We start from the raw sequence: 56,647 nt of genomic DNA on the forward strand, positions 1-56,647 counted from the left end.
GCGCGCGCCGAGCCGGCGCAGCACCAGGAACAGCAGCGGGAAGGCGGCGTAGAAGAACGCCTCGCAGCCGAGGGACCAGCTGACCGGGTTCAGCGTCTGCCACCAAGGGCGCCACCAGGGATGCAGCAACAGCATGTTGGACAGGGCCTGTTTCGGCGTCGGCCTCGGCTGACCGGCCAGCGTGTACGCCATGACCAGGGCGAGGGCCAGGGTGACCAGGTGGACCGGATAGATACGCGCGATGCGCCGTCTCCAGAAGGCCAGCGCGCGGTCACGAGGCCGCGCCGACCAGGTCAGGACGAAGCCGGACAACACGAAGAAGAACGACACACCGGTGGCACCGGCGCCGAAACCCCAGTACACGAGGCGGCCGCCGGTGCCACCGAAGTAGCCGAAGTTGTTCACATGGAGTCCGAACACCAGCAGCGCCGCCATCCACCGCAGTCCCGTGAGGGACGGCAGTGAGGGCATGGCGGCGGCTGGGGAGTCCCGGGCGGTCGTGTCGCCGGAACGGGTGGGCGGCGTCGTCCGGAACGTCCGGGTCGTCGCCGTTGTCATCGAATCACCTGCCGGAGAGGATTGGCGTGGGGCATGAAGGGGTACCTTGCCCGTTCACCCCGAGTCCATCACGTCACATGGCAAACGTCACACTCGCTGCCGAACGAGGGAGTCCTCCGTATGCCACGGACAGCCGGACCGGGTGCACCCGTACGAGTGACGCCCCACGCACCACCTTGATCAGCCCGCGGCCGGTTCCTTCGTGATCCGCTCCAGCATGAACGCCGAGGACTCCCGGGCCCGCTACTCCCAGGCGAGCACACAGGCCGTGGCCACACCGTCGGACTTCAGCTCGCGCAGCGTGCCGAAGAACACATCCCAGGCCGGAGGACCCCTTGTGGTCGAAGGAGTCCGCGATGTCCGCCCTCGGGTCCGAACCCGACACATGGAAGGAGTGCGTGGCGCAGTACAGGTAGTTGACCCACGGCTTGTTGATCGCGCGGACCAGGTCGACCGGGCGAGTTCTCCTCGCAGAAGTCGTCCGGGTGCGCCTCCAGCGGCAGCACCGAGGAGAGCCGAAGCCCCGTGCGTACGCAGGGACTTCTTCAGCTCGGCCACCCGCTCGTCGTCTGCGCGCGGATGCAGGAAGAAGGCGCGGGGACAACTCGATGTACTGGTAACCGAGTTCGGCGGGCGACGACGCGCCCCGACTGCAGGGCCGCCAGGTTCGCGATCCACTCGCGGAACTCGGTGTCGAAGGCGTCCGCGAAGCGGCCCACCCAGTCGGTCAGCACCCCGGTGGCCACCGCCGGTCTGAATCCGTTGTGGGTGACGGTCAGGCCGCCTGCCCGGCAAGGGCCTTGACGAGCTGATCCCGCGTCATCTTCGACCGGCCCGGTACGCCCGCGGCGCTCGCCCGCTCGTACAGCTCCGCCTTGGACAGGGCACCCAGGTCCTCGGACTCCTTCCCTCCGGCGGCCCGCTCCTTGCCGGCAGCCTGCCTCTTTCCGGTGGCCGGTTTCCCGCCGCCCTTGCGACCCCGGGACCGGCCCTGCTCGACGCTCCGGCTGAGCACGTCCATGAGGTCGATGACATTCGTCGCCTCCGGGGGCTCCGGTTCGCCGACGACCTCCTCGCCCTTCCGCTTCGCGACGACGAGCTTCTTGACGCGCTCCTCGTAGGTGTCGTGATAGTCGGCGGGGTCCCAGTCGATGGTGAGGGCATCGATCAGCTGCTCGGCCGTCCGCAGCTCCTTGCTGTCGGCCTTCGTGCGCCGCTGCGGCAGCTCGGGCACCACGTCGCCGGGGTCGCGCACCTCGTCGGCCCAGTGCAGGGTGTGCAGGACGAGGACGCCCGGCTGCGCGCGCAACGCGGTCAGGTACTCCTTGCCGCGCATGGTGAGCGTGGCGATCCCCGCCTTGTCCGCGCGGTCCAGCGCCGCCCGCATCAGCTCGTAGACCTTCACGTACTCCTTGCCGCGCGGGCCGACGTAGTACGTGCGGGCGAAGTACACGGGCTCGACCTGCTGCAGGTCGACGAACCCGGCCAGGTCGATCACCTTCGACCGCCCGGGCGCGATCTCCTCCAGCTCCTCCGGCTCCACGACGACGTACTCGCCCTCGTCGATCTCCTAGCCCTTGACGATCCGGTCGGTGTCCACCTCCTTGCCGGTGCGCTCGTTGACCCGCTTGTTGCGGATCCGGTCCGAGGTACCGCGCTGCAACTGGTGGAAGTGCACGGTGTGGTCCTCGGTGGCGGTGTACAGCCCCACGGGCAGCGTGACCAGCCCGCAGGTCAGGACGCCGGTCCAGATGGGTCTCGCCATGGCTCCTCGCCTCCGTCGCGGGTCGGCCGTCTGCCGTGGGGTCGGCCGTCTGCCGTGGGGTCGGCCGTCTGTCGTCTGTTGTGGGTCAACCGCCGTGGTGGTCATCCGTCCGAGGCGGTCACCGGTCCGTCGTTGTGATCGGTCCGCCGTCGCCATCGGTCCGTCGCGTCATCCGTACGCCGGGTACCGTCCGGTCACCGCCCGCGCGCCCGGCCCGGGGAGGCGCGCCCGGTGCGGGCTCCGGCCAGCCGGTCGGCCTCGGCCGCGGTCGCCTCGGCGTGCCGTCGTGCCTCCCGTACGGCGCGGTCGGCCTGCCTGGCCCGGTCCCGTGCCTCCTGTTCGTCGGTGCGCGACCTCCGCTGCTCGTCCTCGGCGTCCCGCAGGCGCGTGCGGAGCTCGCGCACGCGCTCCTCCGCCTCGGCCACGCGGTCGCGGGCCTCCTCCACCTCCCGTCCGGCCGCCTCGGCCTCCGCCTCGCGGGCACGCAGGTCCCGTTCCGCGTCCCGGGCGGCCCCGCGGGCCTCGTTGAGCCGGCGCCGGTGTGCCAGCTCGTCCTCGCGCTCCGCCTCGCCCCGCCTCCGCTCCGCTCCGTGCCCGCCGGGTTCCCCGCCCTCGGCGTGCTTCTTCGCCCTGGTCGCCGCGGGGGCCGCAGGACGGCGGTCGAGGACGCTCTCGTCCGCCTCGGGAAACCCGAACGTGGCGCTGAGCGGCTTCACGAGCCGCCCCGCCGCCCACTCCCGGGCGGCCTCCGGTTCGGCGAGCACGGCGTGCAGGGTCTCCTCGACCTCTCGCTGGACCCCCTCACCCACCGGACGCCCGGCCTCCGCCGCCAGCCGCCGCGCCTGCCGGCCGAGCGCGCCGACCACCTCGCGCTGTCGGCGGACAAGTTTTCGCAGCTGCGGACCGTCCAGTTCGCGATGCGCCCGGCGCAGCTCCTCGCCCAGGTCCAACAGCGGCTGGACCTCCTCCGGCCGCCGGCGCACGAGCAGATTGCCGACCCACGCGGCGAGGCTCGGGCGCCGCAACGCACCGATCTCCCTGGCGAGGGCCTGATCACCGGCCTTGCGGGCCTCCAGGGCGCGGCGATCACGGGCGGCGACGAACTCCTCCGGCCGCAGCCCGTACAACTCGTCGGCGACGGGGTCCAGGTCCACCAGCGTCCCTCTCGACGGCCACCTCGGTGACGGAATCCGAGTTTCTCGCTCTGTGGGGCTTATGTGCCTTGTGCGGGATTCCGTGCCTTGTGCAGCGTTCATGCTCCTCGGCGCCCCAGGCCGCCCGGACGACCCCGGCTCCGGCCTGCGCCGGGAACCCGCGCTCACCCGTTCGGAGGACCGTCCGGCTTGCCGCGCCGTCGTCGCCGATCCCGGGGCCACATGATGCGGGCATGCCCCCGACCCGCCCGCCGATCCGCGCCCGGCCCGCCCGCCGGCCCACCCCGCGGCGGCCCGTCGGAGCCCGCCGCGCCCTGCCGACCCGTGCGTACGGTCATCCGGGCGGGGCCGCGCGAAGGCAAACGTGAACGCAAACGATCGGGCGGGCGTCGAAGCGGGCGCGCAGGTGGACGGCGGTCACCGGAACACGACCAAAATTGCATCGCTCGTTTTCTTGAATCGCTCGTGTTTATGAGGGTAGGTTCGGCCCCATGACCGCCTCCCCGACCCCGACCACCGCCGAGGAGCTCCGCGGTGCCGGCCTGCGCGTGACGGCAGCCCGCGTCGCGCTGCTGGAGACCGTCCGGGCGGGCGACCACCTCGGCGTCGAGGCGCTCGCCTCCGGGGTACGCAACCGCGTGGGCCACATCTCTCTGCAAGCCGTCTACGAGGCCCTTCACGCCCTCACCGCGGCGGGCCTGGTCCGCCGTATCGAGCCGGCCGGTCACCCGGCCCGGTACGAGGGACGCGTGGGGGACAACCACCACCACATCGTGTGCCGGTCGTGCGGCGCCGTGGCCGATGTCGACTGCGCGGTCGGCGACGCGCCCTGCCTGACCGCCTCCGACGACCGCGGCTTCGCCATCGACGAGGCGGAGGTCGTCTATTGGGGTATGTGCCCCGACTGTTCCACCGGCCGCAGTTCCTGAGCACCGAGTTCCGCACAGTTCGGAAGGATTGCCATGACTGAGAACCACGACGCGATCGTCACAGACGCGAAGGCGGAGGGGGCGAGCGGCGGCTGCCCCGTCGCCCATGACCGGGCCCTGCACCCGACCCAGGGCGGTGGCAACCGCCAGTGGTGGCCGGAGCGACTCAACCTGAAGATCCTTGCCAAGAACCCGCCCGTGACGAACCCGCTCGGTGAGGAGTTCGACTACGCCGAGGCCTTCCAGAGCCTCGACCTTCCGGCCGTGAAGCGGGACATCGCCGAGGTGCTCACCACCTCGCAGGACTGGTGGCCCGCCGACTTCGGCCACTACGGCCCGCTGATCATCCGTATGGCCTGGCACAGTGCGGGCACCTACCGCATCAGCGACGGCCGCGGCGGCGCCGGCGCCGGCCAGCAGCGCTTCGCCCCGCTGAACAGCTGGCCCGACAACGCCAACCTGGACAAGGCGCGCCGCCTGCTGTGGCCGGTGAAGAAGAAGTACGGCCAGAAGATCTCCTGGGCGGACCTGATGATTCTCGCCGGCAACGTGGCCCTGGAGTCCATGGGCTTCGACACCTTCGGCTTCGGCGGCGGCCGCGCCGATGTCTGGGAGGCGGAGGAGGACGTCTACTGGGGTCCCGAGACCACCTGGCTGGACGACAAGCGCTACACGGGCGACCGCGAGCTGGAGAACCCGCTCGGCGCCGTCCAGATGGGTCTGATCTACGTCAACCCCGAGGGCCCCAACGGCAACCCGGACCCGCTGGCCGCGGCCCGCGACATCCGTGAGACCTTCCGCCGCATGGCGATGAACGACGAGGAGACCGTCGCGCTGATCGCTGGCGGTCACACCTTCGGCAAGACCCACGGCGCCGGCCCCGCCGACGCGGTCGGTGCCGACCCCGAGGCAGCCGGCCTCGAGGAGCAGGGTCTCGGCTGGAAGAGCAGCTACGGCACCGGCAAGGGCGCGGACGCCATCACCTCCGGCCTCGAGGTGACCTGGACCGCCACGCCGACCCAGTGGGACAACGGCTTCTTCGACATCCTCTTCGGCTACGAGTGGGAGCTCACCGAGTCCCCGGCCGGCGCCAAGCAGTGGGTCGCCAAGGACGCCGAGGCGATCGTCCCCGACCCGCAGGACCCGTCGAAGAAGCGTCTCCCGACGATGCTCACCACCGACCTGTCGCTGCGCTTCGACCCGATCTACGAGCCGATCTCCCGCCGGTTCCACGAGAACCCGCAGGAGTTCGCGGACGCCTTCGCCCGCGCCTGGTACAAGCTCACCCACCGTGACCTGGGCCCGAAGTCGCTGTACCTCGGCCCCGAGGTCCCGGCGGAGACCCTGATCTGGCAGGACCCGCTGCCGGCGCGCGAGGGCGAGCTGATCGACGACGCCGACGTCGCGGCCCTGAAGACCAAGCTGCTCGACTCCGGGCTGTCGGTGTCCCAGCTGGTCTCCACCGCCTGGGCGTCCGCCTCCACCTTCCGCGGCAGCGACAAGCGCGGCGGTGCCAACGGCGCCCGCATCCGCCTGCAGCCGCAGCGCGGCTGGGAGGTCAACGAGCCCGACGAGCTGGCCCAGGTGCTGCGCACCCTCGAGGGCATCCAGCAGGAGTTCAACGCCTCCTCCGGCGCCAAGAAGGTCTCCCTGGCGGACCTCATCGTCCTCGGCGGTATCGCCGCGGTCGAGAAGGCCGCCAAGGAGGGCGGCTTCGCGGTGCAGGTGCCCTTCACCGCTGGCCGCGTGGACGCGACCGAGGAGCACACCGACGCCGAGTCCTTCGAGGCGCTGGAGCCGACCGCGGACGGCTTCCGCAACTACCTCGGCAAGGGCAACCGCCTGCCGGCCGAGTACCTGCTGGTCGACAGGGCGAACCTGCTGAACCTGAGCGCTCCCGAGATGACGGTGCTCGTCGGTGGTCTGCGCGTCCTCGGCGCCAACCACCAGCAGTCCCAGCTCGGCGTCCTCACCAAGACGCCCAGCGTCCTCACCAACGACTTCTTCGTCAACCTGCTCGACATGGGCACGACGTGGAAGTCGACCTCCGAGGACCAGACCACGTTCGAGGGCCGTGACGCCGTCACGGGCGAGCTGAAGTGGGCCGGCAGCCGCGCCGACCTCGTCTTCGGCTCCAACTCCGAGCTGCGCGCCCTCGCCGAGGTCTACGCGAGCGACGACGCGAAGGAGAAGTTCGTGAAGGACTTCGTCGCCGCCTGGGTCAAGGTCATGAACCTGGACCGGTTCGACCTGGTCTGAGTACGGCCCTGAAGGCGTCCGGCCCGACCCGCACGGGTCGGACCGGACGCCCTCGTGGTACGGGGTCCAGGTCTGCCCCGCACAGAACTGTCACAGATGATCCACAACGGTCACAGCCGATCCACAGCGGAAACCCGGCGTCCCCCGGCCCTGTCTCCCTCGGCGAGCACCGGCAAGGAGCCGGTCGAACCACCGGAATCGGGGGACCTCATGCACCACCACAACACCATCCGCCTCGCCGCGTCCGCGACGGCAGTGATCGCCGCCGCGCTGTCGCTCACGGCATGCGGATCGGGAGGCGGTGACGCGACGGCCAAGGCGTCCTCCCCGACCCCGGCTGCCGGCACTCCCTCCGCCACCGCCGCCGTCACCGCGAGCCCCACCGCCACGCCGCCGTCGACCTCGGGATCCTCCGGCGGTAGGTCCACGGCCCCGAGCGCCGCGGTCTCCCCGGCGTCCGACACCTCGGCCGGCTCGGCCTCGAGATGTCCGGTGTCGGCCGTGCGGGCGACGGCCCTGCAGGGGCCCGACAACCGGGTGGGCACCGGCACCGGCACGGCGCTCATCGAGTTCACCAACGTCTCCGGACACGCCTGCGTCCTGCAGGGCCACCCCTCGGTGGCCGGCGCGGGCAACGGTTCCCCCGAGCACAACAGACCGCTGAAGGTGACCCCCACGGGCCTCGCCTCGCCGGTGCGCCTCGCGCCGGGCGGCACGGCCTGGGTGAAGCTGACCTTCGTCCAGGTCGAGGGCGAGGGCGACGGCTACTGCGTCTCCGGCGCCAAGCCCGCGGTCTACCCGACGCTCGTGGTCGGCCTGTCCGGCTCGGGTGCGCACCAAGTTGCCCTGTCGGACGGTGAGTTCGCCGAGTGCGACAACACCGTCACCGCGACCGCGGTCTCGGCGGCGAAGCCGGCCTGACCGGCACGCGACCGGCGGCCGGCCGACTCCGGGCACGCGGCGTGGCGAGGGGCCTCGGTGACGCAGTGCCCGAGCGCCGGTGCGCCGGCCTGCGCGCACTTCTCGTCAAGGTCGCCGGAGGGGGCGCCCCCGCGACACCGATGCCCGCGACCGGGGCTCCCTCGGCGGTCACCGGGTGCCGCCCGCGAGGAACAGGGCGCCCGGGATGTCCCCGGGGTTCGGCGTCTGCGCGGCGACACCCTGGTCTCCCGGCGGCTTCCACCGCGACTCGCGCGGCCCTCTCCGCGGCGTTCCGCGTGAGATGCGCGCTCGGGGTGAGGGGCGCGCACCTCGGCGGGACGCCCCCTGCGGTGGCGTCCCGCGTGCCGCTAGACCTTCGGACGCGGCTCGCCCGGGTCCAACGCCGAGAGCTTGTCCGGGTTCGTGACCAGGTACACCTCTCGGACCTGCGCGCCGTCCGGGTCGAGGTCCATGACCATCACCGCGTGCGGGGCGCCGTCCTCGAACACCACCACCGCCGCGTCGCCGTTGACGTCCCGGTGCTGGAACTCCAGCCCCGCCGCCGTACGCGTGGCGTAGCCGGTCAGCGCCCGGGCCACCTTGTCCCGGCCGCGGATCGGCCGTGGTGCCGCCTGCGCCTTGCCGCCGCCGTCCGTCCACAGCGTGGCCTGAGGCGCAAGGATCTCCAGCAGCGCCCCGAGATCCCCGCCGAGCGCGGCGGCCACGAACCGTTCCGTCGCCTGCCGCCGGACCCGGGGATGGGCCTGATAGCGGGGGCGCCGGGCGCGCACATGGGACCGGGCGCGGTGCGCGAGCTGCCGTACGGCCGCGGGGCTGCGGCCGAGGATGTCCGCGATCTCGGTGTGCGCGTAGCCGAACACCTCGTGCAGGACGAACACCGCCCGCTCCAGCGGCGTCAGGGTCTCCAGCACGACCAGCATCGCCAGGGACACCGATTCGGCGCGCACCGCGCCCTCGGCCGCGTCCTCGCCGGCCGCCGGACCGGCAGGGCCGTCCGTGAGGAGGGGTTCCGGCAACCATGGCCCGACGTAGGTCTCGCGCCGCCGGGCGATGCGCGCCCGCCGCGCGAGCGCGTGCCGCACGGCGATCCGCACCAGATAGGCCCGCGGATGCTCGATCTCCGCAGCCTGTCCCGCGTCCCCGGCACCCGAACGTCCCGCCCAGGAGAGCCAGGTCTCCTGCAGCACGTCCTCGGCGTCGGTGACGGAGCCCAGCATGTTGTACGCCACCGCGAACAGCAGCTCGCGGTGGTCGAGGAACGCCTGGGTGGCGGCGTCCGTCCCCGCGGGCGTCCGGTTGTCGGCCATGGCATCTCCTCACGACGTCTGCCCACTCAGAGGGCCGGGGCCCCCGGAGTGTGACATCGGGGGGCGGGTGTGTGCCGTGGCTCTCATCCTGCGACCGCGCTGTCACACTCGGCGCCTTCGCGGCCCTCTCGGTCCACGGCAGCAGCACCACGCAGCGAAGGAGCAGCCCATGCGACTCGTCGTCTTCGGCGCGAACGGGCCGACCGGACGGCAGGTCACCGAGCAGGCGACCGCCGCCGGACACACCGTCACCGCCGTGACCCGCCACCCCGACGCCTTCCCGCTCGACCACCCCCGCCTCACGGTCGCGGAGGCCGACGTCCTGGACGGGGCGGCGGTCGACCGTGTCGTCCCCGGCCACGACGCGGTGATCTCCACGCTCGGCGTCCCCTACGGCCGGGCTCCGGTCGCCGTCTACTCGACGGGCCTCACCCACATCAGCCGGGCCATGACCCGGCACGGTGTCCGGCGTCTGGTGTGCGTCAGCTCCACCGTCCTGTTCGACGTGCCGGCACCCGGCGAGGGCGTCTTCTTCCGGAAGGTGCTCGAACCCTTCTTCGTGCGGGTCGTCGGGCGCACGGTCTACGACGACATGCGCCGCATGGAGGAGATCGTGCGCGCGAGCGGTCACGACTGGACGGTGCTCCGGCCGGCCGGCCTCTTCGACACGAGCGAGGTCAGCGCCTACCGGGTGGCGCCCGGCCGGCTGCCCGGGCGGTTCACCTCCCGGGCCGACCTCGCGCACGCGCTCGTGCGCGAGGCCGTCACCGAGGGGAATCCGCGCGCCTTTCTCGACGTGCGCACCACCGAGGGCACGCCGCGCTTCCTCGACCTCGTCAAGAAGGAGGGATTCGGCAGGTGAAGCGCGCCGGTCAGGAAGGCCGGCCGCCGTAGGGGACGGTGATCAGCTCCATGGCGTGGCCGACCGGGTCCATGAAGTACACGCCGCGGCCGCCGTCGTTGTGGTTGATCGTGCCGGGCTGCTTCTGGTGCGGGTCGGCGTAGTGCTCGATGCCGCGCTCGACGATCCGCGCGTACGCGGCGTCGAACTCCTCCTCGGACACCAGGAAAGCGTAGTGCTGGGGCGTGATGTGCTGCTCGGGGATGGTGGCGAAGTCCAGGGTGACTCCGTTCGCCAGGGCGACGGCGATGAACGGGCCCCATTCCGCGGTGATGTCCAGACCGAGCAGTCCGGTGAGGAACTCGGCGGACTCCCGGTTGTCCCGGGCATGAACGATGGTGTGGTTGAGCTCGACCGACAAGGAATGCCTCCAGGGCATGTCCTGGCACCTCCATGCCTCACCCAGCCGGTGACCGGCACGCGATGCCGTGACCATCCTAGCCCCAGGTCCGCGGCGTCGAGCAGTCGAGCGGAGAGGGCAGGATTCGAACCTGCGTGGGCCCCTGAGGGGCCCGACCGTGAGCCGGGCTCGCTGGTCCCCGATCAACCACTCCGGGCACCTCTCCCTGTGACCGGATCCGGTGTCCCGTGCCGGTCACAGGAAGAACAGTGGCAGGAGCCGCTGACCGCGCGTTGACCCGCCGCTGACGGGCCCCGTCATGCGCCCCGGTGCACCACGTGCCCGCCGGTGACCGTCAACGCCACCGGGGACTCGGCGAGTTCGTCGCCGGGCGCGTGCACGGGGTCGACGGCCAGCGCGGTGAGGTCGGCGCGGCAGCCGGGCGCGATCCGGCCTCCCACCTCGGACTCGCCGGCGGCGGCCGCGGCGTGGCTGGTGCAGCCCTCCAGGGCCTGCAGCGGCGTGAGGCCCGGCCGGCGGGCCGCGGCGCCCTTGGGCCGGCGGGCCGTCGCCAGCACGGCACGGACGTCGTAGTGCGCGATGGGCCAGTCCGAGCCGAGGGCGAGCGTGGCGCCCGCTTCCCGCAGATCGCGCAGCCGCCAGGCCCGGGCGGCCCGCTCGTCGCCCAGCCGGCGGGACCACTCGTCGCCGCCGTCGTCGCGCGTGTACCCGGTGTGCGGCGGCTGCAGGGAGGCCGCCACCCCCAACTCGGCGAAGCGTGGCAGGAGTTCGTCCGGAGCGGTCTCGATGTGCTCGATCCGGTGGGCGCCGCGCCCGCCCGGCCCGAGGGAGGCGACGGTGTCCAGGACATGCCGTACGGCCGCGTCCCCGATGGCATGGGTGGCGGTACGGACGCCGGCCGTGTGCAGGGTGCGGACGGCCTCGGCGTAGGCGTGCGGATCCGGCCAGAACGCGGCGGTGCCCTGACCATGGCAGTCGGGGTGCTCCAGCCAGGCCGTGCCGCCCTCGACGGTGCCGTCCATGAAGAACTTGACCCCGCCGACCAGCCAGTGGCGCCCGCCCCTGCCCTGCAGCTCGATCAGCTCCCGCAGCGCGTCGTCGTCGGCACCCGGCATGCACCACGGCGCGAACCGCAGCCGCATGGGCAGGACCGTCTCCTCGGCCACCGCCTGCACCAGATCGAGGTCGCCGCCGTCCATCACATGGGCCCCGGTGAGTCCCGTCGCGGCCATCGCGGACAGCAACTCCAGCAACCGGGCCCGCCGTTCGGTGTACGACGGCCGGGGCACGACGTCCGCCACGAGGTCCATCGCCGCGTGCTCGACCAGATGGCCGGTGGGCCGGCCCGAGGCGTCGCACACCACCTCCGCGTGCTGGGCGAAGGCACGCGGGCCGGTCACCCCGGCGGCCGCGAGGGCGGCGGCGTTGGCGAGGGCGGAGTGGCCGTCGTACAGGCGCAGGAAGGCCGGTGTGCCGCCGAGCACCTCCGCCACCAGGTCGTGGTGGATGGGGCGGCTCTCGAACGCGTTGTGGTCCAGGCCGTAGCCGACGACCCAGCCGTCGATCCGCTCGGCCTCGGCGAGCGCCGCGCGCAGCCCGGCCAGGTCCGTCACGCCCGACAGGTCCGTGCCCGTCGCCATGTCCAGCCCCCACACCGGATGGCTGTGCGAGTCGACCAGGCCGGGCACGAGGTACGCGCCGCGCAGGTCGACGACCTCGGTGCCGGGACCGCGCCAGTCGCGTACGTCGTCCGCCCCGCCGACCGCGACGATCACCCCGTCGTGCACGGCGACGGCGGAGGCGGTGGGGCGGGCGGCGTCGAGGGTGCGGACCTGGGCGCCGGCGAGGATGAGGTCGGCAGCGGGCATGGGGCAACTCCTGTAGGGGAAAGGGGGCGTTCGGGTCACTCGGCAGGCGCGGTGACGGCGGCCGGTGCGGTGTCCTCGCCGGGAACGGCGTGCTCGTCGGTTCCGGCGCTCGCACCGGGCTCCGTGGCGAACCGGGCGTACACCTCCGGACGGGAGCGGCGCAGCCACCAGGCCAGCGGCAGGCCGAGCGCGAAGACGATCGGTGCCACGACGACGAGCAGGACGTTCACGGTCGGGGACGCACCGGTGAACAGGTCGATGTGGGACACGACCAGCGCGATCGCGGTCGCCAGCAGGACGGTGGCGAGCACTGGGGTCACCACCGTGCGCACCGCCCCCTCGCTGTGACGTACCCGCCGGAAGTAGCACGGCACGGCGATCGCGGCGAGCAGTTGCAGCAGCAACAGGCCGATCATGCCCGGGGTGTTCACCCACAGCAGAAGCTGCTGGTACGGGTCGGCGTGCGCGGCCCAGAACGCGAGGACGACGACGGCGCCGAGGACGGTCTGGGCGATGCCGGCGACATAGGGGGAGCGGTGGCGCGGGTGGATCCGGCCGAGTCGGCGGGGCAGCACGCCCTCCTCGGCGAGAGCGAGGACATAGCGGTTGATGGCGTTGTGGAAGGCGAGGAGGGAGGCGATGACGCTGGTGACGATGAAGACGTGCATCAGGTCGGCGGCCCAGCCGCCCACATAGGTGCCGATCGCGGTGAAGAACAGGCCCGCAGGATCCTTGGCGGCCGCGCGTACCACCTGGTCGTCGCCGAACGCCTGGACGGCGATCCAGACGACGAACGCGTAGAACAGGCCGAGGAATCCGACGGCCAGATAGGTGGCGCGCGGGACCGTGCGCCCGGGGTCGCGGGCCTCGCGGCGGTAGATGACGGTCGACTCGAATCCGGTGAACGCGGCGAAGGCGAAGGCGAGGACGGCCGCCATGCCGGGCACGAGCACATGGGCCGGAGCCAGGGACGCCGCGGACAGCCCGCGGGCGCCGCCCTTCACCAGCACCCCGCCGGCGAGCAGCACGAGTATGCCGGTCTCGCAGACGAGCAGGACACCGAGGACCTTCGCGCCGAAGTCGATCGAGCGGAAGCCGCCGTAGCCGATCAGCAGCAGGCCGGCCAGGGAGACGGGCAGCCAGGGCACGTCGACGCCGAAGAGGGTGTGCAGGGTGTCCCGGGTGGTGGTGGCGATCAGGCCGTAGACGCCGATCTCCATGCCGTTGTAGCCGATCAGCGCCAGCAGGGCGGCGCCGATGCCGACCGGGCGGCCGAGGCCGCGGGTGATGTAGGCGTAGAACGCGCCGCCGCTGGTCACATGGCGGCTCATGGTGGTGAAGCCGACGGCGAAGACGGCGAGGGTCAGGCCGGCCAGGAGATAGCCGACGGGCGCGCCGATGCCGCCCAGCAGGATCGCGAGCGGTGCGACCCCGGCCATGACGGTCAGGGGGGCGGCGGCGGAGACGACGAAGAAGGCGATGTCGGCGGTGCCGAGGGAGCCGGACCGGAGGGTGGCCGCGCCGGACGGCGCTCGCTGCTCCGGTGGCTCGGCGGGGGACACGGACATACGGGGGAGCCCTTCTGGCGGCGGAGGGGAGGGGGCCCGGTGGTGGGGCAGCCGGGTTCGCGGGCGTCGGCAGGGGGGAAGCCGGGGTGGGCGGACCGTGCCGGTGTCTCCGGGCACACGGGAGGGATGGCGGGCGCCCGGAGCCGTAAACCTAAAGGCTTTCGGTTTTCGCAATGTAACCTGCCGTTGAGCATCCGGGAAGACCTCAGGGAGAACGCTGACCATGGGACGGCCGCGCACACCGCTCCTCGACCGCGAGCGCATCACCAGCACGGCACTGCAACTGGTCGACGAGACCGGCGACTTCAGCGTCCCGCAGATCGCCCGGCGGCTCGGTGTGCAGACCGGTTCGGTGTACCACCATGTGGACGGCCGTGACGGCATAGTGGAACTGCTGCGGGAGCGCGTCTGCGAGGCGATCGACCCGGGCACCCTCGAACTGACCCCCTGGGACACGGCCGTCCAGGCCTGGGCCCGCTCCTACCGCGCCGCGTTCGCCGCACACCCCCGGACGATCCCCCTGCTCATGACCTCACCGGTGCGCGCACCGCGGGTGCTGGAGCAGTACGAGCGTGCGGTGAGCCTTCTCCTCGACGCCGGCTTCGACCGGGCCGGGATCATGCCGCTGATCATCGCCCTGGAGAACCTGGTGCTCGGCTCCGCCCTCGATCTCGCCGCACCGGAGACGATGTGGGAGCTGACGGACCGCATAGCCACCCCGCATCTCGCGCAGGCGCTCGCCGCCGTGGGCGAGGGCCGGGCCGACCGCGCCTTCGAGGTGGGGCTGGCCGCCTTCCTGAACCATGCGCGCGCACTCCTGAAGCACGCCGGCCGCTGACCGGCGAGCCGCGGGCCGCTCGGACCGGGCTCAGCGGTTGCCGTCCGCACGGGTTTCCCAGTACCGCAAGTAACATGATCAGCTTTGTTCCGGGTTACCAGTCAGTCAACTTGGTGCGGTCCCTGGACGCGCCCTGCCCGGAGAAGCCGAGATGTCCGAGTCCTCTCTCAACGACGCGTTGGAAAACGCGCGCCTCACCTATGAGCAGCACGTGCGGACCTGCCGTCAGTGCCATGCCGACGGCGCGGCCTGTGCCGTCGCCAAACATCTCCTGCGGATCTACAACAACGCGCGCAGGGACCACCTGAGGGCGGGCGGACGGCACGCCGCGACGGACTGACCTCAGGCCCCGTACACCGCACGCACGTTGGCGCGCGGCGGCGGGGCGTGCCGGGCCGCGGGACCCTTCGCGAAGGTGCGCAGCAGGTTCTCCGTGGTCCGGGTGACGAACGCGCGGGTACGGGCGTCCATCCCGTGGTCCCGCCCGAGCAGGCCCGTCCCGGCCACCAGGCCCTCCACCCAGCGCATGGTGCCGGTCGCGAACACGCCGGCGCCGCTGGAGGCCGTGTAGTACGCCGAGTCGCTGTGGCTGGCCCGTCCCTCACAGACCAGCGGGGAGTGCGCGATGATCTCCAGCGGCCCGGGGGTGGGGGCGCCGGGAGTGATCCGGTCGTACTCCACGCCGACGAGATGGGCGAAGCCGTCGCCGGAGCGTGCGCCGGTGCCCTCGTACAGCCAGTGGTCGGCGGCCCGGACGAGGTAGGGAGCGTCGACCGGATAGCCCTCGTAGAGCACGCCGGTCAGGGAGGACTCGGGGTCCGGGGCGGGCGGGAGACGGTAGTCGGTGGTGACCAGGGCCGGGTGCGAGCCGTAGCAGGGGTCGGCGCGGTAGGCGGTCTTGTAGCAGACCACGGTACGGTCGTCCGCGGCTTCCCCGGCCTCCAGCCGTATGCGGCGGAAGCAGGTGTTCGCCCCGAGGAAGGCGATGTTCGTACCGGCGTCCCGGGCGGCGGTCACATGGGCCCGCTGCTCCGGCGTCCAGTACTCGTCGTGCCCCAGGCAGACGACGGCGTGCGCACCGCGCAGCACCGCGGGGTCGCGGTGCACGTCCACGCCGGTGGTGTAGGCGAGCGGTATGCCGAGGCGCTCGGCCAGCACCACCAGCGCCCACTCGTACACCTGGAACTTCTCGGCGCCTTCCCCGTCGTAGGGGCGGTCGAAGCTCACCGCGAGCGAGCGGGTGGCGTACGCCCCGGACACGCCGTTGTAGAGGCTGCTGCCGCCCCAGCGGTTGTACGCCTGCCAGGTGGCCGGGGCGTGCAGCAGGACCGTACGGCCCGTGCCGTCGATGGAGCGGACGATCAGCGGGACGTACCGCTGGTGGCCGGTGTCCGCCTCGAGCCGCAGCAGATAGGCGCCCTCCGGCCAGCCCGAGGTGTCCACCGGCAGCGTCACCGGCCAGTCGGCGCGCACCGTGCGGGTGGCGGGCAGCACGCGCGGCGCCGGCTGGGCGCGGCCGGGTATGCGCCCGGACGCCCATATCCGGCGGGCCTGCTTGCCGCCGTACCAGCCGACCCGGAACGCGGACACCCGGAACGCGGCGGCGGTGGTCGACACATGCAGCCCGAACTGCTCGCCCGGGGTCACGCTCACCCGGTCCGGGTAGCCGGCCACCGCGTCCGGGGGGCCGGTGGAGGCCAGACGCCAGTCGGCGGTGCCCGGGGCGTCCCGTTCCGCCTCGGGCCGCAACCGCCCGTCGGGGGACGGGGCGGAGTGCGGGTGCGGCGGTGCCGCCGTGCAGGCGGCGGCCGTGCCGAGGCCCAGACCTGCGGACAGGGTGAGGAAACGCCGGCGGCCGAGGCCGTCCGACGACGTGGTGTCGTGCCCTGGAGCCACTGCGCCTCCCGGATGCGTGTTCGCTCCAGCGTCCCGACGCCCGCGCGGTCGGCGCAACCCGCAGCGGCGGGGGAACACCGGTCGGCGGGCCGCGCGAGCACGCCCGGCCGGGCCGCCGGCGGTACGGCCGAACGGGTGACGTCCGTGGGGTCCGGTCAGGTGCGGAAACCGATGTGCACGTGGTCGTGATGGGTGGCGTCGCTGAAGAACTGACCGGCACTGCCGCCCGACAGCAGCACGGGGCCGCCCACGTTGTACGACCCGGCAGCCGCCGCGTCCCGCATGAACCGCTCGATCAGGCCGCGCGAGGTCGCCGGATCGACGACCGCGTGGCCGTCGATCCGCCACACGTCGAAGGCCCGGCCCCGCGGGTGGTCGCTGGGGCGGCTGGTGCCGAACACGTCCAGGGGATGCCCGGAGCGGACCACGCTCACCTCCAGCCGGTACGTCCGCGCCAGCCCGAGCATCGCCCGCGCCACACTGGTGTGCACCCGGCCACTGCGCAGATCCGCCACGGCGGCGGGCGGCAGCACGATGCGGTCGTCCGACAGGACGCTCCGGACGTCCGGCGCCAGGAACCGGGCGGCCGGTCCGGGCTGGGCCGGGTGCAGGGCGTCGACCGTCCAGCCGGAGGCCGACCGGGACAGGCGCACGTCGACCGTCGTCCCGCCGGCGCTCACCGTGCCGGCGCGCCGGGTCCACTGCCGGCACACCACCAGCACGCTGGCCGAGCGGGACAGGATCCCGCCGTACTGCGCGTCCACGACCTGCAGCGCCGTCTGGTCGGCCGTCGGCAGCAGAGGCCCTGCCTGCCCCACGAGGGCCGTCGGCAGCCCGAGCGCCGCGACCCTCGCCCGGGCCGCTGCCGCGCCGCCCTGCCCCGCGGCCCAGGCGCCGATCGCCTCCACCAGCCGCACGGCGCGCAGCTTCGCGGCCGGCTGGACCTCGGCGGACGTGGGCCGCCAAGGAGTGGTGCGCGGCAGCGCGGGAGAGGGCGACGGCGATCCGGTGCCGGCTGGGGGCTCCTGGGACGCGTGCGTGGGCGTGGTCGTACGGGACGGGTGCGCGCCCGGGGCCGTACGGCCGGTACAGCCCGCCGCGCCGAGCGCGGCACCGGTGAGGGCTGCCAGCACGGCACGGCGACCGGGCGGGGGAGCGGCGGGCGGCGGAGTGCGGGTCATACGGCCCAGTGTCCGCCGTACGACACGGTGGGCTAGGGGAACGGCGGGTCGTCGAAGATCGCCAGCAGGGACTCGGAGCTCTGCTCGGCGCCCGGGACGGTGCCCGAGGGGCCGGGAAACGTGCGGCCCCAGGACGCGGCGCGGCCCAGGACGCTCAGGCGCCAGGCGAGGTGTGCGGCGCGGCGCAGCTCCGCGGGCGCGCGGCCGGTGCCCGTCCAGGGCTCCAGGTAGGCGTCGAGCAGCCGGGTCAGGACCTGCGGCCCGTACCGTGCGCGAGCCTTCTCGGCGGGGACGCGCAGGCTGCAGAACGGGTGCGAGACGACCGCGTCGCCCCAGTCGAAGAAGGTGAACCGGCCCGGTGCCGGACGGAACAGCTGGCCGTCGTGCAGGTCCGCGTGGTCGAGGGTGTCCTCGACGCCGAGGGAGGCGAGTTCGGCGCACCAGTCCGTGAGCCGGGGCCGCAGCCGCTCCAGCCGCTCGCGTGCCTCCGGGCGCAGGGCGGTGTTCCTCGTGAGCAGCTCGTCGAAGGCCTCGGGCAGGCCGGTGGTCCGGGGGGCGGGCACCCCGAGCCGCTCGATCTCGCGCGCGTGCGCAGTGAGGGCCCGCTGCAGGCTCGCGTACTGGCGCAGCAGTTCCTCCCAGGTCCGCGGCTCGACCGCCTCCCGGGCGAGCACATCGCGGAACAGCTCTCCTCCGTCGGGCAGCAGGACCCAGGCGCGCTCGGCGTCGACGGCCAGCGGCTGCAGGACGTGCTCAGGCACCCAGCGGGCCAGTGCGGCGGTCAGCGGGCCCTCGAAGGCGCTGGCCGGCGGATTCGCCTTGAACCAGACGGCATCCCGGCCCTCGACCGGCACCCGCACCAGCACCGACCACGGCCGCAGCCGCACCCTCAGCTCACCGTCCGGCCGCAGGCCGTGGGAGGCGAGCTGCTCCGCCACCCAGTCGAGGGCCGAGGCCCGCCACGACTCCTGCTCCCACGGGGTCGGCGCGTACTGGTGGTTGCTCCGGTCCACGACGATCGAGAACTCACGTTGCACCGCGCCATTTCAACATCACGGCCGGCGATCCGGCCACCCGTTTCGTCGGTGGTTCTGCGCCCTGGCCGGGACACGCGAACGCGCCCCCGGTCACCGACCGGGGGCGCGTGTGCCGGACTGCGGGATCAGGCCCGCTGCTTGCGGCGCAGCGTCAGGTACGTGCCGGTCGCACCCGCGGCCAGCAGGGCACCCGCCCCGAGGCCGACCGGGAGCGTCGGGAAGCCGGAGGCGTCCGTCGTCGCGGCCGTGTTCTGCATCGCCGGGCCCGGGGTGATGCTGGTGGACACCGGGGCGATGTGCTGGATCGGGCCGACGTGCCGGACCGAGCCGTCGGAGTTCAGCAGCACCTGCCTGTTGTTCGGGTGCCGGAAGTCGAACATGCCCGCGAGGGAGCCGGCCGTGGCGTCGAAGGAGTGGTCGCCGATGCGGCCGGTGCACCAGTTGTCCTCGATGAACCGGGTGATGGACGCCTGGTCGGTCAGGGTGTGGTCGACCTTGTTGACCTTGCTGTACGGCGAGACGACGAGCAGCGGCTGGCGGGTGCCGGGGCCGCAGCGGTCGGCGTAACCGCCGGACGCCTTCGGGCCGTTCTGGCAGGCCGGGCTGTCGGTGGCCTTGCCGTTGGAGCCGAGGGAGGTGTCGGTCGAGCCGTTCCTGGGGGCGACGTAGGCGTGGTCGTACCAGCCGTCGGAGTCGTCGTAGGCGATCACGATCGCGGTGGACTTCCACTGCGGCGAGCTCTGGATCGCGTTGATCTCGTCGACCAGGAAGTGCTGCTCGTCGACCGGGTCGGAGTAGCCGGCGTGGCCGTCCTGGTACTCACCGGCCTTGAGGAAGCTCACCGCCGGCAGCTTGCCCGCCTTGAGCGCGGCGGAGAAGTCGGTCAGGTCGTAGTTGTGGTTGGCCCGGCCGTTGTGGCCGATCTCCGAGACGCTCTTCGGCGCCAGGTGGTGCGGGTTCGCCGTCGACTTGTAGTAGGAGAACGGGTTGTGGTGCGGGCTGTAGTCCGCCACCGCGGCGCCGCCCATGTTGGTGTGCGTGGTGTCGCACTTGGCGTACGAGCCGGACGTGCCGTTCCACGCGGTCGACGGACGGAAGCCGCCCTGGAACCAGCCCCAGCTCACCTTCTTGGCGTTGAGCAGGTCACCGATGTTCCTGCCCTGCATCGACGCCAGCGCGTTGCTGCTCGTGTGGTCCTTGCCGGAGCAGTCGTCGTAGGCCGGGTCGGGGTCGTTGATGACCGTGCCCACGCCCTTGGCGTCCGGGGACTTGACCGCGTAGGCGTCCGGCGTCGAGGTCTGCTTGGGGTTCTCGGTGCCGGTGGACGGGTCCATGGAGATCACGCCGTGCGTGTTGCCGGAGATCAGGTTCAGCGCGCCGGGCGTGGAGGGACCGTAGTTCGAGCTGAACGAGCGGTCACTCAGGGAGTAGTGCTGGGCGTAGTTCCACAGCGCGGTGACGGTGTTGCCGTCGTAGTAGTCCATGACCAGGCCGGGCTCGCCGAACAGGCCGCCGCTGCACTTGTCGACCTCGGTGTTCTGCACGAACTGGTCGGCCTTGCCGCCGTTGTAGGCGTACTGCTCCGGCCCGTAGGAATGGTTCTGGTCGCAGGTCATCGCCTGGGACGGGGACAGCCGCTTCGGCGCGTACTGGTTCGGGTTGTTCTTCAGCAGCCCGGCGTGCGCGAGGGTGTCGATGTCCTTCGGGGTCTTCTTCGACGCGGTGAACTTCGTGCCGTCGGTGTTGGCGGCCTTCGGGTACGTGGCGAAGTAGTGGTCGAAGGAGATGTTCTCGTCGAAGAGCACGACGACGTGCTTGATCGGCGTGGTCGTCGAGGCCTGGCCCGCGGACACGGCCGCCCAGCCGGGCGCGTTGCTGCCGAGTGCGGTCAGCGCGACGGCTCCCGCGAGCGCGCCGAGAGTCCGCAGTGCGGCTCGTCTTCCTCTGCTGGCCATGGTGGTCTACCCCTCCGGACTGAACGTCTGTGCGTCGTACGAGCAGGGATGCTGCGCCTGTTGCCGGACGCGTCGGCGGAGCCATGATGGCCTGCGGGTGAACACCGAGTCAGGGAAGCTGGGGCAAATCTTGACGGTGTGTTGACCCGGCCGGCCGCCGAGTTGTCCGGACAGGTTCAGCCGAACAGGGCGCGACCGTACCAGTCCGAGGCGTCCCGTACACCGGGCAGCGCGAAGAAGTAGCCACCGCCGAACGGGCTGATGTAGTCCGTCAGCGGCTCACCCGCCAGGCGGTGCTGCACCGTCTCGAACTGCCGCTTCAGGTCCTGCTGGTAGCAGGTGAACAGCAGGCCCATGTCGAGGTTGCCGTTGGCGTCCATACCCCGGTCGTAGTTGTACGCGCGGCGCAGCAGACGCTGGTCCGCGGTGGCCGGGGTGCGTGGGTTGGCGAGCCGGATGTGCGCGTCCAGCGGGATGACGTCACCCTTGGGATCGTCGGCGTACTTCGGCGTGTCGTGCTCGTGGTCGCCGTCCAGCGGCGCTCCGGAGGAGCGGGCGCGGCCGAACATCCGCTCCTGCTCGCCGAGCGAGACCCGGTCCCAGAACTCCACCAGCATCCGGATCAGGCGTACGACCTGGTAGCTGCCGCCGACCGTCCAGTCCGGCTCGCCCATGCCCCTGCCCACCCACACCAGGCGGTCCATCTCCCGGGCGCTGGTGGCGTCCGGGTTCGCGGTGCCGTCCTTGAACCCCATCAGGTTGCGCGGGGTGCCGGAGGGGCGGGGCGGGCTGGAGAAGCCGTCGAGGCGCCAGCGGACCTGAGCGGCGCCCCGGGTGTGCCGGGCGATGTCGCGCAGCGCGTGCAGGGCGGTGTCGGGCTCGTCGGCGTGCAGTTGGAGGCTGAGGTCGCCGTGGCACCAGTCGGCCCGCAGGTCGTCGTCGGGGAAGGCGGGCATCGCGGTCAGCCGCCGGGGCCTGAGTGCGGCCAGCCCGAACCGGTCGTCGAAGAGCGAGGCGCCGACGCCGACCGTCACGGCGAGTTGACCGGCGGGCAGCCGGTCGCCGAGGACACCCGAGTCGGCGGGCGGGCCGGTGATGCCCACCGGGGACGGGGTACCGCCCGAGGTCAGGAAGCGGGCCCGGTCGGTGAGCGCGCGCAGCAGGTCGGTGAGCTCGGCGCGGCTCCCGGCGGTCACGTCGAGGGAGGCGAACACGCAGGTGCGGCGGGGGGCCGCGATGGCCGAGGCCTGGTGGAGGCCGTGGAACGGGGCGACGGACGCCGGGGTGGCCGCCGGTGTCCGCGCGGGGGCGGCGGCGCTGGTGGCGAGGCCGGCCCCCGTCAGGGCGGCGCCGCGCAGGAAGCCGCGCCGGCCCAGGCCGTCGGGTCCTTCGGCGGTGAGGGCACGCTCGCTCACACGGTCCTCCGGGGGTCGCACAGGGTGGCCACCGATGCCAGGCGCTCGACCAGGTCACCGAGCACCGCGTTCACGTCCTCCCGCTGGGCGCGGGTGAGACGGTCCAGCGCGGTCCAGGAACCGTCCCGGTGGAACCCGTCCAGGGTCCGCCCGGCGCGGTCCAACTCCCTCTGGAGTTCGGGAAGTCCGGCGTACCGGGTCGCCAGCAGGGGCCTGAGCCGGGACAGGACCTCGCGGGTGCCGTCGAGATTGGCGCGCGCGGTGGCGAGGTTGCTGCCGCTGCCGTAGTCGGTGCGGCCGGTCAGCTCGAACTGCACGGTGTTCTCCAGGATCTCGTGCGCGCGCAGGCCCAGCTGGGCGGGGTCCATACGGGTCTGCGACCAGGCGTCCCGCAGCCCGGTCACCGCCTTCAGCAAAGCCGCCGCCGGATCGCGCAGCCCGGCGGCCGACTCACCGTGCCACAGCCCGTACTCGACGCGGTGGAACCCGGCGAAGTCCTTGTCGTGCACCCCGCCGGGCAGTCCGGCGTCGGTGCCGTTGATCGCCGCGTCAGCGTCGCCGAAGGCGTCGTACGCCGCGCCCAGCCGCTCGTACTCCAGATGCGCGGGCAGCCAGGCCGTCCGCGCGGCCACGAGGTCACCCCGGTCGATCGCGTCCCTGAGCCGCGTCGTCAGCCGGACGACCTCGTCGAGTCCGCCGCCGACCCACTTCTGGTAGGCGAGGGCGGGCGGGATCAGGTCGTGCTCCGAGAGCGGGGCGGCGCCCGGGCCGGGCTGTCCGCCGGTGATGTGCACGGTGGGGCCGGTGACGGCGTCGGCGTCGTCGGGCACGCACTTGAAGGCGTACGTCCCCCGGCCCAGCCGGACCGTCAACTGCCGTGTCGTACCGGGCCCGATGCCCTCCACCTCGCCGTACACCACCTGGCTGCCCGGGTCCTCCAGGTAGACCTCGGCGGCGCCGTCGGAGGAGTTGTGCAGGTCGAAGGTCCGCACCCCGGGCTCGGGCCGGGTCCAGCCGCGGCCGCAGCGGCTCTCCGACACATCGACGACGACGTGCGCCGACGGGGCGCCGGCGGCCCGGCCGTGGCGCGGGCCGCCGAGCGAACACGCCAGCAGCGTGCCCGCGAGGGCCGCGGCGAGGGCGACGAACACGGCGGGCGCCGTCCGGAGACGAGCGGACCGCGTGCCGAGGCGAGGCAACGGCATGGCGAGCCTTTCCGGGACGACGTAGTACGCAGCGGCCTCATGGTAGGCACGCCTCCGGATGCGAAGGGCCGTCCCAGGACTTCGATGGCCCAGATTTCCCCCGGGGTTCACCGGGGGTTGGCCGGAAACTGCCGGTGATCACCGGGGCAGGCTCGTTCAGCGCACCGGGAAACCGAAGGAGTAGCCCTGCTGCTTCAGCCACGGCAGCAGGGTGCGCAGCGCCGCCACCGTCTGCGAGCGGTCGCCGCCCGCGTCGTGGAAGAGGATCGTCGGCCCGTTGGTCACCTCCCGCTGGACCGTGGCGACGATGGTGGCCGTGCCAGGCCGCTCGAAGTCCTTGGAGTCCACGTTCCAGCCGAGCGGACGCATCCCGTGCGAGGCCGCCAGGTGCCGGCTGTACGGGGTGAAGGCGCCGCCCGGAGCCCGGTAGTACATCGGCTGCACCCCGCCGGACGCCTGGGTGATCTGCCGTTGCGCCTCCAGTACCTCGTGCGACTGGTAGGCCTCGGACTTCTTGTCCATCGTGGTGTCGTGCGACACCGTGTGGTCGCACAGCCGGTGCCCGGCCGCCACCACCTGCCGGACCAGCTCCGGGTGCGCCTGGGCCAGCGGGCCGATCATGCAGAACGTCGCCTTCACGCCGTTCTCGCGCAGCACTTGGAGCACCTGCGGGGTCCAGACGGGGTCCGGGCCGTCGTCGATGGTGATGTTGACCGCGTGCTCGCCCCCGTCCGAGGCGTGGACGATGTCGGCGGACACGGCGACCGTCTTCGGCGCGGCGTGCCGGGCCGGGGCACCCGCCCCGGCCGAACCGCCGCCGCCCGGCTGGCCGGCCTGCGCGCTCCACACCGATGTGGCGGCCGCCACCGCGGTGACCCCGACCGCCGCCGCGACCATCCGGCCGTACCAACCCCGCCCACCGTGCCGCGCCATACCCCGCCCCGTTCCGTGCGTGTCCCTGTGCTCTTGTGCATCCGCGTTCCGTGCACCTGTCAGGACGGCCAGGGTTGATCGCGGGATCCGGCTGTTACCGATCACGGACAATTCCGGGGCGCTTTCGCGACAGAGCACTACCCGGGACAACGGCACCGGAGGGGCGAAGGACACCGCGGAGAAACGTGCAACTGCAGGGGGTGCCCCTGGAGTAGAGCCGGCCGGTCCTCGGCCACCGACGGGACCGGTCGGAGGCTCTACGGTGCGCGGATGGACCTCTATCCGGAGATCGGACCGTACGCACACCCGGTACCCCCCGGATCTTCCCGGACGCCTTCGCCGAGTTCCGGTCACAGGTGCCGGCCGGCGAGCGGGACGGCAACCTCGCCGCCGCCTACAACCGGCTGCTCGCATCACCCGACGTGCTGGACCACGGAACCGGGATCGCCCCGCTCCGCGACCTCTGCCGGGGGAGCGGGAGGAGCCGGCAGAGCCGGCGGACCTGACGGCCACGCCGGATCATCTCCCGGCCAGCGCCGCTCGTACGATCGCCGCGGCCGCCGCGCCGGCGGCCCGTACCGGTTCGGTGCTGCGCGCGGCCCGGCCCAGCATGAAGGCACCCTCCAGCAGGGCGACGACCGAGCTCGCCGTCTCCCGGGCGGCGGGCCCGGGGATGCCTCCCTGGGCGTAGTAGGCGGCGAGGTGGCCGATCCAGCTGTCGAAGACCTCCGAAGTGGCCCGCCGCAGCGTGTCGTTGGTGCTCGCGACCTCCATCGCCACCGTCGCGATGGGACAGGGGTCGGCGAAGTCCAGTTCGGCGAGGGTGCCGGCCGCTGCGGCGAAGGCGTCGGCGGTGGCCGCCACCCGGTCCTCGTACGGCTCCATGAGCGTGGTGATGAGCCCCAGATAGACGGCCCCCGAGGTGCGGATCACCTCCTCGCCCAGCTGGGCCTTGCCGCCGGGGAAGAAGTGGTAGATCGAGCCGAAGGGCGCCTCGGCGGCCTCGGCGATCTGTTTCATGCCCGTGCCGGTGTACCCCGAGCGCCGGAACAGCTCGGTGCCCGCGTGCACGATCCGCTGCCGGGTCTCGTGGGTGCTGATGGCCTTGCCGTCGCTCACGGTGGTACCTCCGGGGAGCCGCTGTTGCCCAAGGGCGGTCGGCGCTTATTGTGTCACTAGAACGATCTATCAAGAACGATCTACCGAGAGACCGAGAGACGGTCCAAGCGGCCGACCGGGGCGGAGGCACGGGCATGGCGGAGATCGAGCTGAGCGCGGGAACCATCGACTACCAGGACACCGGAGGTGACGGCCCCACCGTCGTCCTCGCCCACGGCCTCGGCTTCGACGACTCGGTCTGGGCCGACGTCGTCTCCGCCCTGCGCCCCGATTTCCGTGTCCTGGTCCCCGTGCTGCCCCTCGGCAGCCACCGGCGTCCCATGCGGCCGGACGCGGACCTCTCCGCGCACGGCATCGCCCGCCTGCTGGCCGAGTTCATGGCCCGCCTGGACCTGCGGGACGTCACCCTCGTCCAGAACGACACCGGTACGGCCCAACTCCTCGTCGGCGTACGGGACGAACGCATCGCCCGGCTCGTCCTGACCTCGTGCGAGGCCCTGGACAACTACCCGCCCGGCATCCAGGGCCGCACCCTGTACGCGGCCTGCAGGATCCCCGGTGGCGTGTTCCTCCTCCTGCAGTCCTTCCGCTTCCCCTTCCTCGCCCGCATGCAGACCTCGCTCGGCGGAATGGCGAAGAGGCGGCTGCCGAAGGAACTCGTCGCACGCTGGTACGGCCCGTTGCTGACGAACCGCCACATCCGCCGGGACTTCGCCAAGTTCCTCCGTACGACCCGGAAGGACTGCTATCTGGAAGCCGCCCGGAACCTGACTGGCTTCGCCCGCCCGGCGCTGGTCGCCTGGGGCGCCGAGGACCGCATGATGCCGCCCGCGACGGGCCGGCGCCTGGCCGAACTGCTGCCGAACGCGCGCTATGTGGAGATCCCCGACGCCCGAACCCTGGTCCAGCTGGACAACCCGGCGGCGCTCACGGAGGAGATCCGCCGGTTCGTCAAGGACAACCCTCTGCCCGGCGAAGACTGACGCCGGACCTCGGACGCCGCGAGGGCACGGGCCCGCCGGCCCGGGAGGTCACGCGTCCAGTGAGACGTACAGTCGCGTGCCGCCGGGCCGGAAGCCGACCCTCTCGTACACACGTCGGGAGCCCTCTCCCGAGTACTCCAGCCACACGGACCGCGCTCCCCGGCCGAACATGGTCCCGGCCAGGGTCGCGGTGACCGCGCCGGCGATGCCACGCCCCCGGTACGCGGGAAGCGTGCCCACGCCCGCCAGCTCCGCCGTGCCCTCGGCGGGTGCCGAGCAGAGCGCGCCGCCGGCGCAGCCTCCGCCAGAGGCCCGGACGAACCGGACGGCTCCGCCGCCCTCCTCGGTGCGCCGCAACCGTGCCGCGCCTTCCGGGGAGGGCTCCCACTCGCCGCCGAAGGCCTCGGACAGCGCGATGTCGAGGGCGGTGTAGTCGGCCTGCGAAGCCGGGGCTTCCACGCCGACCGGGCTCGCCGTGCCGTTTCCGGAGCGGGGCACGGCCAGCGTCGCCGGCGTGCAGACCAGGTACTCGTGCACCGCCTCCGTGCCGAAACCGGCCCGGCGCAGCGCGGGTTCCACGGCGGGGGCGGAATCCGGGGCGAACTCCAGCCGGGGCTTGAGCCCGCGCTCGCGGAACGCGGCGATCAGGTCGGCGATGTCCCGGTCGGTGGGCTCGGCGCCGGGAAAGGGGGTGGCGTAGTTGACGTACGGGCTGGTGGTCGAGGGGTCGAACCCCACGACGAAGCCGCCGACTTCACGCGCCGCCGGGCGGCGCAGGAGGTGGGCGACGGCAAAGCTCTGGACATCGGTGCGCACGATGAAAGACCTCACGGTGTGGGCTGGTGCAGGGGAACGGCCTCTGCGAGGAGGCGGGCGGTGTGCTGGACACCGCGTCGTCGGGCCGCCGTGAGGAGACGCGAAGGGTGCTGATGGACGCTGCCGTCGGGCGGCGGCTCAGTACCCGCGGCGGCCGCTGGGGGACGCCGGAACCATGGACCTCAGTCCTTCGTGTCGAGTGGTCGATGCGCTGTTGATCTCGCTTGAGCCTGCCACAGCGCGGGTGTGCATGACAAGCGGAATGGTGTCGCGGCGCCCGCACCGGAGGTGGACCCCGGAATGGGGCACCTCAGCGGCTCGAGCGCTGGGCGGCCACGATCGCCTTCACCGTCGGCTCCGCGCCGGCCAGCCGCTGCACCCGCTCCGCGAACCCCGGGAACTGCGAGGCGACCTTGGTGAGGAAGCGCAACTCGGGCGGTGCCACGTTGACCTCGGCGAGATCGCGTTCGATCGCCCGCGTCACGCCCTTGCAGACCTGCGCGGGCGAGACGGTGCGGACCCTGCCGGGCGTCGCCGAGCCCGTCTTCGCGAACATGCCCAGGTCGCGTACGAAACCCGGCTGGACGATCGAGACCCCGACGCCCGTGCCGTGCAGATCCTGGCGGAAGGCCAGCGAGAATCCGCGCAGCCCGAACTTCGTCGCGGTGTACAGGGACGACGACTTGGTGGCGGCCATGCCGGACAGCGACCCGACGAAGCAGATGTGACCGCGCCCGGCGGCCACCATGCCCGGAGCGAGCAGCCGGGCGAGCATCGCCGGGGCCCGCAGGTTCACGGCCAGGGCGCGGTCGATCTGCTCCGGCGTGTAGTCGAGCACATCGCCGCTGGAGGGCAGCGCCGCATTGGCGAGGAGGATGTCCGTGCCGGCGGCCTCCTCGGCCAGCCGCCGCACATCGTCGGGGTCGGCCAGATCGGCGGCGACGATCCGGGCGCCGTAGCGTTCGGCGAGCGGTTCGAGTGCCTCGACCCGGCGGCCGGTGAGCACCAGACGGGCGCCGCGGGCGGCCAGTTCGGCGGCGAGCGCGCCGCCGATGCCGCCGGTGACCCCGGTGAGCAGAACGGTTGACCCGGCAATGTGCACGACGACCTCCAGTCCCTGTTCGTTCGAACGAACAATAGGGAGGTCGAGCGGCCCTGTCCACAGGAGCGGCCCCCCCGGTGATGGAAGAATGCACGTCATGCCTGATGCCGCCCCCTCCGCCCCGATGCGCCAGCGCATCATCACCGCCGTCCTGCAGATCATCGGCGAGGACGGAGTCGCGGCGGTCACCAACCGGCGGATCGCCAAGGAAGCGGGCGTGTCCCTCGGTTCGGTGACCTACCACTTCGAGACCCAGCACGAGCTGCTGCGGGAGAGCCTGCTGCACTTCGTGCGCCAGGAGGCCCGGCACTTCACCGAACTGGCGGACCAGTGCCAGACGGAGGGCCTGGACGTCGAGGACGCGGCGTCGCTGGCCGGCCAGGTGGCCTGCGGCTCGGCGCTGGACAGCGCCCATCTCGCACCCTTCGAGCTGTACCTGCACGCCGGGCGCGACGAGCGCCTGCGCGAGGCGGCCGCCGAGGCCTTCCGGGCCTACGACCTGCTCGCCGCCCGCATCCTCACCGCGCTGGGCGTCCCCGACGCCGAGCGTCTGGCCGCCACGACGGTCGCCCTGGTCATGGGCCTGCAACTGCGGCGTCTGGCCACGGGCAGCCCCGCGGACGACCTGGTCGACGCCCTCCTGCTGCTCGTGCGCGGGTCCGCCGACCGGTCGGCCACGGCCGCTTCGGGGGAGCCGGCGGCGCAGTAGGGCGTCGGGCGCCCCGAGCACCACGCCGTGCGGGAGGGCCTACAGCGCCCGGGCGATGAGCAGGGCCACGTCGTCGTGGTCGTCGGGATGGCGCAGGCCGTACAGCAGGACGTCGCAGGTCTCCTCCAGCGGCCGGCGCGGCTCGTCCAGGAGGCCCAGCAGGGCGTTCAGCCGGTCGTCGATGGCGTGCTGACGGGTCTCCACCAGGCCGTCGGTGTAGAGGACCAGCACATCACCGGGGCGCAGGGCGACCGCCGTGGTCTCGAACCGGACGCCGCCGACGCCGAGTGGTGCCGCCGTCGGCAGCTCCAGGAGCCTCGGCGGGTCGCCGGGCCGCGCGAGCGCGGGCGGCATGTGTCCGGCGTTGGCGACGCTGCACTGCCCGGTGCCCGGGTCGTACACCGCGTACAGGCAGGTGACGATGTAGTGCTCCAGGTCGCAGGTGATCTTGTCCAGGTGCTGGAGCACCGCGCCGGGGGCGAGGTCGAGGTCGGCATAGGCGCAGGTGGCGGTGCGCAGCCGGCCCATGGTGGCGGCCGCGTCGATGCCGTTGCCCATGACGTCACCCACCACCAGGGCGGTCTTCTCGCCGGTCAGCGGGATGACGTCGTACCAGTCGCCGCCGACCTCGCTGGTGGCCAGTGCGGGCTGGTAGCGGGAGGCGAGTTCCAGCCCCGTGTGGTGCGCCGCGTGCTCGGGCAGGAGACTGCGCTGCAGGGTGAGCGCGGTGTTGCGGACGCTCTGGAACCAGCGGGCGTTGTCGATGGCCACCGCGGCCCGGCCGGCGAGCTCGGTGGCCAGGACGACGTCGTCCTCGTCGAACGGCGCCGGATTGCGGGTCCGCTTGAGATCGAGGGCGCCGAGCACCTCGCCGTGGGCGATCAGTGGCACGGCGAGATACGAGTGGACCCCGGCCTGGGCGAGCAGGGCGCCGGCCGCGGCGTCCCGGGCGATGCGCGGCAGATCGTGCGGACCGACATGCCGTACCAGGACCGGCCGCCCGGTGTGGACGCACAGGGTGACCAGGCGGTCGCCCTCGTAGGAGGCGATGTCTCCGGGCGCGTCGGCGGCACGCAGGGCGACGGTGGGGTGCGCCGCCTTCAGGGCGAGGGCGCGGAAGATTTCCGGGCCGTTGTCCGGTCTGCGCATACGACGGCAGGACAGGGCCGAGTCGAGGACGTCCACGGCGACCACGTCGGCGAGCGCCGGCGCCGTGATCTCCGCCAGTTCATGGGCGGTCTGTTCCACATCCAGCGCGGTGCCGACCCGCGCGGAGGCGTCCGCGATGAGCGCCAGGCGCCGCCGCGCCCGGTCGGCCTCGGCGGCCGCGCGGTGCCGCTCGGTGACGTCGACGACCGACACGGCCGCGCCCAGCACCCGGCCTCCGGGATCCTCCAGCCGGTAGAAGGACAGCGACCAGGCGTGCTCGTGGCCGGGGTCGGCCGGCGGTCGGCCGACGTGGTACTGGTCCAGCAGGGGCGTGCCTGTGGTGAGCACCTGACGGAGCGCGGACTCGACGGTGTCGACGTCCGGGAAGGGCAGGGTCTCCCTCAGGCTGCGGCCGATGTGGTCCTCGGCGAGCGTGCCGTCGATCCGCTCCAGCGCCGGGTTGACCAGGAGGTACCGCAGATCCGGGTCCAGGAGGGCCAGGCCGATGGGGGACTGGCTGATCAGCCGCTCGCACAGGGCCAGATCGGTCTCGACGCGCTGGAGCAGGGTGTGGTCGGCCGCGATGCCCAGGGCGTAGACGTCCCCGAGGTCGTCCAGCAGCCGCATGGTGCGGAACTCGGTCAGCCGGCTGCTGCCGTCCTTGTGCCGGACCGGGAACGCGCCGGCCCAGCCCCGGCCCGTCTCCAGCACCTCGGTGAACAGACTCACCACGGCCTGCAGATGCTCCGGGTGCACGAGCAGGCGCGCCGCCGAAGTGCCGAGGGCCTCCTCCGCGGAGTAGCCGAAGAGCTCCTCGGCCTGCGGGGTCCAGAAGACGATACGGCCGCGGGTGTCCAGCGCCACCGCGGCCACACTCAGCACGTCCAGCAGCCCGGTCGGCCGGGGCGGCTCGTCGCCGTGTTCCTCGTGGCCGGTTTCGTAGGAGTCCACTGCCATGCCGGGTTCACCTCCACCGGCCGGGCGGGCCGCACAGGCGCCGACGGCCGGTGCTTCCACGGTCCGTTGCCTCCATGGTCCCTCCGGCCCCGGCCCCGCCCAACCGCACGGCGCCGCGTCGGGCGGATCCGCACCTCCCGCTGTATCCATGCGTATCAAGGGAGAAACACTCATAGTGGTGTATGGGTGGAACTGATGGAATCTGCGCCAGAGGGCTTCGCCGCAGCCACGCCGCGGGGACCGGGTGATCTCTTCGACGCCTCCACCGACGCGGCTGCGGTCATATCGGCACACGGCGTCGTGGTCGGCTGGACCCGCGGCGCCGAAGCGTTCCTCGGGTACGCGGCGCGGGACGTCGTGGGCACCCCCGCCGCGCACCTGCTCGCCATGCCCGAGGACCCCGCACGGCTCGCCGGCGTCGTGGAGCGGTGCCGCGCCGGAAACGGCTGGAGCGGGCAGATCGCCGTACGGCACCGCGACGGCCGCAGCCTCGGCATCCAGCTGCGGGTCTCGGCCTCGTTCCGCATCGACGACAACGAGTGTTTCCTGGTGTCGGCCCGGGCGGAGCGGCAACGCTGGACCATGGGCCAGTCGGTCCTGGACGGGTTCCTGACCCGCTCACCGGTCGGCATGGCCGTCATGGACACCGAACTGCGCTGCGTCTGGCTGAACGACACCCTGGAACGGTTCGGCGGGGTCCCCCGGGACGAGCGGCTCGGACGGCGGCTCACCGAACTGCTGCCCGGGCTGCAGGCGGAGGCCCTGGAGGGCCTGATGCGCAAGGTGCTCGCGACGGGCCTGCCGGTGACCGACTACGAGTACACCGGCTGGAGCTGGGCCGACCCGCACCGCCGGCACGCCTACTCGACCTCCTTCTTCCCCCTGGTCGACGCCGACGACGCCATCACCGGCGTCTGCTACATGGTCCAGGACGTCACCGAGCGGTGGAACGCCCGGCAACTGCTGGCCCTGGTCAACGAAGCCGGTACCAGCATCGGCACCACCCTCGACGTGGTGCACACCGCCCAGGAGCTCGCCGACTTCGCCGTCCCCCGCTTCGCCGACTTCGTCATGGTCGACCTGCTGGAACCCGTCCTCAGCACCGAGGGCCACGGGGCGTGGCTGACCGACGCCGGTCCCGCACCCGCCGGGGCCGTGATGCGCAGGGCGGCGCAGCGTTCGGTGCGCGAGGGCACCCCCGAGGCCGTCGTCGGCCTCGGCGACCGGGTCGACTTCCTTCCGCCGCCCCACGACGCGCACCTGCTCCTCGACGGAGAGCCCCTGCTCATCCCGGTGCTCGACCCCTCCGACGAGCTCTGGGCCGCCCGGTACCCGGAGCGGACGGAGCGCATGCGCGAGTACGGCATGCACTCGCTCATCGCCGTGCCGATGCGGGCGCGGAACACCGCCCTCGGCCTGGCCACGTTCACCCGCTCGCTCAACCCCGTCTCCTTCGGGTCCGACGACGTCCTGCTGGCCCGGGAGCTGGTCGCACGCGCGGCGGTGTGCGTCGACAACGCCCGCCGCTACACCCGGGAGCACGCGGCGGCGGTCACCCTGCAGCGCAGCCTGCTGCCACCCGCCCTGACCGGCGGCACCGCGCTGGAGGTGGCCTCCTCCTATCTGCCGGCGGATCCCTCCGGCGGCGTCGGCGGCGACTGGTTCGACGTGATCCCGCTGTCCGGCGCACGGGTGGGCCTCGTCATCGGTGATGTGGTGGGCCACGGCACCACCGCGGCGGCGAGCATGGGCCGACTGCGCACCGCGGTGCAGACCCTCGCCGCCATGGAGATGCCGCCCGACGAACTGCTCGCCCACCTCGACGACCTCGTGTTCCGGCTGAGCGACGAGGAGGCGATGGCCGGCACGGCCGCCCGCAGCACCTTCATCGGCGCGACCTGCCTCTACGCCGTCTACGACCCGGTGAGCAAGCGGTGTGCCATGGCCCGGGCCGGTCATCCGCCACCCGTCGTCGTGGCACCGGACGGACATGCCTACTTCCCGGAGATCCCCGCCGGGCCCCCGCTCGGGCTGGGCGGCATGGCCTTCGAGGCCACCGAGATCGAACTGGCCGAGGACAGCCTCTTCGGCCTCTACACCAACGGTCTCATCGAGGGCCACGACCACGACGTGGAGCGGGGCATGTCCCGGCTCGGGGAGATCCTCGCCCACAGCGGCGACGTCCTGGACACACTGTGCACGTCCGTCGTACGGCAGCTCGTGCCCGAGCCGCAGCCCGACGACATCGCCCTGCTCCTGGCCCGCACCCACACCCTGGGCGCCGACCAGGTCGCCTCCTGGGACGTACCCCACGATCCGGCCGCCGTCGCCACCCTCCGCGCCCTCGCCACCCGCCAGGTCGAGGACTGGGGCCTCGGAGAGCTCGCCATGACGACCGAACTCGTCGTGAGCGAACTCGTCACCAACGCCGTCCGCTATGCCGCGCCGCCCATCCGGCTGAGGCTCCTGCGCGACGCCCGACTCACCTGCGAGGTCCACGACGCCAGCAGTACGGCCCCACGGCTCAGACATGCACGGAGCATGGACGAGGGCGGCCGCGGGCTCTTCCTGGTGGCGCAGCTCGCCCAGCGCTGGGGCGCCCGCTACACCGGCGAAGGGAAGATCATCTGGGCCGATCAGGAGATCCCCCCGAACCCGGATTTGCCTTCGAGCGCACTCCAGCATCCAGACTGACCGCGACGGAAATCCGTGCCGAGGACAGAACAGGACGGCAGCAGATGACAGCGACACACCGGGCGGGGCATCCTCTGCCGTACGACACCTACCGCGAGGCCATCGCCCGCGAGACCCTGCGCTTCGCCGACGTGGTGAAGGACGCCGACCCGTCGACCGGCGTGCCCTCCTGCCCCGACTGGACCCTGACCGACCTCACCCAGCACGTGGGAGCGCTGCAGCGCTGGTTCTGCACCCTGCTGACCCGGCTGGTGCAGGAGCCTCCGCGCAGCCGCGACGTCGAGCTCGGACTGCCGGAGGACGCGCGGGACTTCCCCGGCTGGGTGGCGGCGGGGGTTTCCGGCGTGGCGGCCGTCCTGCGGGACACGGATCCCGAGGCACCGATGTGGGTGTGGGGCGAGGACCCGCACGCGCGGTTCTGGGCCCGCCGGATGCTGTTCGAGACGCTGGTGCACCGGGTCGACGCGGAGCGTGCCGTCGGCCTGACCTCGGACATCGACCCCGTGCTCGCGGCGGACGGCGTGGACGAGTTCCTCGTCAACCTGCGCCATGCCGGAATCTTCGCCCCCGGTGTGACCAAGCTGCGCGGTGACGGCGAGATCCTCGCGTTCCGGAGCACGGGCGTCGACGGCGGCCCCGGCGAGGAGTGGCGGATGCGGCTGGACCCGGACGGTTTCCGCCCGGTGGGCCGCGAGGCCGAGGAGTCCGCGCCGGTCACGGCGGAGGTGCGAGGGCAGGCGGCGGACCTGCTGCTGCTCCTCTACGGGCGGCGGTCGTACCAGGACTCCGCCTTCGAGGTCTCGGGACAGGCCGCGGTCCTCGACAACTGGTTCGCCCACACCGCCTTCTGACGGGGAGCCGCGCTCACCCGGCCGGCGGCTCCGCCGACGGGCCCACGGGCAGCAGACACACCGCGAGCGCCGCGGTGTCGTCCTGAAGGCCCTTGTGGCTGTAGGCCAGCAGGTCGTCGTGGAGCCGCGCGAGCAGCTCCTTCGGCGGGAGGGGACCCCAGGCGCGGAGGCGGTCGAGAAGCGGGTAGAAGGCGCCGGTCGCGTCCCGCGTCTCCGTGACGCCGTCCGTGTACAGCAGCAGCTGGTCGCCGGGCCGGAACGGATAGGTGTCGAGGTGATACGGGTCCTCGACCAGCATGCCGAGGTTCAGGGGCGGCGCCGGCCGACCGCTGTCCAGTTCCCGCACCTCCCCGGCCCGCAGCCAGACGGGCGGCGGATGACCGCAGTTGACGATGCGGACGACGTGCGCGTCGGCGGGGACCTCGGCGAAGACCGCGGTGACGAACCGTTCACTCGTCTCGTTCCCGCCGAGCTGCGTCGCCCGGCGGCGCATGCTCGTGTCCACCCGGTCGGCCAGCGCGAGCAGATCGGGTTCGTCGTACGCCACCTCACGGAACGCCCCGAGCATGGCGGCCGCGGTCTCGACCGCCACCAGGCCCTTGCCGCGGACGTCACCGATGAGCAGACGGACCCCGAACCGGGTGGGGACCGCCTCGTAGAGGTCGCCGCCGATGCGTGCCTCCGCGGCCGCGGAGAGATACAGGCTCTGCAGGCGGAGGTCGCCGATCCGGTGCGGTACGGGGCGAAGCAGGACGCGCTGCGCGGTCTCGGCCACGAACCGCACGTCGGCGAGCGTGCGTTCACGCCGAATCCGGTGGGCGGCCAGGACCGTGCCGAGGGCGCCCACGAGGGCCGTGCAGATGTAGGACGCGACGTAGTGCCGGTCCCACAGATAGCCCGCGGACCGGCCCGCACAGCAGGGGGTACCGGCCAGCACCGCTTCGAGGCCGACGGCGAACAGCGTGGCGGCGCCGACGGCCACCGGCCCGTACGCGAAGGCGGCCAGTACCGGCACCGCGATCAGCGCGAAGCTCACCGGCCAGTCCATGGGCGTGAGCGGCTCCAGCAGCAGCACGGCCGCGACGTACATCACCGGCAGCCAGCGCAGCCACGCCGGGGGCGCCGGCACCCGCGTTCCCGTGGCTGCCGGCGCCCCCGGTCCATGTCCGATCCGTCCGTGCTTCACCCGTCCAGCCTGGTGTGCCGCGCCCCCGTACCCCCGTGATTGCTCCACTCAACGGCATGTTCCTGCGGTCAGTTCCGGCCCGGTGCGGGCGAACCGCCGCCGAAGCCGATCGCGAAGACGTGCAGGCCACCGGCGGCGACGTCGGACGGCAGGCGCACGCTGCTGACCGTCCTGCCCGGACTCAGGGGCACCGGCGTCGTGGCGAACACATACGTCTGCGTGCTGTCGGACGCGGTGCCCGCATGGTTGCGGTAGGGCAGGGTCAGCGCCACGGTGTTGTCGGGGAGGGGTGAGGCGGCGCCCGCGCTCAGCGTCCAGTCGGAGAGGCCGAGGGCGACCGACTGCGTGGTGCCGTCGGTGTAGGTGACGGTCGCGGTGCCGGACACCGGGCCGTTGTTCGCGGCACCCAGGAAGGAGATGCTCCCGGAGCCGGACGTCCGTACCGTCTGCCCGTTCGCCTCGTAGTTGTCCGCAGCGCCGGCCGCCACGTCGGGCCAGGTGAACCCGACCCCGTTGACGGTGAGCCGCGAGCCGGGGGTCGCTCCCGCGGCGGCCAGGGCGTGCGCCGAGTAGCTGTAGCCCGCGCCGTCGAAGTTGGCCGAGGCCGCGGCGGTGTCGCCGGACGTCCCGACGTCGGTGTAGCCCGGCGCGCCCGGGTAGGAGCGTGGGGCGGCGGAGCCGTCCGACGCCCAGGACGTGTTGGGCGAGGTGCCGAGCACGTAGGTGAGGGTGCCGCCGCCGGTGAGGGCGCCGGCGGGCACGTGGGCCGCGTTCCATGCCGACCCGTTCCAGGTGGCGGACTGGACGTACGGAGCGTCGTCCGCGGCCCCCGTGCCGTTGATGGTGAAAGTGTGGCCGGACGGCAGGGTGATCACCGCCTGGGCGAAGAGCGGGCTGCCCAGCGCCAGATCGGCGGTGCCGGGCGTCTCGGGATACATGCCGAGGGCGGACCACACGTACCACGAGCTCATCTCGCCCAGGTCGTCGTTGCCCGCAAGACCGGACGGGCCGGCGGTCCAGATCTGGTCCTGGACCTGCCGGACGACCTGCTGTGTCCGATAGGGGCGGCCGATGTAGTCGTACTCCCAGGGGATGTTGAGGCTGGGCTCGTTGCCCAGGTCGGTGTACCCGCCGGCGCCGGTCAGCGAGGACAGGTCCGTGTCCAGGTACTTGGCCATGGCCGCGTCACCGCCCATGGCGGTCGCCAGTCCGTGCACGTTGAACGGCACCATCGGCGTGTACTGCCAGGAGTCGCCCTCGACGAAGTTCTTCCCCGAAGTCGGCGAGAAGCCGGCCGTCCAGGTGCCCGAGGCGTCGCGCGGCCGGACGAATCCGCTGCCGAAGTCGAACAGGTTCTGCCAGTCCTGCGCCCGGTCCGCGAACCGGCGCTGATCCGCGGCGTGTCCGAGGGCACCGGCGAGCGCCGAGACGGCGAAGTCGGCCGAGTCGTACTCGAGCGTGGTGGAGGCCGCGCCGTAGAAGTTGCAGCAGCCGTACTTGCCGTTGCTGGGCAACCGGCCCAGCTGTTCCAGATAGGCGAGCCCGGGCCGGTTGTCGTTGGGGGCAGTGGCCTCCGAGATCATGCCCTTGAGCGCGGTCGCGGTGTCGAAGTTCCTGGCGCCGAAGGCGTAGTAGTCGGCGATGATCTCGTCCGCCGGATCGCCGACCATGACATAGGTCTCCCCGTTGTTCTCCGACCACTTGGGGAACAGGCCGGTCTGGCGGTAGTCGTCGACCATCGACTGGGCGGTGTCGGCGGCGGTCTGCGGCGCGACCAGGGCCTCGAGCTGAGCCTGGGAGCGGTAGACGTCCCAGCCGGAGTAGTTGGCGTAGGCGGCGCCGTGGCCCTTGTCGACGGTGTGGATCTTGCCGTCGAAGCCGGGATAGCGGCGGTTGGTGTCACTGATCACGTTCGGATGCAGCAGCGCGTGATAGAGCGCGGTGTAGAAGACGGTCTGCCGGTCGGGCGTCCCGCCGGCGATCCGCACCCGGCCGAGGAGGGACTTCCAGGCCTCGTGCGCCGCCGTGCGCACCTTGTCCAGGTTCCAACCGGCGTTCTCCGCCTGCCGGTTGCCCACGGCGCCGGCGGCCGACACATAGGAGATGCCGACCTTGGCCTGAACGGCCCGGTGAGTGGTGGTGTCGAACGTGACGTAACCGTCGGAGCCGCTCGCCCGGGGAGCGAAGGTGCGGGGCGTACGGGGCAGGGCGCCGTGCAGGGTGGGCTTGTTCGGTGCCTCGGGCGCGCTGGGGGAGGCCGTGCTCCTGGGCGTGGTGGGCGTGGCGGCGGCCAGGGCGGTGCCGCTGTGGCGGAAGGGCTGGTCGAAGACCATGTCGTAGTAGACGGTGTAGGAGTTGCCCTCGCCGCAGAAGTTGCCGCTGGTGACCTTGCCTCTGACCTCTCTGTCGTTCACCACGACGAACTCGGCGGCGCTGTCGCCGTTCTCGCTGCCTGTCAGCTTGAAGACGAGGTTCGCCTGGCTGGTGGACGGGAAGGTGAAGCGGGCCATGCCGCTGCGGGTGGTGGCGGTCAGTTCCGTCTTGACGCCGTTGTCCAGCGACACCGTGTAGGCGCCGGGCGTCGCGGACTCGTTGGCGTGCGAGAAGCTGTCCGTGGCGTGGGTGTCGACCGCACCGACGGTCGGCAGTACCGGGATGTCGCCGGCGGCCCGGCAGCCCGGGCCCGCGATGTGGGTGAGGCCGAACCCGGTGATGGCCGAGTCCGCGTACTCGTACCCGCCGCCGTCCGGCCGGTGCGGGCTGGTGTCGGGGCTCCACTGGACCATCCCGAACGGGGTGTCGGCCCCCGGGAAGTCGTCGGCGGCGTGTGAGGTTCCGATGAACGGGTTCACGACAGAGGCCGGATCGGTGACCGGCGCGAGGGAGACGGGATCGGCGTGAGCGGGGGCGGAGACGGCACCCAGGACCAGGGCACCAGTGGCCAGCACGGACAGGAGGCGGAACGGCACCATCGTGACCATGTCCCTTCGACAACGATGTCCCGAAGGTTGCCCCTTCAGCCCCTGCTGTCAAGGACGCGCGGTGCAGAACCAGCCGTTCGCCTGACAGGACGTCACATTGGCTGCACAATCGCCGAGTTGGCTCAAGTCCAAAACTTTTCATAAGGCCAAAGCCACAAATCTTGACGGCAACCACCACGGTGCGTACGTTCCGCAACTGCCGCTCCGGCGCTCCACCCCGACTGCTCCCAGCCCCGATCACCCCCCATCGAGGAGCCAGCATGCGCGGAAGCCCCAGATCACCCATGTCGCTCCTGGCCGTCATCGGCCTCGTCCTGGGCGCGTTGCTCGGCATGCCCGGACGGTCACAGGCTGCGGGTTCGCTGCCCTGTGACCTCTACGGCGCCGCCGGAACCCCCTGTGTCGCCGCGCACAGCACCGTGCGTGCGCTCTTCTCCTCCTACGACGGCCCGCTGTACCGGGTCACCCGCGCCCTTGACGGGGCCGGCGCCGACATCGGGCCGCTGTCCCCGGGCGGTTATGCCGACGCGGCGCAGCAGGACAGGTTCTGCGCGGACACCACATGTGCCATCACGAAGATCTACGACCAGACCTCCCGGCACAACGACCTCACCCCGGGCCCGGCGGGCACCTCCGGCATGGGCGCGGACCGCGGAGCGGACGCGTCCGAGATCGCCGTCACGGCCGGCGGACACAAGGTGTACGGCGTGTGGATCTCGCCGGGAGTCGGTTACCGGTACACGGGTGCCGCCTCCGGTGTCGCCGTGAACGGACAGGCGGAGGGCGCCTACATGGTGGCCAGCGGCACCCACGTGGGCTCCGCCTGCTGCTTCGACTACGGCAACGCCGAGAGCACACCGGCCGACACCGGCAACGGCCACATGGACGCGGTCAGCCTCGCGACCACCTGCTACTTCGCACCCTGTACCGGCTCCGGGCCCTGGGTCGAGGCCGACCTGGAGAACGGCATGTTCCAGGGCGACAACGGCTCCAACACCGCCAACCGGGGCAACGGCAGCACCTTCGTCACCGCCATGCTGAAGAACGACGGGCAGACGCGGTACGCGCTCAAGGGCGGCGACGCACAGTCGGGAGCGCTCACGACGTGGTGGGACGGCGCGCTGCCGACCCGCGGCGGCTATCGGCCCATGCACCAGGAGGGCGGCATCATCCTCGGCACGGGCGGTGACAACAGCAACTGGAACATGGGCACGTTCTTCGAGGGCGTGATGGTCTCCGGCTACCCGACCGACGCCGCCGAGAACGCCGTCCAGGCGAACATCGCCTCAGTCGGCTACTCCGGTGAGACGAACGTCCCCAACGGCCCCCAGGGCACCATCACCGGCCCCGGCGGCACGTGCGTCGACGTCGCCGCCGACGACACCGGCACCGACGGAGCGGCCGTGCAGCTGTGGGACTGCCAGTCGTTCGCTGAGGACCAGCACTGGACGCACTACGCCGACGGAAGCCTGCGCACGCTGGGCCGGTGTCTGGACATCGACGGCAATGGGACGGCGGCCGGTACGAAGGTGGAGTTGTGGGACTGCAATGGTGTGGGTGGGCAGAAGTGGGTGCAGCAGGGTGATGGTTCGTTGCTGAATCCTCAGTCGGGGCGGTGTCTTGACTCTCCCAGTGGTGCGACGGGCAATGGCACGCGGTTGCAGATCTGGGACTGCAACGGCTCGGCGGCCCAGAAGTTCTCGGTCGACGGGGGTGCCCCGGTCGCGGGCCCTGGCGGCACGTGCGTCGACGTGGCGGCCGACGACACCGGCACCGCCGGGGCGGCCGTGCAGCTGTGGGACTGCCAGTCCTGGGCGGTCGACCAGCACTGGTACCACCGCGGCGACGGCTCCCTCGGCACGCTGGGCCGGTGTCTGGACATCGACGGGAACGGGACGGCGGCCGGTACGAAGGTGGAGTTGTGGGACTGCAATGGTGTGGGTGGGCAGAAGTGGGTGCAGCAGGGTGATGGTTCGTTGCTGAATCCCCAGTCGGGGCGGTGTCTTGACTCTCCCGGTGGTGCGACGGCCAACGGGACGCGGTTGCAGATCTGGGACTGCAACGGCTCGGCCGCCCAGAAGTTCCGGCTGGGCTGACGGAGTCAGAGGATCTCCTCCTCCTCCGGCACGACCACCTGGTCGATCAGCTGCTGGATCTGTTCGCTGGGCAGGGCGACCGCCAAGGCCCAGTAGTAGATGACGAGGCTGAACGCGGCCGTGACGCCGATGTCCCACCACAGCGGGAACCAGGGGTGCTTGAGCGGCCCGAAGTCGCTGAGGTAGACGATGAGCCCCATGCCCACCAGGTAGACCGGCAGCCACTGCGCGGCACGCAGGTCGAGCTGGGGAGTGATGGGGTTCATCTTGAACAGCCGGTTGGCCACCAGGATGACGTAGCCGATCAGGATGGCGACGCCGAGCTTCCAGTCGGTGGTCCAACCCGACCACAGGATCAGCAGGTTGGCGACGACGAAGGCGAGCGGCGACAGCACGCCGCCGCCGGGCAGCCGGTAGGGACGATGGGCCTCGGGCAGCCGGTTGCGGAACACCCCGAAGGACAGCGGGGCACCGGCGTACATCAGCACACTGGCGCTGGTGATCAGGCCGACCAGGGAACGCCAGCTGGGGAACGGCAGGAAGCAGATGCAGCCGACCACGAAGGCCGTGATCAGGCCCACCCAGGGAACACCGCGCCGGTTGGTGTTCTCGAACGCGGACGGCACGTAGCCGTTGCGGCTGAGGCCGTACGACACCCGGGAGGAGCCGGTGATGTAGATCAGACCGGTGCCGGCGGGGGAGATCACGGCGTCGAGATAGAGGACCGTGGCCAGCCAGCCCAGGCTGATGAGCGTGGCGACCTGGGCGAACGGCCCGCTCAGCGCGGTGAACGCGGAGTTGGCCCAGTGGCTGCCGATCTGGGAGGCGGGGAGTGCGGCGAGGAAGGTGACCTGCAGCAGGATGTAGATCAGGATGCCGATGAGGATCGACCCGATCACCGCGCGCGGGATGTCCCGCTTGGGGTTGGCGCTCTCGCCGGCGAGCTGGTCGGCCTGCTCGAAGCCCAGCAGCGCGAAGATGATGCCGCTGGTGGAGACGGCGGACAGGATGCCCTTGGCGCCGTACGGGTTGAAACCGTCCGCCGCGGTGAAGTTGCCGGTGTGGAACTGGGCGATGGCGAAGACGAAGATCGTCAGCAGGGGGATGCCGACCTTCCACCAGGTCGCGGCACTGTTGGTACGGGCCAGGAGCCGGATGCTGAGGAAGTTGATGGCCGTGATGACCGCCATCAGCCCGACCGCGACGGCGATGCCCGGCGGAGTCAGCACGTGCTCGCCGCCCTTGACCTTCTCCCAGCCGCTCGCCCAGGAGTAGTGCTGGCCGTACGTGATCATCGCCAGCACCTCGATGGGCGCCACGGTGGCCGCCTGCAGCCAGGAGAACCAGCCGAACGACGCGCCGGCGGCGCCGCCGAAGGCGTAGTGCGGGAAGCGCGCGGTGCCGCCCGAGACCGGATACATGCCGCCGAGCTCCGCGTGCACCAGCGCCAGGATCAGGATCGCAACACCGCCGATGGCCCAGGAGATGATCGCCGCGGGCCCGGCGGCCGCCAGGGCGCCCTGCGCACCGAACAGCCAACCGGACCCGATGATCGAGCCCTCCGAGGCCCAGATGAGTCCGACGAATCCGATCTCACGCCGAAGCCCCGGTTTGTGGGTCTTCGGACCGGGTGTTGCCTCTGACACGGCCATGGGCCACCCCCTCGATAGGGTGATATGCATCACTATCGTGCCACGCTGACGCGGTCATGGCGCTCGACGTGCACGCACAGGTTTCTGACGCGGTCGTGCCTGCCGACGAGCGCCGCCCTCGTCGGTCAACCGGAGACGAGGTGGGGTCCGGCCGGTGGCGCGCCGGTGACCGCCGCGCGGTAGAGGGCACGGGTGTCGGTGCCGAAGTAGGCGCTGTAGGAGATCTGCGGTGTGTTGCCGCCGGTGTGGTAGCCGCCGATCACCCCGACGACCGCCCATCCGCCGGGCCAGGGAACGAGCATGGGGCCACCGCTGGTCCCGCCGACGAAGGCGTCGCAGGCGATGCGCGGGAACGTGCCCGGATCCGCCGGGTCGTCGCTGTCCCACCGGGTGGTCCAGCTCCAGCACTCCAGGGGCTTCTCCGCCCCCGCCGGATAGCCGATCATCCGTACCGGGGCGTGGTAGTAGCCGGTCCCGGTGAGCAGCCGCACTCCACCGACGGCGTCCTCCAGGAGCGTCCCGTCCTGGTTGGTCTCGGTGACCGCGAAGGCGAAGTCGTAGCCGGCGCCCGCGTGTTCACCGAGGTCGTAGTACTGCTGCGGGACGTAGACGCCGTTGGTCCGCACGGGGAAGACGCCGAACGGCTTGAGGCCGTCGTGGTACTGCGGGACGAAGGCCAGGTGCCGCTTGGGTGAGGTGCCCGCATAGCCCTTCAGACAGTGGCCGGCGCTCAGGACGAGGTCATGGCCGGGGCTGCGCACGACGGAGCCGCTGCATGTGCGGCCGGTACCGGTGGCGTCCGTCCAGAAGAAGGTGCCGGCCTCGGGGATGCCGTCGAAGCTCCTGCTGGGCGGGATGTACTCGCCCGGCCGGGGGCCGTCCACGGCAGGGGACGCACCGGTCGCCGCCGTACCGGTGCCTTTGAGGGCGTCGACGGGCAGCGCGGCGTCCATGCGGGCCGGCGTCCAGTACGTGTCGAGCTCGTCGGCGACCGGGTTCGGGTCGGCCTTGGCGCTGTCGGCCGACGCCGTGGTGGTGAGGCCGGTACAGAGCAGAAGGGCTGCCGCACAGACGGCGGCGTATCGCGCGATCCTGGTCCCGGGCTCCATGAATTCCCCTCAGAGCGGACGCAACTGACGGCCCACCATAATCCGGCGACCGCGGGCGGCACAGGGTCCGCGACCGTATCGGGCGCACCGGAGGCGGACGAATCCCGCCGGCACACGCAGGTGTGTCGCCGGTCGGCTCGCCGAGCGCGGCGGGGGTACGGCCGGCGTCGCGTCGGCCGCGCCGGGCGGCCGTGCGCGCGGCGGGGGCAGCCGGGGCGGCTCGGTTCGGCCATGGCCGGTCTCCTTGCCGGGAGGCGGGGGAGGGGGGCGGGCGGTCGACGCCGGGCGGCGAGGGCCCGCAGCCGGGTGAGCCATGCGGCCGTCTCGGGGCAGGCCACGGACCGGGGTGCGGTAGGTGTCGCGGCGGTCGGGGGCGACGGTGTCGTGGCGTCGATGACGATTTTGTCGACGATGCCGGGAGTGTGTGCCTGAGGCGGTTCGGCGCCCGGCAGATCCGCAGCCCCACCGCCCTGGCAAGCCGCCGCACCGCTTCTTCGTGCACGCGGCGCACCGGGGAGACCCCACCGCGTTCCGGGCCCGGGCCCGGGGGCGAATGAGGTGCGAGCTGCGGGGTAGACGCCCGTACCCGGCAAGGGACGGGGTCATCGGCCCGACCGGAAGGAGAAGGCCATGAGGAAGCTGATACTGATGAGGAACGTGGGCGCGGCCGGCGCCGCGGCCGCGATGGCCGCCGGCGCGCTCCTCGCCGGCGGCAGTCCCGCGGCGGCCGCTCCCGGGGCCACCGGACAGACGGCCGTCGGCGCCACTGCGCTGCCCACCGGCCATGGCGGGCACCGTCACCGCGGTCTGCAGTGTATGGACCCGTGGGTCGCCGGCCAGCTGGCGAGGTTCGACCCCGCCGCGCGGCACCGCCTGGCGGTGTTCGACCCTTGGATCAAGGACCAGCTGACGCGCTACACCTCTCCCTCCTGCTAGCCCCACTTGTCTTTTCGGTGGCGCGCGCTGTGGCGGTGCGGGCGCTCGACGCGAGGTGTCCCTGTGAGGGCTGGGCGGGAGATGATTCGTCATGGATCAAGCCTGACGGCACGTCGGCTCCCGTACATCGGGGGACGTCCCCCATCTTTCCTCCCGGGGTGTCCGTAGGGGCCTCCCGCTCCATCGGCGGCCGCTCGTCCGCGACGCTGCGCGTGGTCGCCCCGGCACATCGTGCTCGAGCTCATGGACCCGTCCGCCTGAGCCCGCCCGGCGGCGCCTCCCGGCTCGGTAGGCGTATGATCACCGGCAAGGCGGGGTCGTAGCACAGAGGTAGTGCGCCGCGACATCATCTCGGAGGACGTCGGTTCGCATCCGGCCGCCCCGCCCCTCCCAGCACCGGACTTGGTCACCCTGCGGCCGGCCCCGGCGACTCACACCCTCCGGTGCGCGTGCAGCAGGTATTCCTCGCGGTGCAGTGGGTTGTGGTCCGTGCGCTCGCGGCTTCGCGGAGCCGTGGCCGGGCGGTGGTGATCGAAGGCCGTCTCCAGGACGCCCTCGCCGCCGGTGAGGTCGGGCAGCTCGGCTTCCAGACCGTGCACCTCGTCCGCGGGGATGTGGCCCTCGACGACGTATGTGTCCCCGAGCGCCGCCGCCGGGCTTGTGAGGGCGCGGCGGCGGGCCAGGGCCGGTGACACGGCCGCGTAGGCGTCCTGCGGGAACTCCAGGCGGAAGCGGTGCATCGGCTCGTGCACGACTGTCCCGGCCCGGCGCAGCGCGCTCATCAGGACCAGCGGGGTCAGGCCGCGGAACTCACCGGCCGTGCTGCGGATGCTGCAGAAGCCCGAGTGGGTCATCGTCACCACGCAGTCGGGCACCTGCCAGCCGTACAGACCCTGCCGCAGCGTGACGTGGACCGTCTCCTCGACGGCGCGCATGTAGCCCAGCGGGAGCGAACCGAGCTCGACTTCCCGGCGGAAGACGACCCCGCCGCCGGGCGGGCCCGGCTCCACGCGCAGGCCCACGGAGGCCAGGAACGGATTCCCGTCGTGGCCGAGGATCTCGTGCGCCGTTCCGGTCCCGGCGACGCGCTCCACGCAGATCGGGACGGTCTTCCGGAAGGTGACAGCGAGCCCGTGCTCCTCGGCCAGCGTGGTGGCGAGGACCTCCTTCTGCACCTCGCCGTACAGGGAGACGGACAGCTCGCGGCCCTCCGGATCCTGGCGCAGCCCGATCAGCGGGTCTTGTTCGGCGAGTTGGGTCAGGGCCAGGTGCAGGGCGCCCTTGTCGGCCGGGTCGGCCGGCACCACGACCGTCTCCAGCGAGGGCGGCGCGAAGACGTGCTGGTACGGGCGGTCGTCCGGCTCCCGGCCGATCACGTCTCCGATCCGGACGTCGGCGAGACCCCGTAGCATCGCGATCCGACCCGCTCGTACCGACACCCGGCGCTCCGCCGTACCCCGGTCGAAGACGGCCAGGTCCGTGACCTTGCCCTCGCGTCCCGCGACCGGGGCGCGCTCGCGGACCCTGAGTTCGCCGGAGAACATCCGGGCGTACGCGACCTTCTCGCCGCTGCCCCGGCGTTCCACCTTGAACACCCGGCCAGACAGCGGCCCTTCGGCATCATCGCACCCGGTGGGAAGGAATTCCCGTACGCCCTCGATGAGTTCGGGAATGCCGGTACCGGTGATCGCCGAGCCCACGTAGACCGGATGGATCTGCCCCCGGCGCGTCTGTGCGGCGAGCGCGGCACGCAGCCGCTCGTACGTGACGCAGCGCGCGTCGGTGACGTACGCGCCGAGCAGGGTGTCGTCGTGGAGGGTGAGCGCGTCCAGGAGGCGCTGTGTGAAGGCGCTGTCCTCCGGAGCGAAGGCCTCGGCCCGTGCCTCGGCCGTGCCGATGCCGTCGACGATCCGCCCCATGGGGATCACGGGCACGTCGAGCCTGCGCTCGATCTCGTGCAGCACGCGTCCGTCGTCGGCGCCGCGCCGGTCGGCCTTGTTGATGAACAGCAGGGAGGGGATGCCGAGCCGCTTCAGTGTCCGCATCAGCACGCGGGTCTGCGGCTGTACACCCTCCACGGCGGACACGACGAGCACCGCGCCGTCCAGGACGCCGAGAACGCGTTCGACCTCGGCGATGAAATCCGGGTGTCCCGGGGTGTCGACCAGATTCACGGAAACGGCCGAACCACCGTTGCCGAGGAGGAAGTTGGCGACCGCCGTCTTGATGGTGATGCCACGGCGGCGTTCCAGCTCCAGGCTGTCGGTCCGGGTGCTGCCCGCTTCGACGCTGCCGATCTCGTCGATGACCCCGGCCGCGTACAGCAGCCGCTCGGTCAGGCTCGTCTTACCGGCGTCGACATGCGCCAGGATCCCCAGGTTCAGCGTGCGAGACGTGGTGCGCACAGAGTGTCATGTCCTTCGGATTGATGGTCATTCCTTTCGTGTGGGACATGAACGGTCGGCGCATCGGCCGGCTCCTTGGTCACAGAGGGCTGCTGCGGCAAGCCTGGCACACCGGACATCGGCCGGCGAGGCAATTTCGGCGCGGCGCGGCGGCGGCAGGAGGACCGTTCCGCTGGATGGTCCGCGAGTGGCTGACGGCAGGATCGGACCTGTCCTGCCGGGGACGAGGACGACGTTGGGGCACTGCCTACGCCTTCGACCGCACCCCACCCTCGAGGAAGGCGGTGACGATCGCGCTCGCCACCGGCCGGCACTCCTCGAAGTAGGCGTGCCGGGCCCCCGGGAACACATGGGTGCGTGCGTCGGGGATGCGGGCGGCGAGCAGGGGGAGGTTGTCCACGGGTGCGAGGCGGTCCTGGTCGCCGTGGAGGATCAGCGTGGGGACGACGATGGCGGGCAGCGCCTCCCAGGCGTCGTGCCGGTTGCTGGCCAGCAGGTGGCCGTGCCGGGCATGCCGGGGTCGCCGAGGACGCCGTACGGGCCGGAGTGTTCGGCGAGCCAGGCGGGGGAGTACATCAGATCGAGCAGGGTCAGGCGTGCGCAGGTCGGGTGGTGTCGGTCATGGGCGCTCCGTGGGGATGGGGTGCGATGACGTTTCCTGACGCTGGTCCAGAGGGCCGAGTCGTCCCGCACCCCGGCAGCGGGAGTTCCGGGCAGTCCACGTCCCCGGAGACATCGGCCCGTCCAGAAAGCCGTATTGGACGTATCGACGCCGGTCACCTAACGTTCCGCGCATGACGGAGCGACGTGCGATCCTCAGCGGCTCGACCTTCGAGGAGCAGATCGGCTACGCCCGTGCCGTGGTCGACGGCGACTGGGTGCATGTGTCCGGAACCACCGGGTTCGCCTACACCACCATGACGATCTCGGACGACGTCGTGGAGCAGGCCGAGCAGTGTCTGCGCAACATCGAGGCCGCGCTCCACGAGGCGAAGTGCACCTTCGCCGACGTGGTGCGGGTGCGCTATCTGCTGCCGGACCGCGCGGACTTCGAGCCCTGCTGGCCGGTGCTGCGCCGCTGCTTCGGCGGCGTCCGCCCGGCCGCCACCATGCTGGAGTGCGGCCTCGCCGACCCCCGTATGAAGATCGAGATCGAGGTGGACGCCCGCCGCCACGCCGCTTGATCCGGCCGCTTCATGGCCGGACCCGCGGTCCACGAACCCGCCCGGACCCACGACACCAGGCCGGCCCTGCTCACGAGGTCAAGCCTGCCCCCGGCTCACTAGGCCAGGTCCGTCGCCCGGCCCCGCCGTTCCCCTTGTTCGCCGCCTCGCAGGATCCGCGCCTCAGGGGGCAGGAGCCGGGGCCGGCCACGACCAGTACCTCGCACCGCGCGCGGGCCGGGATGTGCCGGTGCACCGGCCTGCGGTGCAGCGGGGCCGCCGGGCCCCGCGGCCTGGCCATGCCGATGACCAGCAGGTCGTCCGGGGACGACGCGATCGAGCACAGCACCGGAGCCGTGGGGCCCCTGACGACCCGCCGCACGATCGGCAGGTCGGCCCGGGGCCCGCCCGTCCGCCGGGCCGAAGGCAGGTCCATCCGCCGCCCCGCCCCGTCGGCCCACGGCCGGGCCCACGAGGGCTCGGGCCGGCGCCGGTGGAGGGCGTCGCCTCCGGCGGCTCCCAGGCCTGCACGGCCACCAGCGCGCGGCCGGTTCTGCGGGCCTCCAGGATGCCGCGGCGCAACGCGGCCGGCCCGGCGAGCGAGTCGCTCACCCCGACGACGACATCTCCGGCAGGCGTGCCGCCCGTGGTGCCGGTTCAGCCCTCCTCTTCCTGCTGCCCGGTGGCGTCCGTCCGGCTCCGTGCTCGCTCCACGGGGCGGAGGAACTCCGTCCACCCGCCCTCCGGCTTCTCGCCGACCTCGAGACTGCGCAGCTTCGCGAGGATCTCGGGGTCCTGGGCGTCGAGCCAGTCGACGAACTGCCGGAAGGAGACAAGACGCACGTCCTCCCGGCCGGCGATCTGTCTGAGCGCCTCCTCTGCCGCATCCATGTAGATGCCGCCGTTCCACTGCTCGAAGTGGCTGCCGATGAACAGCGGTGCCCGGTTGGTCTCGTACGCCCGCTGGAATCCGGCCAGGTACGACTGTGTCGCCTGGGCCCGCCAGTAGGGGTAGTTGTAGGAAGGTGCCCGCGTCGAGGTCTTGGACTGGTTCGCCAGCATGTTGTAGTCCATGGACAGCACCTCGAAGGTGTGCCCGGGGAAGGGGATGCTCTGCAGCGGCAGGTCCCAGAGGCCGCCCCGCTTCCTCGGCCAGCGTTGCAGGCCGCCCGGTGAGGAGGCGTCGTAGCGCCAGCCGAGCTCCCGGACCACCGGCAGCAGGTTCTCCTGCCCGAGCAGACACGGGGTGCGGCCGCCCACGAGTTCCTTGTCGTAGTCGAAGGGGAGCGACGGTTCGTCGTGCCAACCGGTGTGCGTGCGCCACGACTTGACGAACGACCTCGCCTGCTCGATCTCCGAAGCCCACTGTGCGGGCGTCCAGTTGGCCACCGATCCGGGGCCGGTGCAGAAGTGCCCGTTGAAGTGCGTGCCGATCTCATGGCCGTCCAGCCAGGCCTGACGGACGTATTTCAGCGTCTCCTTGAGGTGCGCGTCGGTGAGGTACCCGATGTCCGAGGCGCCGACCGGATTGTTCGGCGGGTCGTAGAGCCGCTTCCTGTCCTCCGGCAGGAGGTAGAGGCCGGACAGGAAGAAGGTCATGTGCGCGCCGTGGGTGCGGGCGAGCTCCAGGAAGCGCGGGAACAGGCCGGTGCCCAGCTCGCCCGCGCCGTCCCAGGAGAACACCACGAACTGCGGCGGCGTCCGACCCGGTTCGAGGGCCATGGGCGACGCCGGCTGGTGCGGCTGGCGTCCGGTGTACGACGTCGAGCCGTCCCCGATGGGCCGGTACGTTCCCTGTTCGTCCGGGCTCCCCGGGGAGCCGTTGGATCCGTCCCGGCCACCGCACGAGGCGAAGGACACGGCGGCCGCACCGATGCCGGCGCCGAGACCGAGGCGTGCCACGCTCCGGCGGCTGATTCCCCTCATGGCCACCATCCCAACCCGCGCCCTGGCGCGACGCGTTGCGCGCACTTCCGGCCGAAACTCCCGTCATCGCGGACGACAATAAGGGAAATAAGCATACAAACGGGTTATTCGGATGCGGTGTGGCGTGCAAAGTGGCCGCCAAGCATGGCTCACGTCACCCGTCCGGCTCCGAGGAGCCCACGTCGGAGCGCCGCTTGAGGGGGTCCCCGTCGTCCTGACCTGCGCGGGTCCAGCCGCGACGGGTCAGCGGAACGCGGCCACGTTGCGGACCGCCCAGGCGGAGAACGGCGACGCGGGGCGGCCGAGCAGGCGCGCCACATCCGTGCCGACCGCCTGCTCCTCCGGGGTGGGGGCGCCCAGAACGGCGAGCGTGGCCTCGGCGACGGCGGCTGGCAAGAACCGGGCCATCTCCGCGTACGCGTCCTCGCGGCTCTGCTCCACGAACGTCACCGGTTCCCCGAGCGCCGCGGCGATCGCCGCCGCACGCTGTCGTGGGGTGGTGGGCTCCGGGCCGGTCAGCGTGTATGTGGCGCCGTCGTGTCCGGCCTCGCGCAGTACGGTCGCCGCCACCGCGGCGACGTCGTCCGGATCGACGAAGGGCAGTGCCACATCGGCGAAGGGTGCTGCCGCGATGCGGTGCCGGCGGACCGGCTCGGCCCAGGCCAGCGCGTTCGAGGCCAGCCCGCCCGAGCGCAGCACGGTGAACGGCAGCCCCGACTCGGCCACCGCCGCCTCGAAGCGCGCCGCGTGCGCGTACGCGTCCGGCCGGGTGCCCGCACCCTGCGAGGACAGCAGCACCGCCTTGCCCACCCCGGCCGCGGAGGCCTGGCGCAGGATGTCGACCGGGTCCTCTCCGGCCACAAGCAGGAACAGCGCCTTGCCGCCCTCCAGCGCGGGGGCGAGGCTCCGCGGCGCCCCGAGGTCGGCCGCGACGGCCCGCACTCCCGGCGGCACGTCCTCCTCGCCGATGCGCCGGGCGACGGCCGTCACCGTCTCCCCGGTTCGGATCAACGTCGCGACCAGGGCTCGTCCGACGTTCCCCGTGGCGCCCGTGACGACGATCATGACATGCTCCCAACTGAGTTAGTTGACTAACTAAGTCGAGACCTTAGTCCGCGGCGCAGCCTGTTGTCTATCCTTAGTCAGGTGACTGACTCAGAATCTGCCGCCGAGACCCGGGTCGCACGCCCCGGCCGGGGTGGCAAGCGTGAACGCCTGGTCAAGGCGGCCGTCCAGGTCTTCCACGAGCAAGGTGTGGAGAAGACCACCCTCGGCGACATCGCCCGTACGGCCGAGGTGCCGCTCGGCAACGTCTACTACTACTTCAAGACCAAGGACCAGCTGGTCGAAGCCGCGGTGGACGCCCACTGCGAGCAACTGGACGCGCTCACAGCCAAGTTGGACACCCTCCCTGATCCGGCCACCCGACTGAAGGCCCTGGTCGCCGGCTGGGTCGACCAGCGCGAGACCGCGGCCCGCTTCGGCTGCCCCTTCGGCACCCTCGCCACCGAACTCGACAAGCGTGACGACGGTGTGGACAGGGCTGCCGCGAAGGTCATGCGGGCCCTGCTCGACTGGGTGGAGTCACAGTTCGCCCAGCTCGAGCGCGCCGACGCCGCCGCCCTCGCCGTCGAACTCGTCGCGGCCTACCAGGGCCTGTCCGTCCTCACCAACACCCTGCGCGACCCCGGCCTGATGGCCGCCCAGGGCGAACGCCTCCAGTCGTGGATCGACGGGATCGCGAGGGGGTAGGCAAGCGCGCCGGAGGCCGCTCCCGGGCGAGAAGCAGGGGCGTCCCTGCGCGTCCTCCTGCCCCGACCCGGCTCAGCCCGCCAGGTCCCGTTCCTCCACCGCCACCGGCACCACGGCGATGTGCTGGACGGCCCGGCTGAGGACCAGCACACCCCCGATGATCAGCAGGGCGCCCGCCGCCTCCGGGACCAGCCACCAGCCCGTGCGGATCCGCTCCCCGAACAGGGTCATGCCGAGCGTCAGGCTCACCACCGCGTCCCCGATGGTCAGCGCCGGCTGCGCCGCGGCCAGGGGACCGGCCTGGAGCGCGTTCTCCAGCAGGATCACTGCCGCGACGCCGGCGAGCGCGAAGCCGTACGTCTGCCAGGACCGCAGGAACGCCACGAACCCGTGGTCGGCGAAGGTCCCGCTGGCCGACTTCAGCAGGGCGGCGGTCAGCGCGTTGCCCGTGGCGGAGGCGGCGGCCAGCAGCGCGGCGCGCCGGGCCGGCGAGCGGTCCCCGCCGGCGAGCAGAACCGCCGCGGCCATCCCGCCGAGGCACAGGCACAGCGCCGGGATCCAGCGGCTGAGCGGCGCGTGGTCGACGGCGCCGTGCGGGGCGGCGGCGACCAGGAGCGCGGCGAGGCCCGTGACACAGGCGCCGACGCCCCACCAGCCCGAGCGGGGCAGCCGCCGGTGCATCAGCGGGGCGGCGACGAGCAGCGCGAAGGGCAGCTCCAGGATGAAGAGCGGCTGGACCAGCGCGAGCGGGCCGTTGACCAGAGCCAGGCTCTGGAACAGCGCGGCGCAGACCACACCGCACATGCCGATCACCCAGAAGGGCCGGCGCACCAGGTCCGCGAGCAGCCGCAGCCCGCCGCGGCTGCTCGCCGACGCGGCCTTGCGCTGGAAGGCGGTGCCCACGGCGTTGCTCGCCGCGCCCGCGACGGCGAACGCCGCGGCCAGTCCGATCACGACCGTCTCCTGCCTGCGGGAGGCCTCCCGGAGGGGCTTCGGTCTCTTCAGCCTACGGAAGGCGGCGTCCGGACGCCGGGCGACGCCCCCTGCTGCCTGCAGGCCGGTCGCAACGGTGGATCGGCGTGGATCAGCTCAGGGCGAGGTCGTCGGCGTAGACCGCGCCCTGGCCGTACCAGCCGTGGACGTACACCGTGACCGTGCCCGAGGCGCCGGTCGTGAACGGGACCGTGAGCTTCGACCACGACGAGGACGAGGCCCAGGTGTCGGCCGTCGCGCCTCCGCTGACGCCGACATAGGCGTACGGGCCCTGCACCCAGCCGGTCAGCGTGTAGGAGGTGTTGGGCTTCAGGGTCAGGGTCTGTGCGCACTGGCCGGTCTGCGAGGCGGACGGCGCGGTCTTCAGCGCGTGGGAGCCGCTGTGCACGGGGGAGGAGACCACCGTGGCCCCGGTGTCGCAGGTCCACGGCGCGAGCGAGCCGGTCTCGAAGTCGCCGTCGGCCAGGACGGAGGTGCCGCCGGACCCCTTCACCGTCAGGGTGAGCGTGGAGCTGTGCCGGGTCGGGCCCGCCGTGCCGGTGACGGTCAGGGGGTAGGTGCCGGGGGCCGTGCCGGCGGCGGTCCTCACGGTGAGCGTGGACGTGCCGCCCGCGGTGACCGAGGACGGGCTGAGGGAGGCGGTCACTCCGCCGGGCGCGCCGCTCACCGTCAGGTCGACCGTCCGTGCGCTGCCCGAGGTCACCGAGGTCTTCACCGTCGCGGTCGCGGTCGCGCCGGGGTCGACCGAGGCGGAGGCGGGGGAGAGCGAGACCGAGAAGTCGTCGGCCGGCGGGGTCGTCGTTCCGCCGGTGAAGGGCGCGAAGGTGTGCGTGAAGTACCAGGTGTCCTGGGCGATGCCCGAGCAGGTGTCCGAGGCGCTGCCGCCGGGGCAGCCGCCGTTGTCGCGCTGGAGGGCCCAGAAGGACAGGGTGTTGATGCCCTTGGCCACCGCCCAGTCGTACACCGTGGGGGCGTCGGCGGTGGTGAAGGTCTCCGCCGGGCCGTAGTCGTCCACGCCGGGCATCTCGGTGACGCCGACCATGTTCCACAGCTGACTGTCCGACAGGTCCGGGTGGAGACTGGCCAGTTGGTCGTGCAGTCCGCCTGCGGCCGTCTCGGTGTCGGTGGCCATGTGGTGGGTGGCGCCGTCGTAGTAGTCGAACGTCATGATGTTGACGACGTCGACCCTGGCGCCCGCGCTCTTGGCGCTGCGCAGCACGGCGAGGCCGCTGTCGGCGAGGCCGGTCGTCGTGGTCGGCAGGGTGTAGGAGAACTGCACGGGGCGGCCGTTCGCGGCCGCCCAGTCCTGGACCTTCTTGATGGCCTGGTTGCGGCGGTCGATGCCGGCGGTGTTCGTGAGGGAGTTGTCCTCGACGTCCATGTCGAGCCGGGAGACGTCGTAGGTGGTGATGATCTTCTCGTAGGCGGCGGCGATGGAGTCCACGTTCGTGCAGCTGTCGGCGATCTCGGTGCCGCCGTTGTCCGCCGCGTAGCCACCGAGGGACGGGATCACGTCGCCGCCGCGCGAGCGGATGGTGGTGACGTCGGCTCCGAAGACGGAGGAGTCGACGGGCGTGCCGGTGTCGCCGTTCCAGTACGGCGAGCAGGAGCCCTTCTTGTCGGTCTGCAGGAAGGCCATGGTCAGGTACTTGGCGCCGGAGGCCTGGGACAGCGCGGCGGGGCTGTCGCCGTTGTAGGCCTCGAAGTAGGGCGCGAACACGTGCGGGGGCAGCGGGGTCGCCGCGTGTGCGGTGCCCCCTGCCCCGAGGGCGAGTCCCGCGGAGGCGGCCAGGGTGGCCAGGCCCGCGAGCAGGGCGCGTACGGGTCTCGGACGTGGCATGGGTACTCCCGGAGGGCGAACGGCAGGCCGGCGACGGCAGAATGGTCCAGACCATGATTGGTCTGGACCAAGTGGGGGTCAAGGTGCGGGAGCGGCCTTTTGCCGGTTCGTGGGAGTCAACGATGCCAATTCCCCAGGGAATTGATGACATGTCAGGAGGGATGCCCCGGTTCAGGTGGCGCGGGTGCCGCCTCCCCGGCGGATACGGCCCAGCAGATCCCGGTGATAGGCGGCTAGTTGCCCGGCGGGCACGGGCGCGGGGCTCCCGGCGAGGGTGTACCAGGTGTCGCTGCCGGAATGCTGGATGGCGACGCGCGCGCTGTGACCGTCGGACAGCAGGATGGTGGCCACGGTCAGGTCGCCGGTGATGACGCCGACCTCGTCGGTCATCGCCCCGCCGGGGCCCGCGGTGACCCGGTCGACGTAACTGTTGATGCTCGGTGGGGTGTGCATGGGGCGCAGGTTTCCATCAACCCGGGCCGCGCGCCCCGCACCGCGCAGGTGTCGCCCGTGTCTGTCCCCGTGTTGGCCTCAGCCGAACAGCGGAAAGCGCTCCGCCGCCGGGCCCAGCGCGGCGCGCTCGGTCTCGGTGAGCGGTGCCCGGCCGGTTCCCACGCGCGCGTAGTGCTCGTCGGTCCAGTCCGGAAGCGCCGGGCGGCCGAGCAGACCGTCCAGCGTGGCGCGCACCGCGGCCAGCCCCTCGGGCGCCGGTCCCGGCGCGTGCGGGAGCCGGACGGTCATGTCCAGGTGGTGGACGGTCGCCTCCACGGCGAGGGTGGTGAGCAGGTCCCGGGCCGTCAGCACGTGCCCCTGCGTGAGGACGGCACCGGCGGGGTCGGCGGTCCCGGCGGCGTGCGTGGCCGCCCTCAGCGTCTCCAGGAACAGGCCCTGGAGTTGCCCCCAGTCGAGGAACATGCTCGCGTTCACCCGCACCCAGCGCCGGCCGTTCGCCGCGCCCACGGTGTCCGGCCTCCAGTCCTGCCAGTACGTCACCGCGTCCCGGTCCACCGGCTCCCGCGCCGGTGTGTGCAGGGCCACCAGAGCGCGCTGGGCGTCCGTCACGCAGTGGAAGACGAGGTCACGGACCGCCCAGCCGGTGCAGCCGGTCGGCAGCCACGACTCCTCGTCACCCAGGCCCGCGACAACCGCCGAGGCCGCCTCGTAGGCCGCGCGCACCGCCCGCGCCGGGTCGACGCCGTTCCCCGCACTCATGCATCCCCCTGTCCGCCGGCCGTACAGGCTCTCACACCCGGCTCGACGTCGCCGTGTCCGCGGACAGCCGCTGGGCGACGTAGATGGGGATCACCGACAGCAGCACGAGTACCGCGGCCACGACGTTCACCACCGGTGCCTGTTGCGGCCGGGTCATGTTGTCGAAGATCCAGATCGGCAGGGTCTGGATCCCGGGCCCCGCGGTGAACGTGGTGACCACGATCTCGTCGAAGGACAGGGCGAAGGCGAGCAGACCGCCGGCCAGCAGCGCGGAACGGACCAGCGGGAAGGTGACGTCCGCGAAGGCGCGGAAGGTGGTCGCGCCGAGGTCCATGGCGGCTTCCTCGTACGAGGCGGCCGTACGGCGCAGCCGGGCCACCACGTTGTTGAAGACGATCACGATGCAGAACGTGGCATGGCCGACGATCACCGTGAACAGCCCGAGCCCCACGCCGAGCGGCTCCAGCACCGTCCCGAAGGCCGAGTTGAGGGCGATGCCGGTGACGATGCCGGGCAGCGCGATCGGCAGGACGACGATGAACGACACCGTGTCCCTGCCGAAGAAGCGGTGCCGCGCCACGGCGAACGCGATGAGCGTGCCGAGGACCAGCGCGATCGAGGTCGCGCCCAGCCCCGCCTTCACCGAGACCCACAACGCCTGCCGGGCACCGGAGTTGTGCCCGGCCACCGACCACCAGTGCCAGGTCAGTCCCGGCGGCGGCCAGCTCGCGCTGCGGTCGGGGTTGAGCGAGTTGACGAGGACGAGCAGCAGCGGGACGTAGATCACCGCGAAACCGAGCCCGGCTCCGGTGCGCAGGGCGATGCGCGCGGTGCGGCTGAGATGCATGGCGCTCTTCTCCTACAGGCTGTTGAGTGCACCGGTGCGGCGGATCGCCAGCAGATACAGGACGATCACCACGACCGGTACGGTGCCGAGCGCGGCG

46 protein-coding genes and 4 pseudogenes (2 of these 50 only partly in view) are annotated in these 56,647 nt (G+C 72.2%); 15 read left to right on the plus strand and 35 right to left on the minus strand.

The window, feature by feature from the left end:
* From ACFYZB_RS29300 to ACFYZB_RS29315, 4 genes and pseudogenes are all read right to left on the minus strand, one after another.
* On the minus strand, window positions 1–558 hold the beginning of the coding sequence (locus ACFYZB_RS29300) for an acyltransferase family protein (protein WP_388763765.1). It extends 624 nt beyond the left edge of the window; the window shows 558 of its 1,182 coding nt (coding positions 1–558); it begins with the start codon at window positions 556–558; its stop codon lies off the left edge, out of view.
* Between the two features lie 243 nt (window positions 559–801).
* Window positions 802–1,216 (minus strand): annotated as a pseudogene (locus ACFYZB_RS29305) (sugar phosphate isomerase/epimerase); the annotation flags it as partial.
* Window positions 1,217–1,333: 117 nt separating this feature from the next.
* Window positions 1,334–2,479 (minus strand): annotated as a pseudogene (locus ACFYZB_RS29310) (Ku protein).
* Between the two features lie 38 nt (window positions 2,480–2,517).
* The gene (locus tag ACFYZB_RS29315) at window positions 2,518–3,477 is read right to left on the minus strand and encodes a hypothetical protein (RefSeq protein WP_388763767.1); all 960 of its coding nucleotides are present in this window, start codon (window positions 3,475–3,477) and stop codon (window positions 2,518–2,520) included.
* 491 nt (window positions 3,478–3,968) lie between these two features.
* Between ACFYZB_RS29315 and ACFYZB_RS29320 the strand changes: the two genes are divergently transcribed.
* From ACFYZB_RS29320 to ACFYZB_RS29330, 3 genes are all read left to right on the plus strand, one after another.
* The gene (locus ACFYZB_RS29320; RefSeq protein WP_388763768.1) at window positions 3,969–4,406 is read left to right on the plus strand and encodes a Fur family transcriptional regulator; all 438 of its coding nucleotides are present in this window, start codon (window positions 3,969–3,971) and stop codon (window positions 4,404–4,406) included.
* A gap of 33 nt (window positions 4,407–4,439) precedes the next feature.
* Window positions 4,440–6,665 (plus strand): catalase/peroxidase HPI, encoded by a 2,226-nt coding sequence (gene katG, locus ACFYZB_RS29325; protein WP_388763770.1) that lies wholly within the window; start codon window positions 4,440–4,442, stop codon window positions 6,663–6,665.
* 210 nt (window positions 6,666–6,875) lie between these two features.
* The gene (locus tag ACFYZB_RS29330; protein WP_388763772.1) at window positions 6,876–7,586 is read left to right on the plus strand and encodes a DUF4232 domain-containing protein; all 711 of its coding nucleotides are present in this window, start codon (window positions 6,876–6,878) and stop codon (window positions 7,584–7,586) included.
* A gap of 368 nt (window positions 7,587–7,954) precedes the next feature.
* Here ACFYZB_RS29330 and sigJ read toward each other — a convergent pair whose 3' ends face one another.
* Window positions 7,955–8,914: an RNA polymerase sigma factor SigJ gene (sigJ, locus tag ACFYZB_RS29335; RefSeq protein WP_388763774.1), complete on the minus strand. Its 960-nt coding sequence runs from the start codon at window positions 8,912–8,914 to the stop codon at window positions 7,955–7,957.
* Window positions 8,915–9,083: 169 nt separating this feature from the next.
* Here sigJ and ACFYZB_RS29340 point away from each other — a divergent pair, with 169 nt between their 5' ends.
* Window positions 9,084–9,776 (plus strand): NAD(P)-dependent oxidoreductase, encoded by a 693-nt coding sequence (locus ACFYZB_RS29340; protein WP_388763776.1) that lies wholly within the window; start codon window positions 9,084–9,086, stop codon window positions 9,774–9,776.
* A 10-nt stretch (window positions 9,777–9,786) separates the two neighbouring features.
* Here the strand turns inward: ACFYZB_RS29340 and ACFYZB_RS29345 are convergent, their stop codons facing one another.
* From ACFYZB_RS29345 to ACFYZB_RS29360, 4 genes and pseudogenes are all read right to left on the minus strand, one after another.
* Complete coding sequence (locus ACFYZB_RS29345; protein ID WP_351208371.1) at window positions 9,787–10,176, minus strand: VOC family protein; 390 nt, start codon at window positions 10,174–10,176, stop codon at window positions 9,787–9,789.
* A 109-nt stretch (window positions 10,177–10,285) separates the two neighbouring features.
* A pseudogene (locus ACFYZB_RS29350) lies at window positions 10,286–10,381 on the minus strand.
* A 91-nt stretch (window positions 10,382–10,472) separates the two neighbouring features.
* Entirely contained in the window at window positions 10,473–12,044 is a 1,572-nt protein-coding gene (locus ACFYZB_RS29355; RefSeq protein ID WP_388763777.1) for an amidohydrolase, read from the minus strand.
* Between the two features lie 35 nt (window positions 12,045–12,079).
* Complete coding sequence (locus ACFYZB_RS29360) at window positions 12,080–13,612, minus strand: APC family permease (protein ID WP_388763779.1); 1,533 nt, start codon at window positions 13,610–13,612, stop codon at window positions 12,080–12,082.
* A 223-nt stretch (window positions 13,613–13,835) separates the two neighbouring features.
* Between ACFYZB_RS29360 and ACFYZB_RS29365 the strand changes: the two genes are divergently transcribed.
* Both ACFYZB_RS29365 and ACFYZB_RS29370 read left to right on the plus strand, forming a co-directional pair.
* Entirely contained in the window at window positions 13,836–14,450 is a 615-nt protein-coding gene (locus tag ACFYZB_RS29365; RefSeq protein WP_388763781.1) for a TetR/AcrR family transcriptional regulator, read from the plus strand.
* A 151-nt stretch (window positions 14,451–14,601) separates the two neighbouring features.
* A complete protein-coding gene (locus tag ACFYZB_RS29370; RefSeq protein WP_388763783.1) occupies window positions 14,602–14,790 on the plus strand; it encodes a hypothetical protein in 189 nt (62 codons plus the stop codon).
* A 2-nt stretch (window positions 14,791–14,792) separates the two neighbouring features.
* Here the strand turns inward: ACFYZB_RS29370 and ACFYZB_RS29375 are convergent, their stop codons facing one another.
* The 7 genes from ACFYZB_RS29375 to ACFYZB_RS29405 all read right to left on the minus strand — a co-directional run bounded on the left by ACFYZB_RS29375 (window position 14,793) and on the right by ACFYZB_RS29405 (window position 24,072).
* Window positions 14,793–16,346, minus strand: coding sequence for a N,N-dimethylformamidase beta subunit family domain-containing protein (locus ACFYZB_RS29375; protein ID WP_388763784.1), 1,554 nt, complete (start codon window positions 16,344–16,346; stop codon window positions 14,793–14,795).
* Window positions 16,347–16,501: 155 nt separating this feature from the next.
* Window positions 16,502–17,527, minus strand: a complete 1,026-nt coding sequence (locus ACFYZB_RS29380; protein ID WP_388763786.1) for a hypothetical protein — start codon at window positions 17,525–17,527, stop codon at window positions 16,502–16,504.
* Between the two features lie 32 nt (window positions 17,528–17,559).
* Entirely contained in the window at window positions 17,560–18,564 is a 1,005-nt protein-coding gene (locus ACFYZB_RS29385; RefSeq protein ID WP_388763788.1) for a phosphotransferase, read from the minus strand.
* Between the two features lie 125 nt (window positions 18,565–18,689).
* Window positions 18,690–20,519 carry a phospholipase C gene (locus ACFYZB_RS29390; protein WP_388763789.1) on the minus strand — a complete coding sequence of 610 codons (1,830 nt, stop codon included), beginning with the start codon at window positions 20,517–20,519 and terminating at the stop codon, window positions 18,690–18,692.
* 176 nt (window positions 20,520–20,695) lie between these two features.
* A complete protein-coding gene (gene efeB / locus ACFYZB_RS29395; protein ID WP_351208343.1) occupies window positions 20,696–21,934 on the minus strand; it encodes an iron uptake transporter deferrochelatase/peroxidase subunit in 1,239 nt (412 codons plus the stop codon).
* Window positions 21,931–23,139 (minus strand): EfeM/EfeO family lipoprotein, encoded by a 1,209-nt coding sequence (locus tag ACFYZB_RS29400; RefSeq protein ID WP_388763790.1) that lies wholly within the window; start codon window positions 23,137–23,139, stop codon window positions 21,931–21,933. The genes efeB and ACFYZB_RS29400 overlap by 4 nt, the downstream gene beginning before the upstream one ends.
* 156 nt (window positions 23,140–23,295) lie before the next feature.
* Window positions 23,296–24,072 (minus strand): polysaccharide deacetylase family protein, encoded by a 777-nt coding sequence (locus tag ACFYZB_RS29405; RefSeq protein WP_388763791.1) that lies wholly within the window; start codon window positions 24,070–24,072, stop codon window positions 23,296–23,298.
* 302 nt (window positions 24,073–24,374) lie between these two features.
* Here ACFYZB_RS29405 and ACFYZB_RS29410 point away from each other — a divergent pair.
* A pseudogene (locus tag ACFYZB_RS29410) lies at window positions 24,375–24,494 on the plus strand (prolyl aminopeptidase); the annotation flags it as partial.
* Between the two features lie 97 nt (window positions 24,495–24,591).
* Here ACFYZB_RS29410 and ACFYZB_RS29415 read toward each other — a convergent pair.
* Window positions 24,592–25,191: a TetR/AcrR family transcriptional regulator gene (locus ACFYZB_RS29415; RefSeq protein WP_351208340.1), complete on the minus strand. Its 600-nt coding sequence runs from the start codon at window positions 25,189–25,191 to the stop codon at window positions 24,592–24,594.
* 134 nt (window positions 25,192–25,325) lie between these two features.
* Here ACFYZB_RS29415 and ACFYZB_RS29420 point away from each other — a divergent pair, with 134 nt between their 5' ends.
* On the plus strand, window positions 25,326–26,174 hold the full coding sequence (locus tag ACFYZB_RS29420; protein WP_388763793.1) for an alpha/beta fold hydrolase: 849 nt from the start codon (window positions 25,326–25,328) through the stop codon (window positions 26,172–26,174).
* Between the two features lie 48 nt (window positions 26,175–26,222).
* Here the strand turns inward: ACFYZB_RS29420 and ACFYZB_RS29425 are convergent, their stop codons facing one another.
* Both ACFYZB_RS29425 and ACFYZB_RS29430 read right to left on the minus strand, forming a co-directional pair.
* Window positions 26,223–26,990, minus strand: a complete 768-nt coding sequence (locus tag ACFYZB_RS29425; RefSeq protein WP_388763795.1) for a GNAT family N-acetyltransferase — start codon at window positions 26,988–26,990, stop codon at window positions 26,223–26,225.
* A 310-nt stretch (window positions 26,991–27,300) separates the two neighbouring features.
* Window positions 27,301–28,092 carry an SDR family NAD(P)-dependent oxidoreductase gene (locus ACFYZB_RS29430; protein WP_351208337.1) on the minus strand — a complete coding sequence of 264 codons (792 nt, stop codon included), beginning with the start codon at window positions 28,090–28,092 and terminating at the stop codon, window positions 27,301–27,303.
* Between the two features lie 97 nt (window positions 28,093–28,189).
* On the opposite strand from ACFYZB_RS29430, the gene ACFYZB_RS29435 reads away from it, so the two are divergent.
* Window positions 28,190–28,801 carry a TetR family transcriptional regulator gene (locus ACFYZB_RS29435; RefSeq protein ID WP_351208336.1) on the plus strand — a complete coding sequence of 204 codons (612 nt, stop codon included), beginning with the start codon at window positions 28,190–28,192 and terminating at the stop codon, window positions 28,799–28,801.
* A 39-nt stretch (window positions 28,802–28,840) separates the two neighbouring features.
* Here ACFYZB_RS29435 and ACFYZB_RS29440 read toward each other — a convergent pair whose 3' ends face one another.
* Window positions 28,841–30,907 (minus strand): SpoIIE family protein phosphatase, encoded by a 2,067-nt coding sequence (locus ACFYZB_RS29440; protein ID WP_388763798.1) that lies wholly within the window; start codon window positions 30,905–30,907, stop codon window positions 28,841–28,843.
* Window positions 30,908–31,102: 195 nt separating this feature from the next.
* On the opposite strand from ACFYZB_RS29440, the gene ACFYZB_RS29445 reads away from it, so the two are divergent.
* Window positions 31,103–33,601 (plus strand): SpoIIE family protein phosphatase, encoded by a 2,499-nt coding sequence (locus ACFYZB_RS29445; protein WP_388763800.1) that lies wholly within the window; start codon window positions 31,103–31,105, stop codon window positions 33,599–33,601.
* Window positions 33,602–33,645: 44 nt separating this feature from the next.
* Window positions 33,646–34,452: a maleylpyruvate isomerase family mycothiol-dependent enzyme gene (locus tag ACFYZB_RS29450; protein WP_388763802.1), complete on the plus strand. Its 807-nt coding sequence runs from the start codon at window positions 33,646–33,648 to the stop codon at window positions 34,450–34,452.
* Window positions 34,453–34,465: 13 nt separating this feature from the next.
* Here the strand turns inward: ACFYZB_RS29450 and ACFYZB_RS29455 are convergent, their stop codons facing one another.
* A complete protein-coding gene (locus ACFYZB_RS29455) occupies window positions 34,466–35,581 on the minus strand; it encodes a PP2C family protein-serine/threonine phosphatase (RefSeq protein WP_388763803.1) in 1,116 nt (371 codons plus the stop codon).
* Window positions 35,582–35,706: 125 nt separating this feature from the next.
* A complete protein-coding gene (locus ACFYZB_RS29460) occupies window positions 35,707–38,610 on the minus strand; it encodes a lectin (protein ID WP_388763804.1) in 2,904 nt (967 codons plus the stop codon).
* Window positions 38,611–38,879: 269 nt separating this feature from the next.
* On the opposite strand from ACFYZB_RS29460, the gene ACFYZB_RS29465 reads away from it, so the two are divergent.
* A complete protein-coding gene (locus tag ACFYZB_RS29465) occupies window positions 38,880–40,715 on the plus strand; it encodes an arabinofuranosidase catalytic domain-containing protein (protein ID WP_388763805.1) in 1,836 nt (611 codons plus the stop codon).
* Between the two features lie 5 nt (window positions 40,716–40,720).
* Here ACFYZB_RS29465 and ACFYZB_RS29470 read toward each other — a convergent pair whose 3' ends face one another.
* Together ACFYZB_RS29470 and ACFYZB_RS29475 are read right to left on the minus strand one after the other, a co-directional pair.
* The gene (locus ACFYZB_RS29470) at window positions 40,721–42,367 is read right to left on the minus strand and encodes an APC family permease (RefSeq protein ID WP_388763807.1); all 1,647 of its coding nucleotides are present in this window, start codon (window positions 42,365–42,367) and stop codon (window positions 40,721–40,723) included.
* Between the two features lie 125 nt (window positions 42,368–42,492).
* Window positions 42,493–43,476: a trypsin-like serine peptidase gene (locus ACFYZB_RS29475; protein ID WP_388763808.1), complete on the minus strand. Its 984-nt coding sequence runs from the start codon at window positions 43,474–43,476 to the stop codon at window positions 42,493–42,495.
* 630 nt (window positions 43,477–44,106) lie between these two features.
* Between ACFYZB_RS29475 and ACFYZB_RS29480 the strand changes: the two genes are divergently transcribed.
* Entirely contained in the window at window positions 44,107–44,412 is a 306-nt protein-coding gene (locus tag ACFYZB_RS29480; protein ID WP_388763810.1) for a hypothetical protein, read from the plus strand.
* A gap of 431 nt (window positions 44,413–44,843) precedes the next feature.
* Here the strand turns inward: ACFYZB_RS29480 and ACFYZB_RS29485 are convergent, their stop codons facing one another.
* Both ACFYZB_RS29485 and ACFYZB_RS29490 read right to left on the minus strand, forming a co-directional pair.
* Window positions 44,844–46,817: a GTP-binding protein gene (locus tag ACFYZB_RS29485; protein WP_388763812.1), complete on the minus strand. Its 1,974-nt coding sequence runs from the start codon at window positions 46,815–46,817 to the stop codon at window positions 44,844–44,846.
* Window positions 46,818–47,064: 247 nt separating this feature from the next.
* Window positions 47,065–47,421, minus strand: coding sequence for an alpha/beta fold hydrolase (locus ACFYZB_RS29490; RefSeq protein WP_388763908.1), 357 nt, complete (start codon window positions 47,419–47,421; stop codon window positions 47,065–47,067).
* 190 nt (window positions 47,422–47,611) lie between these two features.
* Here ACFYZB_RS29490 and ACFYZB_RS29495 point away from each other — a divergent pair, with 190 nt between their 5' ends.
* Entirely contained in the window at window positions 47,612–48,001 is a 390-nt protein-coding gene (locus ACFYZB_RS29495; RefSeq protein ID WP_388763814.1) for a RidA family protein, read from the plus strand.
* A gap of 70 nt (window positions 48,002–48,071) precedes the next feature.
* Here the strand turns inward: ACFYZB_RS29495 and ACFYZB_RS29500 are convergent, their stop codons facing one another.
* The 3 genes from ACFYZB_RS29500 to ACFYZB_RS29510 form a co-directional block, all read right to left on the minus strand.
* A complete protein-coding gene (locus ACFYZB_RS29500; RefSeq protein WP_388763815.1) occupies window positions 48,072–48,416 on the minus strand; it encodes a hypothetical protein in 345 nt (114 codons plus the stop codon).
* Window positions 48,417–48,637: 221 nt separating this feature from the next.
* Window positions 48,638–49,906, minus strand: a complete 1,269-nt coding sequence (locus ACFYZB_RS29505) for a hypothetical protein (RefSeq protein ID WP_388763817.1) — start codon at window positions 49,904–49,906, stop codon at window positions 48,638–48,640.
* A gap of 243 nt (window positions 49,907–50,149) precedes the next feature.
* On the minus strand, window positions 50,150–50,971 hold the full coding sequence (locus ACFYZB_RS29510; RefSeq protein WP_388763819.1) for an SDR family oxidoreductase: 822 nt from the start codon (window positions 50,969–50,971) through the stop codon (window positions 50,150–50,152).
* An 81-nt stretch (window positions 50,972–51,052) separates the two neighbouring features.
* Between ACFYZB_RS29510 and ACFYZB_RS29515 the strand changes: the two genes are divergently transcribed.
* Window positions 51,053–51,658, plus strand: coding sequence for a TetR/AcrR family transcriptional regulator (locus ACFYZB_RS29515; protein ID WP_388763820.1), 606 nt, complete (start codon window positions 51,053–51,055; stop codon window positions 51,656–51,658).
* Window positions 51,659–51,730: 72 nt separating this feature from the next.
* Here the strand turns inward: ACFYZB_RS29515 and ACFYZB_RS29520 are convergent, their stop codons facing one another.
* The 6 genes from ACFYZB_RS29520 to ACFYZB_RS29545 form a co-directional block, all read right to left on the minus strand.
* Window positions 51,731–52,612 (minus strand): DMT family transporter, encoded by an 882-nt coding sequence (locus tag ACFYZB_RS29520; protein WP_388763822.1) that lies wholly within the window; start codon window positions 52,610–52,612, stop codon window positions 51,731–51,733.
* A 130-nt stretch (window positions 52,613–52,742) separates the two neighbouring features.
* Window positions 52,743–54,491 carry a carbohydrate binding domain-containing protein gene (locus ACFYZB_RS29525; RefSeq protein ID WP_388763824.1) on the minus strand — a complete coding sequence of 583 codons (1,749 nt, stop codon included), beginning with the start codon at window positions 54,489–54,491 and terminating at the stop codon, window positions 52,743–52,745.
* A 171-nt stretch (window positions 54,492–54,662) separates the two neighbouring features.
* Window positions 54,663–54,944: a hypothetical protein gene (locus tag ACFYZB_RS29530; protein ID WP_055707531.1), complete on the minus strand. Its 282-nt coding sequence runs from the start codon at window positions 54,942–54,944 to the stop codon at window positions 54,663–54,665.
* Between the two features lie 78 nt (window positions 54,945–55,022).
* Complete coding sequence (locus ACFYZB_RS29535) at window positions 55,023–55,703, minus strand: maleylpyruvate isomerase N-terminal domain-containing protein (RefSeq protein WP_388763826.1); 681 nt, start codon at window positions 55,701–55,703, stop codon at window positions 55,023–55,025.
* Window positions 55,704–55,734: 31 nt separating this feature from the next.
* A complete protein-coding gene (locus ACFYZB_RS29540; RefSeq protein ID WP_388763827.1) occupies window positions 55,735–56,550 on the minus strand; it encodes an ABC transporter permease in 816 nt (271 codons plus the stop codon).
* Between the two features lie 12 nt (window positions 56,551–56,562).
* A protein-coding gene (locus ACFYZB_RS29545; RefSeq protein ID WP_388763829.1) for an ABC transporter permease crosses the window boundary here: on the minus strand, window positions 56,563–56,647 show its end. 809 nt of this gene lie beyond the right edge of the window; 85 of the gene's 894 nt are visible here — the last part of the coding sequence; its start codon lies off the right edge, out of view; its stop codon occupies window positions 56,563–56,565.

The organism is Streptomyces sp. NPDC001852 (assembly GCF_042891825.1).
In the GTDB taxonomy this organism is placed as follows: Bacteria; Actinomycetota; Actinomycetes; order Streptomycetales; family Streptomycetaceae; genus Streptomyces.

Excerpts from the sequence above, each read along its gene's own strand:
- ACFYZB_RS29320 (WP_388763768.1), top strand. The coding sequence starts at position 3,969 with ATGACCGCCTCCCCGACCCCGACCACCGCCGAGGAGCTCCGCGGTGCC.
- katG (WP_388763770.1), top strand. The coding sequence starts at position 4,440 with ATGACTGAGAACCACGACGCGATCGTCACAGACGCGAAGGCGGAGGGG.
- ACFYZB_RS29330 (WP_388763772.1), top strand. The coding sequence starts at position 6,876 with ATGCACCACCACAACACCATCCGCCTCGCCGCGTCCGCGACGGCAGTG.
- sigJ (WP_388763774.1), bottom strand. The coding sequence starts at position 8,914 with ATGGCCGACAACCGGACGCCCGCGGGGACGGACGCCGCCACCCAGGCG.
- ACFYZB_RS29340 (WP_388763776.1), top strand. The coding sequence starts at position 9,084 with ATGCGACTCGTCGTCTTCGGCGCGAACGGGCCGACCGGACGGCAGGTC.
- ACFYZB_RS29355 (WP_388763777.1), bottom strand. The coding sequence starts at position 12,044 with ATGCCCGCTGCCGACCTCATCCTCGCCGGCGCCCAGGTCCGCACCCTC.
- ACFYZB_RS29360 (WP_388763779.1), bottom strand. The coding sequence starts at position 13,612 with ATGTCCGTGTCCCCCGCCGAGCCACCGGAGCAGCGAGCGCCGTCCGGC.
- ACFYZB_RS29365 (WP_388763781.1), top strand. The coding sequence starts at position 13,836 with ATGGGACGGCCGCGCACACCGCTCCTCGACCGCGAGCGCATCACCAGC.
- ACFYZB_RS29370 (WP_388763783.1), top strand. The coding sequence starts at position 14,602 with ATGTCCGAGTCCTCTCTCAACGACGCGTTGGAAAACGCGCGCCTCACC.
- ACFYZB_RS29380 (WP_388763786.1), bottom strand. The coding sequence starts at position 17,527 with ATGACCCGCACTCCGCCGCCCGCCGCTCCCCCGCCCGGTCGCCGTGCC.
- ACFYZB_RS29390 (WP_388763789.1), bottom strand. The coding sequence starts at position 20,519 with ATGGCCAGCAGAGGAAGACGAGCCGCACTGCGGACTCTCGGCGCGCTC.
- ACFYZB_RS29400 (WP_388763790.1), bottom strand. The coding sequence starts at position 23,139 with ATGCCGTTGCCTCGCCTCGGCACGCGGTCCGCTCGTCTCCGGACGGCG.
- ACFYZB_RS29405 (WP_388763791.1), bottom strand. The coding sequence starts at position 24,072 with ATGGCGCGGCACGGTGGGCGGGGTTGGTACGGCCGGATGGTCGCGGCG.
- ACFYZB_RS29420 (WP_388763793.1), top strand. The coding sequence starts at position 25,326 with ATGGCGGAGATCGAGCTGAGCGCGGGAACCATCGACTACCAGGACACC.
- ACFYZB_RS29435 (WP_351208336.1), top strand. The coding sequence starts at position 28,190 with ATGCCTGATGCCGCCCCCTCCGCCCCGATGCGCCAGCGCATCATCACC.
- ACFYZB_RS29440 (WP_388763798.1), bottom strand. The coding sequence starts at position 30,907 with ATGGCAGTGGACTCCTACGAAACCGGCCACGAGGAACACGGCGACGAG.
- ACFYZB_RS29445 (WP_388763800.1), top strand. The coding sequence starts at position 31,103 with ATGGAATCTGCGCCAGAGGGCTTCGCCGCAGCCACGCCGCGGGGACCG.
- ACFYZB_RS29450 (WP_388763802.1), top strand. The coding sequence starts at position 33,646 with ATGACAGCGACACACCGGGCGGGGCATCCTCTGCCGTACGACACCTAC.
- ACFYZB_RS29460 (WP_388763804.1), bottom strand. The coding sequence starts at position 38,610 with ATGGTGCCGTTCCGCCTCCTGTCCGTGCTGGCCACTGGTGCCCTGGTC.
- ACFYZB_RS29465 (WP_388763805.1), top strand. The coding sequence starts at position 38,880 with ATGCGCGGAAGCCCCAGATCACCCATGTCGCTCCTGGCCGTCATCGGC.
- ACFYZB_RS29470 (WP_388763807.1), bottom strand. The coding sequence starts at position 42,367 with ATGGCCGTGTCAGAGGCAACACCCGGTCCGAAGACCCACAAACCGGGG.
- ACFYZB_RS29475 (WP_388763808.1), bottom strand. The coding sequence starts at position 43,476 with ATGGAGCCCGGGACCAGGATCGCGCGATACGCCGCCGTCTGTGCGGCA.
- ACFYZB_RS29480 (WP_388763810.1), top strand. The coding sequence starts at position 44,107 with ATGAGGAAGCTGATACTGATGAGGAACGTGGGCGCGGCCGGCGCCGCG.
- ACFYZB_RS29495 (WP_388763814.1), top strand. The coding sequence starts at position 47,612 with ATGACGGAGCGACGTGCGATCCTCAGCGGCTCGACCTTCGAGGAGCAG.
- ACFYZB_RS29500 (WP_388763815.1), bottom strand. The coding sequence starts at position 48,416 with ATGGACCTGCCTTCGGCCCGGCGGACGGGCGGGCCCCGGGCCGACCTG.
- ACFYZB_RS29505 (WP_388763817.1), bottom strand. The coding sequence starts at position 49,906 with ATGAGGGGAATCAGCCGCCGGAGCGTGGCACGCCTCGGTCTCGGCGCC.
- ACFYZB_RS29510 (WP_388763819.1), bottom strand. The coding sequence starts at position 50,971 with ATGATCGTCGTCACGGGCGCCACGGGGAACGTCGGACGAGCCCTGGTC.
- ACFYZB_RS29525 (WP_388763824.1), bottom strand. The coding sequence starts at position 54,491 with ATGCCACGTCCGAGACCCGTACGCGCCCTGCTCGCGGGCCTGGCCACC.
- ACFYZB_RS29530 (WP_055707531.1), bottom strand. The coding sequence starts at position 54,944 with ATGCACACCCCACCGAGCATCAACAGTTACGTCGACCGGGTCACCGCG.
- ACFYZB_RS29535 (WP_388763826.1), bottom strand. The coding sequence starts at position 55,703 with ATGAGTGCGGGGAACGGCGTCGACCCGGCGCGGGCGGTGCGCGCGGCC.
- ACFYZB_RS29540 (WP_388763827.1), bottom strand. The coding sequence starts at position 56,550 with ATGCATCTCAGCCGCACCGCGCGCATCGCCCTGCGCACCGGAGCCGGG.